The organism is Thalassotalea sp. LPB0316 (genome assembly GCF_014898095.1).
Lineage (GTDB): Bacteria > Pseudomonadota > Gammaproteobacteria > Enterobacterales > Alteromonadaceae > Thalassotalea_G.
Window position 1 is genome coordinate 3,460,283 of sequence record NZ_CP062946.1, and the last position, 57,671, is coordinate 3,517,953.

52 protein-coding genes, 1 pseudogene and 1 riboswitch (2 of these 54 running past the window's edge) are annotated in these 57,671 nt (G+C 42.6%); of the genes and pseudogenes, 25 read left to right on the forward strand and 28 right to left on the reverse strand.

Annotated elements, in window-relative coordinates; genetic code table 11:
* On the forward strand, positions 1 to 610 hold the 3' portion of the coding sequence (gene metK, locus LP316_RS15545) for a methionine adenosyltransferase (protein ID WP_193022016.1). The gene continues 578 nt to the left of window position 1, outside the view; only the last 610 of its 1,188 coding nucleotides appear in the window; the start codon falls outside the window, past its left edge; it ends in the stop codon at positions 608 to 610.
* A 42-nt stretch (positions 611 to 652) separates the two neighbouring features.
* Here the strand turns inward: metK and LP316_RS15550 are convergent, their stop codons facing one another.
* Genes LP316_RS15550 through LP316_RS15560 form a run of 3 tightly spaced genes read right to left on the reverse strand, consistent with a single transcriptional unit; the run spans position 653 to position 5,785 of the window.
* Complete coding sequence (locus LP316_RS15550) at positions 653 to 1,408, reverse strand: substrate-binding periplasmic protein (RefSeq protein WP_193022017.1); 756 nt, start codon at positions 1,406 to 1,408, stop codon at positions 653 to 655.
* A 60-nt stretch (positions 1,409 to 1,468) separates the two neighbouring features.
* Entirely contained in the window at positions 1,469 to 4,573 is a 3,105-nt protein-coding gene (locus tag LP316_RS15555; RefSeq protein WP_193022018.1) for an efflux RND transporter permease subunit, read from the reverse strand.
* A 9-nt stretch (positions 4,574 to 4,582) separates the two neighbouring features.
* Positions 4,583 to 5,785 (reverse strand): efflux RND transporter periplasmic adaptor subunit, encoded by a 1,203-nt coding sequence (locus tag LP316_RS15560; RefSeq protein WP_193022019.1) that lies wholly within the window; start codon positions 5,783 to 5,785, stop codon positions 4,583 to 4,585.
* A gap of 239 nt (positions 5,786 to 6,024) precedes the next feature.
* Between LP316_RS15560 and rsmE the strand changes: the two genes are divergently transcribed.
* The 7 genes from rsmE to LP316_RS15595 all read left to right on the forward strand — a co-directional run bounded on the left by rsmE (position 6,025) and on the right by LP316_RS15595 (position 11,308).
* Complete coding sequence (rsmE, locus tag LP316_RS15565; protein WP_193022020.1) at positions 6,025 to 6,759, forward strand: 16S rRNA (uracil(1498)-N(3))-methyltransferase; 735 nt, start codon at positions 6,025 to 6,027, stop codon at positions 6,757 to 6,759.
* A gap of 16 nt (positions 6,760 to 6,775) precedes the next feature.
* Positions 6,776 to 7,729, forward strand: coding sequence for a glutathione synthase (gene gshB / locus LP316_RS15570; protein WP_193022021.1), 954 nt, complete (start codon positions 6,776 to 6,778; stop codon positions 7,727 to 7,729).
* A 15-nt stretch (positions 7,730 to 7,744) separates the two neighbouring features.
* On the forward strand, positions 7,745 to 8,299 hold the full coding sequence (locus LP316_RS15575) for a YqgE/AlgH family protein (protein ID WP_193022022.1): 555 nt from the start codon (positions 7,745 to 7,747) through the stop codon (positions 8,297 to 8,299).
* On the forward strand, positions 8,299 to 8,730 hold the full coding sequence (gene ruvX / locus LP316_RS15580) for a Holliday junction resolvase RuvX (protein WP_193022023.1): 432 nt from the start codon (positions 8,299 to 8,301) through the stop codon (positions 8,728 to 8,730). The genes LP316_RS15575 and ruvX overlap by 1 nt, the downstream gene beginning before the upstream one ends.
* Before the next feature lie 12 nt (positions 8,731 to 8,742).
* Positions 8,743 to 9,675 (forward strand): AEC family transporter, encoded by a 933-nt coding sequence (locus LP316_RS15585; RefSeq protein ID WP_193022024.1) that lies wholly within the window; start codon positions 8,743 to 8,745, stop codon positions 9,673 to 9,675.
* A gap of 129 nt (positions 9,676 to 9,804) precedes the next feature.
* A riboswitch (cyclic di-GMP riboswitch) is annotated at positions 9,805 to 9,894 on the forward strand.
* Positions 9,895 to 9,973: 79 nt separating this feature from the next.
* Positions 9,974 to 10,735, forward strand: coding sequence for a PAS domain-containing protein (locus LP316_RS15590; RefSeq protein ID WP_193022025.1), 762 nt, complete (start codon positions 9,974 to 9,976; stop codon positions 10,733 to 10,735).
* 183 nt (positions 10,736 to 10,918) lie between these two features.
* The gene (locus LP316_RS15595) at positions 10,919 to 11,308 is read left to right on the forward strand and encodes an MAPEG family protein (protein ID WP_193022026.1); all 390 of its coding nucleotides are present in this window, start codon (positions 10,919 to 10,921) and stop codon (positions 11,306 to 11,308) included.
* Between the two features lie 35 nt (positions 11,309 to 11,343).
* Here the strand turns inward: LP316_RS15595 and LP316_RS15600 are convergent, their stop codons facing one another.
* The 3 genes from LP316_RS15600 to LP316_RS15610 all read right to left on the reverse strand — a co-directional run bounded on the left by LP316_RS15600 (position 11,344) and on the right by LP316_RS15610 (position 14,793).
* Positions 11,344 to 12,504: a hypothetical protein gene (locus tag LP316_RS15600; protein ID WP_193022027.1), complete on the reverse strand. Its 1,161-nt coding sequence runs from the start codon at positions 12,502 to 12,504 to the stop codon at positions 11,344 to 11,346.
* A gap of 103 nt (positions 12,505 to 12,607) precedes the next feature.
* A complete protein-coding gene (locus LP316_RS15605) occupies positions 12,608 to 13,741 on the reverse strand; it encodes a PilT/PilU family type 4a pilus ATPase (RefSeq protein ID WP_193022028.1) in 1,134 nt (377 codons plus the stop codon).
* Positions 13,742 to 13,749: 8 nt separating this feature from the next.
* On the reverse strand, positions 13,750 to 14,793 hold the full coding sequence (locus LP316_RS15610; protein WP_193022029.1) for a type IV pilus twitching motility protein PilT: 1,044 nt from the start codon (positions 14,791 to 14,793) through the stop codon (positions 13,750 to 13,752).
* Between the two features lie 33 nt (positions 14,794 to 14,826).
* Here LP316_RS15610 and LP316_RS15615 point away from each other — a divergent pair, with 33 nt between their 5' ends.
* The 7 genes from LP316_RS15615 (at position 14,827) to tadA (ending at position 20,115) form a co-directional block, all read left to right on the forward strand.
* Positions 14,827 to 15,501: a YggS family pyridoxal phosphate-dependent enzyme gene (locus tag LP316_RS15615; protein ID WP_193022030.1), complete on the forward strand. Its 675-nt coding sequence runs from the start codon at positions 14,827 to 14,829 to the stop codon at positions 15,499 to 15,501.
* Positions 15,502 to 15,510: 9 nt separating this feature from the next.
* Positions 15,511 to 16,320: a pyrroline-5-carboxylate reductase gene (gene proC / locus LP316_RS15620; protein ID WP_193022031.1), complete on the forward strand. Its 810-nt coding sequence runs from the start codon at positions 15,511 to 15,513 to the stop codon at positions 16,318 to 16,320.
* Between the two features lie 65 nt (positions 16,321 to 16,385).
* Positions 16,386 to 16,934: a YggT family protein gene (locus LP316_RS15625; protein ID WP_193022032.1), complete on the forward strand. Its 549-nt coding sequence runs from the start codon at positions 16,386 to 16,388 to the stop codon at positions 16,932 to 16,934.
* Between the two features lie 15 nt (positions 16,935 to 16,949).
* Entirely contained in the window at positions 16,950 to 17,387 is a 438-nt protein-coding gene (locus LP316_RS15630) for a DUF4426 domain-containing protein (protein WP_193022033.1), read from the forward strand.
* A gap of 459 nt (positions 17,388 to 17,846) precedes the next feature.
* Entirely contained in the window at positions 17,847 to 18,446 is a 600-nt protein-coding gene (locus LP316_RS15635; RefSeq protein WP_193022034.1) for an XTP/dITP diphosphatase, read from the forward strand.
* 4 nt (positions 18,447 to 18,450) lie between these two features.
* The gene (hemW, locus tag LP316_RS15640) at positions 18,451 to 19,599 is read left to right on the forward strand and encodes a radical SAM family heme chaperone HemW (RefSeq protein ID WP_193022035.1); all 1,149 of its coding nucleotides are present in this window, start codon (positions 18,451 to 18,453) and stop codon (positions 19,597 to 19,599) included.
* A gap of 15 nt (positions 19,600 to 19,614) precedes the next feature.
* Entirely contained in the window at positions 19,615 to 20,115 is a 501-nt protein-coding gene (gene tadA, locus LP316_RS15645) for a tRNA adenosine(34) deaminase TadA (RefSeq protein ID WP_193022036.1), read from the forward strand.
* Between the two features lie 15 nt (positions 20,116 to 20,130).
* Here the strand turns inward: tadA and LP316_RS15650 are convergent, their stop codons facing one another.
* Entirely contained in the window at positions 20,131 to 20,277 is a 147-nt protein-coding gene (locus tag LP316_RS15650; protein WP_193022037.1) for a hypothetical protein, read from the reverse strand.
* 135 nt (positions 20,278 to 20,412) lie between these two features.
* Entirely contained in the window at positions 20,413 to 21,861 is a 1,449-nt protein-coding gene (gene mltF, locus LP316_RS15655; RefSeq protein WP_193022038.1) for a membrane-bound lytic murein transglycosylase MltF, read from the reverse strand.
* A gap of 340 nt (positions 21,862 to 22,201) precedes the next feature.
* Between mltF and purL the strand changes: the two genes are divergently transcribed.
* Together purL and LP316_RS15665 are read left to right on the forward strand one after the other, a co-directional pair.
* On the forward strand, positions 22,202 to 26,128 hold the full coding sequence (gene purL / locus LP316_RS15660) for a phosphoribosylformylglycinamidine synthase (protein ID WP_413470660.1): 3,927 nt from the start codon (positions 22,202 to 22,204) through the stop codon (positions 26,126 to 26,128).
* Positions 26,129 to 26,279: 151 nt separating this feature from the next.
* Positions 26,280 to 26,954: a nitroreductase family protein gene (locus LP316_RS15665; protein WP_193022040.1), complete on the forward strand. Its 675-nt coding sequence runs from the start codon at positions 26,280 to 26,282 to the stop codon at positions 26,952 to 26,954.
* A 68-nt stretch (positions 26,955 to 27,022) separates the two neighbouring features.
* Here the strand turns inward: LP316_RS15665 and LP316_RS15670 are convergent, their stop codons facing one another.
* Together LP316_RS15670 and LP316_RS15675 are read right to left on the reverse strand one after the other, a co-directional pair.
* Positions 27,023 to 27,235, reverse strand: coding sequence for a hypothetical protein (locus tag LP316_RS15670; RefSeq protein ID WP_226960762.1), 213 nt, complete (start codon positions 27,233 to 27,235; stop codon positions 27,023 to 27,025).
* 11 nt (positions 27,236 to 27,246) lie between these two features.
* A complete protein-coding gene (locus LP316_RS15675) occupies positions 27,247 to 27,603 on the reverse strand; it encodes a ribonuclease E inhibitor RraB (RefSeq protein ID WP_193022041.1) in 357 nt (118 codons plus the stop codon).
* 74 nt (positions 27,604 to 27,677) lie between these two features.
* Between LP316_RS15675 and LP316_RS15680 the strand changes: the two genes are divergently transcribed.
* Positions 27,678 to 28,556, forward strand: a complete 879-nt coding sequence (locus tag LP316_RS15680; protein ID WP_226960763.1) for an RluA family pseudouridine synthase — start codon at positions 27,678 to 27,680, stop codon at positions 28,554 to 28,556.
* A 73-nt stretch (positions 28,557 to 28,629) separates the two neighbouring features.
* On the opposite strand, the gene dapA is transcribed toward LP316_RS15680, so the two are convergent.
* The 3 genes from dapA to LP316_RS15695 are packed head-to-tail and all read right to left on the reverse strand — an operon-like array spanning position 28,630 to position 30,650.
* Complete coding sequence (gene dapA, locus LP316_RS15685; RefSeq protein WP_193022042.1) at positions 28,630 to 29,541, reverse strand: 4-hydroxy-tetrahydrodipicolinate synthase; 912 nt, start codon at positions 29,539 to 29,541, stop codon at positions 28,630 to 28,632.
* 21 nt (positions 29,542 to 29,562) lie between these two features.
* On the reverse strand, positions 29,563 to 29,955 hold the full coding sequence (locus LP316_RS15690; RefSeq protein ID WP_193022043.1) for a hypothetical protein: 393 nt from the start codon (positions 29,953 to 29,955) through the stop codon (positions 29,563 to 29,565).
* Positions 29,946 to 30,650, reverse strand: coding sequence for a hypothetical protein (locus tag LP316_RS15695; protein ID WP_193022044.1), 705 nt, complete (start codon positions 30,648 to 30,650; stop codon positions 29,946 to 29,948). Before LP316_RS15695 ends, LP316_RS15690 begins: the two co-directional genes overlap by 10 nt.
* A 253-nt stretch (positions 30,651 to 30,903) precedes the next feature.
* On the opposite strand from LP316_RS15695, the pseudogene LP316_RS15700 reads away from it, so the two are divergent.
* The 4 genes and pseudogenes from LP316_RS15700 (at position 30,904) to LP316_RS15715 (ending at position 35,266) form a co-directional block, all read left to right on the forward strand.
* Positions 30,904 to 32,153, forward strand: a pseudogene (locus LP316_RS15700) (CinA family nicotinamide mononucleotide deamidase-related protein).
* 194 nt (positions 32,154 to 32,347) lie between these two features.
* Positions 32,348 to 32,674, forward strand: coding sequence for a hypothetical protein (locus tag LP316_RS15705; protein WP_193022045.1), 327 nt, complete (start codon positions 32,348 to 32,350; stop codon positions 32,672 to 32,674).
* A gap of 27 nt (positions 32,675 to 32,701) precedes the next feature.
* Positions 32,702 to 34,390: a DUF342 domain-containing protein gene (locus LP316_RS15710; protein ID WP_193022046.1), complete on the forward strand. Its 1,689-nt coding sequence runs from the start codon at positions 32,702 to 32,704 to the stop codon at positions 34,388 to 34,390.
* A gap of 93 nt (positions 34,391 to 34,483) precedes the next feature.
* Positions 34,484 to 35,266: a DUF2884 family protein gene (locus tag LP316_RS15715; RefSeq protein WP_226960764.1), complete on the forward strand. Its 783-nt coding sequence runs from the start codon at positions 34,484 to 34,486 to the stop codon at positions 35,264 to 35,266.
* Between the two features lie 364 nt (positions 35,267 to 35,630).
* Here the strand turns inward: LP316_RS15715 and LP316_RS15720 are convergent, their stop codons facing one another.
* Positions 35,631 to 37,832, reverse strand: coding sequence for a M3 family metallopeptidase (locus LP316_RS15720; protein ID WP_193022047.1), 2,202 nt, complete (start codon positions 37,830 to 37,832; stop codon positions 35,631 to 35,633).
* Between the two features lie 175 nt (positions 37,833 to 38,007).
* On the opposite strand from LP316_RS15720, the gene LP316_RS15725 reads away from it, so the two are divergent.
* Entirely contained in the window at positions 38,008 to 38,961 is a 954-nt protein-coding gene (locus LP316_RS15725; protein WP_193022048.1) for a D-2-hydroxyacid dehydrogenase, read from the forward strand.
* A gap of 327 nt (positions 38,962 to 39,288) precedes the next feature.
* Here the strand turns inward: LP316_RS15725 and LP316_RS15730 are convergent, their stop codons facing one another.
* Positions 39,289 to 40,626 carry an NAD(P)/FAD-dependent oxidoreductase gene (locus LP316_RS15730; protein ID WP_193022049.1) on the reverse strand — a complete coding sequence of 446 codons (1,338 nt, stop codon included), beginning with the start codon at positions 40,624 to 40,626 and terminating at the stop codon, positions 39,289 to 39,291.
* Positions 40,627 to 40,746: 120 nt separating this feature from the next.
* Between LP316_RS15730 and LP316_RS15735 the strand changes: the two genes are divergently transcribed.
* Positions 40,747 to 41,286, forward strand: a complete 540-nt coding sequence (locus LP316_RS15735) for a GNAT family N-acetyltransferase (RefSeq protein WP_193023926.1) — start codon at positions 40,747 to 40,749, stop codon at positions 41,284 to 41,286.
* A gap of 141 nt (positions 41,287 to 41,427) precedes the next feature.
* On the opposite strand, the gene thrC is transcribed toward LP316_RS15735, so the two are convergent.
* The 9 genes from thrC to ggt form a co-directional block, all read right to left on the reverse strand.
* Positions 41,428 to 42,705: a threonine synthase gene (thrC, locus tag LP316_RS15740; protein ID WP_193022050.1), complete on the reverse strand. Its 1,278-nt coding sequence runs from the start codon at positions 42,703 to 42,705 to the stop codon at positions 41,428 to 41,430.
* 10 nt (positions 42,706 to 42,715) lie between these two features.
* Entirely contained in the window at positions 42,716 to 43,660 is a 945-nt protein-coding gene (gene thrB, locus LP316_RS15745) for a homoserine kinase (protein WP_193022051.1), read from the reverse strand.
* Positions 43,660 to 46,122 (reverse strand): bifunctional aspartate kinase/homoserine dehydrogenase I, encoded by a 2,463-nt coding sequence (thrA, locus tag LP316_RS15750; RefSeq protein ID WP_193022052.1) that lies wholly within the window; start codon positions 46,120 to 46,122, stop codon positions 43,660 to 43,662. The genes thrB and thrA overlap by 1 nt, the downstream gene beginning before the upstream one ends.
* A gap of 249 nt (positions 46,123 to 46,371) precedes the next feature.
* Positions 46,372 to 47,319, reverse strand: a complete 948-nt coding sequence (locus tag LP316_RS15755) for a GGDEF domain-containing protein (RefSeq protein WP_193022053.1) — start codon at positions 47,317 to 47,319, stop codon at positions 46,372 to 46,374.
* Complete coding sequence (locus tag LP316_RS15760) at positions 47,319 to 47,927, reverse strand: chemotaxis protein (protein WP_193022054.1); 609 nt, start codon at positions 47,925 to 47,927, stop codon at positions 47,319 to 47,321. The genes LP316_RS15755 and LP316_RS15760 overlap by 1 nt, the downstream gene beginning before the upstream one ends.
* Positions 47,924 to 48,289, reverse strand: coding sequence for a response regulator (locus LP316_RS15765; protein ID WP_193022055.1), 366 nt, complete (start codon positions 48,287 to 48,289; stop codon positions 47,924 to 47,926). Before LP316_RS15765 ends, LP316_RS15760 begins: the two co-directional genes overlap by 4 nt.
* Before the next feature lie 316 nt (positions 48,290 to 48,605).
* Complete coding sequence (locus tag LP316_RS15770; protein ID WP_193022056.1) at positions 48,606 to 49,298, reverse strand: M48 family metallopeptidase; 693 nt, start codon at positions 49,296 to 49,298, stop codon at positions 48,606 to 48,608.
* A 9-nt stretch (positions 49,299 to 49,307) separates the two neighbouring features.
* On the reverse strand, positions 49,308 to 49,622 hold the full coding sequence (locus LP316_RS15775) for a YebG family protein (protein ID WP_193022057.1): 315 nt from the start codon (positions 49,620 to 49,622) through the stop codon (positions 49,308 to 49,310).
* Positions 49,623 to 49,775: 153 nt separating this feature from the next.
* Positions 49,776 to 51,467 carry a gamma-glutamyltransferase gene (gene ggt / locus LP316_RS15780; RefSeq protein ID WP_193023927.1) on the reverse strand — a complete coding sequence of 564 codons (1,692 nt, stop codon included), beginning with the start codon at positions 51,465 to 51,467 and terminating at the stop codon, positions 49,776 to 49,778.
* Between the two features lie 383 nt (positions 51,468 to 51,850).
* Between ggt and LP316_RS15785 the strand changes: the two genes are divergently transcribed.
* Positions 51,851 to 54,130, forward strand: a complete 2,280-nt coding sequence (locus LP316_RS15785) for a S9 family peptidase (protein WP_226960765.1) — start codon at positions 51,851 to 51,853, stop codon at positions 54,128 to 54,130.
* 159 nt (positions 54,131 to 54,289) lie between these two features.
* Here the strand turns inward: LP316_RS15785 and LP316_RS15790 are convergent, their stop codons facing one another.
* The 4 genes from LP316_RS15790 to LP316_RS15805 all read right to left on the reverse strand — a co-directional run.
* On the reverse strand, positions 54,290 to 54,742 hold the full coding sequence (locus LP316_RS15790) for a hypothetical protein (protein ID WP_193022059.1): 453 nt from the start codon (positions 54,740 to 54,742) through the stop codon (positions 54,290 to 54,292).
* A gap of 221 nt (positions 54,743 to 54,963) precedes the next feature.
* Positions 54,964 to 55,980 (reverse strand): M48 family metallopeptidase, encoded by a 1,017-nt coding sequence (locus LP316_RS15795; RefSeq protein ID WP_193022060.1) that lies wholly within the window; start codon positions 55,978 to 55,980, stop codon positions 54,964 to 54,966.
* On the reverse strand, positions 55,980 to 57,167 hold the full coding sequence (locus tag LP316_RS15800) for a YjgN family protein (protein ID WP_193022061.1): 1,188 nt from the start codon (positions 57,165 to 57,167) through the stop codon (positions 55,980 to 55,982). The genes LP316_RS15795 and LP316_RS15800 overlap by 1 nt, the downstream gene beginning before the upstream one ends.
* Before the next feature lie 254 nt (positions 57,168 to 57,421).
* Positions 57,422 to 57,671: the end of a cytochrome c oxidase assembly factor Coa1 family protein gene (locus tag LP316_RS15805; RefSeq protein WP_193022062.1), read on the reverse strand. The gene runs 359 nt beyond the window's last position; only the last 250 of its 609 coding nucleotides appear in the window; its start codon lies off the right edge, out of view; it ends in the stop codon at positions 57,422 to 57,424.

Here is a 57,671-nt window from a genome sequence, read left to right on the forward strand (position 1 = left end):
TATCTCGCAAGAAATGCTACACGAAGCAGTGATGGAAAACATCATTAATCACGTATTACCTGAAGAGCTTTTAACAGAAAACACCAAATACTTCATCAATCCAACCGGTAAGTTTGTAATTGGTGGCCCAGTGGGTGACTGTGGTTTAACGGGTCGTAAAATTATCGTTGATACCTACGGTGGTATGGCGCGTCACGGTGGTGGTGCATTCTCAGGGAAAGATCCATCAAAAGTAGATAGAAGTGCAGCTTACGCTGGCCGTTATGTTGCGAAAAACATCGTTGCTGCCGGTTTAGCGGATCGTTGTGAAATTCAGGTTTCATACGCCATTGGTGTAGCAGAGCCGACGTCTATTTCAGTTGATACCTTTGGCACTGGCAAAGTCTCAAATGAAAAGTTAGTTGAGTTAGTACGTGAACACTTTGATTTACGCCCTTACGGCATCACTAAAATGCTAGATTTGTTGCACCCAATGTACCGCGAAACAGCGGCATATGGTCACTTTGGTCGCGAACCATACGAAATGACCGTTGGTGAAGATACCTTCACCGCATTTTCTTGGGAAAAAACCGATAAAGCTGACGCATTAAGAGCTGCTGCGGGTTTATAAGCCAAACACAAATTCGTGATAATTAATCGTGTAAAAGGGAGCTTAATTAGCTCCCTTTTTTGTTGCCATATGTTTTTCAATCAAGCGCTTTATTTCACCTCGTTCTTTGAGCTGTTGAATATGCGCATCAAGTAATGCCTTTTCCTCAACAAGCTCTTTTCTCAAAATAATATTAAGTGGCACAATGGTTATTGGCTCTGGCGAGGCGTATAAGGTTTCGTCTGGGAAAAATGCTGAATTCATTAAATTATCGGCATTAAACTCATTCATGATTGTGTAATCACAGCGTTTTTTGAACAACATTCTAAGCATTGTAAGTTGGCTAGACGAGTCGACTCGAATGAGTCTTTTGTTATCGATATAAGGCTGTAATGTCGGGTAAACAAAACCTTTTCTCGTACAGATGTTTTCAGGTTTACTTGCTTGGCTTAACGAAAAATTTTCAGGGAACGGCTGAGCGCTATAAAGAAAGCTTCGGTGCTCTAACAAGGGGATGGTTGCAATCAGTTTATTCGGCTGGGATAGCCACTGCTCACTTAGCATGATCATATCGGCAATCCCTTGATACATATATTCTTCACTGCGTTTTCGACTATTCGAAATATAACTGACATGCAACCTGTTACTTTCCGATAACGGCTGCAAAATATCAGGGATCACGCCTTTGTATGCCTGACTGTCTTTATCGTAATAAAGATAGGGGGCTGAACCAGGATGGTTAACAACAAACTTTAGCTGTGTTGTTGCTTGAGCACTAAAAGCCAGTATTGCTAAAAGTATTAGTAGATAACTTTTCACGCGAATGACTACCTCCTGAGCCCAAACAGATAACTTAACTATAGAACATTAGACTAATTTTTATACCTCGCCCTTAAGGCGTTCTCTCACTCCCTGAACAACCAAATAGAAATATGGGATCAATACCGTGCCGAAAATTGTCGCGGCTGTCATCCCCGCGAGTACAGTTAAACCCAATGAAACTCGGCTACCAGCGCCAGCACCTGTAGCAAAAACTAACGGTAATACGCCAAGGACAAACGAAAAAGCAGTCATCAATACTGCGCGAAAACGCATAGTCGCCGCATTAAGTGCAGCGTCGATAATCGACTGACCTTGCGCTCTTAACTCCATGGCAAACTCGACAATTAATATTGCCGTTTTCGTCGACAAACCAATCAATAATACTAAACCAACTTGTGCGTAGATATTGTTTGCCATCCCCAATGTGTAGAGTGCCAACATAGCACCGAATAAGGCTAACGGTACTGCGGCTATAACCGAAAACGGAATACTCCAACTTTCGTATTGTGCAACTAAAAACAAATAGACGAAGATAATCGCCAAACCAAATAATACTGGCGCTAAATTACCCGCTTCTATTTCCTGTTTTGACTGCCCTGCCCACTCAAACACATAACCTTGAGGTAACTGATCAGCCAATTCTTCCATCGCCTCTATTGCGTCGCCTGAGGCATATCCGGTTGCTGCTTGCCCTGTAATACTTGCGCTGCGATACAAGTTAAAATGATTAATAGTTGTGGGGCCTAAAATGGGTTTTAGGCTAGCAAGCGTTGTTAATGGCACCATTTCACCGTCTTGATTGCGCACGTAATAATGGCTCAAATCACTCGGCTCTTGTCTAAACTGGGATTCAGCTTGAATACTGACTTTATAGGTTCGGCCAAATTGACTGAAATCGTTAATATACAATGAGCCAAGCTGCGCTTGTAAGGTCATAAAAATATCGGAAAGCGCAACGCCTTGTGCTTTGGCTTTATTGCGGTCAACTTCCAAAAAATACTGTGGTACATTGGCGCGATATGTACTGAAAACTTGGGTTAATTCAGGGCGTTGATTGGCTTCGAAAATCAAACCATTCATGACTTGCGCCAACAGTGCTGGCTCACGCCCTTCGCTATCTTGCAATTTAAACTCAAAGCCAGAGCTACTGCCTAAACCAGGAATTGGTGGTGGGTTGAACACCATAATTTGCGCATCGGGCAATGACCATAATTGCCCCATTAAACGAGGAATAACTTGTCGTAAACCAAGCTCTGGCGTAACTCTATCTTCCCAATCTTTGAGCAAGATAATCGCTAAAGCATTGTTTGATCCTGCACCGCCGAGCAATGACGAGCCAGCGACAGTGATTACGTCATCAACCGCAGGGTCTTGTTTAATAATCGGGGTGATTTTTTCTAACACCTTTTCTGTTCTATTTTTTGAAGCGGCATCAGGCAGTTGAATATCAACAAATAAATAACCTTGATCTTCGCCGGGAACAAAGGCTGTTGGCACTTCTTTTGTCAGCCAAGCCGTAGCGAAAAATACCGACACTACAACCACACCTACGCCCCCTGTGCGCTTTAACAAAAAACCAACCGTATTGCTGTACTTGCCAGTCAAGCGACGCAACATCTGCTCAAATGGTTGTAGCCAGCCAATCGGCTTCATGTGTTTTTCATTTAACAGTACTGAACACAACGCAGGACTTAATGTTAAGGCGTTCAGTGAAGAAATTAGCACAGCAAACGAAATGGTTACCGAAAACTGTTTGTATAATTCACCGGTTATTCCCGGCATGAAGCCGACCGGCACAAAAACGGCCAATAAGACGAGTGTTGTCGCGATAATCGGCCCACCCACTTGCTTCATGGCTTTACTAACTGCTTGTTTAATCTGTAGCTTTTCTTCTTTTAAAATCCGCTCAACATTTTCAATAACGATAATCGCATCGTCGACCACAATGCCGATCGCCAACACCAAGCCAAATAATGTAATGGTATTGATGGTGTACCCCATAGCTAACATAAAAGCGAAGGTACCGATAAGAGAAACGGGTATTGCAAGCGATGGAATAATGGTTGCCCGCCAATTTTGTAAAAATAAGAAGACCACCAGAATAACTAGAGCAACCGCCTGAAATAGCGTCACTTTAACTTCGTCAATTGAGCGCGTAATGAACTCTGTAGTGTCAAAAGGTACAACATAGTTGACGCCATCAGGGAAGCGCTCCGCCAGTTTAGCCATTTCTTGTTTAACCCGTTTTGCCACTTCTGTCGCATTGGCACCTGGTAATTGGTAGATCACCAAAAAGGCAGTATCTTGATCATTTAATTTGGCACTGATTGCGTAATTTTCAGAACCTAACTCAATCCGACCAATATCGGCAAGACGAACAAAGCTGCCGTTTTTACGGGCGCGAATAATAGTTTCACCAAACTCATCCGGCGTTTTTAACCGACCTCTAGCTTGAATTGTGTACTCAAACTGTTGATTTGGCAGTGACGGCGAAGCGCCTAATTTACCAGCGGCAACAATCAAGTTTTGCTCTTTTAACGCTTGTTGAACTTCGCTAATGGTTACGCCTAGTGACGTCATGCGATCAGGGTTAAGCCAGATGCGCATACTGTATGTCATCTCACCCATCACTTCAGCACTGGCAACGCCTTTGATTCGCCCTAGTGGTTCAACGAGGTAATTGGTCGCGTAATTACTTAAGAACAGTTGATCGATATTCTCTTGTTCACTGTACAAATTGACGCCAAGCAACATGGCACTCGATTTTTTCTTAACATTAACCCCTTGGCGAGTCACTTCTGCAGGTAAGGAGCTCGTTGCTAGGGAAACCCGGTTTTGCACGTTAACTTGGGCAATGTCATCATCGGTGCCCACTTTGAAGTAAACGGTTATATTCGCGGTGCCATTGTTATTGGCCGACGATTCGATATACATCATATCTTCGACCCCGTTAACCTGTTCCTCTATCGGCCTAATAACCGACTCTTCGACAACTTGCGCACTAGCACCGGGATAAACCGCAGTGATTTGTATTTGTGGCGGCGTAATTTCTGGGTACATATTGACGGGCAACATAAACATCGCCAATAAGCCAGCAATAGAGATGACAATTGAAATAACAAAGGCAAACTTGGGCCTTTCAATAAAGGTTTGACTAATCATGCTTTACCCTTAGTTTTCGCTTGCTGTTGACGCTGAAATAGTGCCGGTGACAACATCCACCGATTTAACAACAGGGTTGACGACAATACCCGGCCTGACTTTTTGTAAACCTTCGATAATTACTTGCTCATTAACGGCTAAACCCGACTCCACCACCCACATGGCATTAACGCGGCGACCAAGTTGAACAATGCGTTGTGTAACCGTGTTGTTTTCATCGACGACAAGCACGAACTTACCTTGCTGATTTTCTTGGACAGCAGATTGTGGCACATAAGCCATTTGTTCTTTTTGCACGCTCTCAACCACTAAATTTACAAATAAGCCGGGGAGAATAACGCCGCTCGGGTTTGGAAACTTAGCTCTAAGCTCTACGGTTCCTGTACCCTCATCAATCTTAATATCGGCGTAATCAAGCTCACCTTTTTCTGGGTAGACGGTATTATTTGGCAACATTAAACTGATATCGATCTGTCCTTCTCGCTTACCCTGACTTCTCATTTGCATATGCGTGACATACTCACTTTCTTTTACCTGAAAGTTAACGTAAATCGGATCTGTCACTGTCAAGGTAGCAAGGCTACCACTTTGCGGCCCAACAACATTGCCGACATCGAAATTAGCTTTGCCAATTCGACCATCAAATGGCGCAACAATATGGGTATAGCTCAAGTTCAATTCAGCTTTTTCTAGTGCCGCTTTAGCAACCGATACCGCTGCTTTAGCTTGCGACTCTTCTGTGGTTAATTTGTCGTAGTCAGACTGAGAAATGTAACCTTGACTGATCAAATCGTTAGCGCGCTTTAAATTGCGAATCGCATTTTGAAAACCTGACTCACGACTATCGAGATCGGCTTGAGCTTGTTCAAATGATGCTTGATAGGCGCTTGGATCTATTTTTAATAGCACATCACCTTTTTTCACGCGGCCGCCTTCACGAAACGATTTTTCAATCAGTTCTCCCTCTACGCGAGCGGTCAATTGTGCTTCTTTATAAGCTTCTGTGCGAGCGACGAATTCATGATGCTGACCAACGGCAATTTGCTTCACTTGATAAACAGATACCGCTGGTGGTGGCGGCGCACTGGCTTGAGTATTTTGCTCACTACAAGCACTAAGTAATGCCAATAAACTGAGTGACAGGCAAGTTTTCATCAAGAAGCGTGGTTGACTTAAAAAATCATCTGTATTTTGAAAAGAGTTGTTAAACATCAATAGGTTCCTTAATGAAGCGTGAAGTGACATAATCAAACTATGCCTAATTAGCTATGTTATTTTAATATGCCACATAAATATGCCGCTGTGAGTAGTTCAATATTAAACTTTAGTAACATTTACGCAACATTTACACATCAAGAACAAAAAGTTACATATTGAAATTTTAATGACTAGCTACAATATCAATAACAAACAGATAACTAATGACATGCTTAAGTAGTGCGTAAAACCAAATGACAAACCCAAGAATTTATCAAGATACACCGTTTATAGTGGGTCAAACCTTTGAGCTCGACGACAACGCCTTTGGTCATGTCGTGCGCGTGTTACGTCATAAAGAAGGTGATGAACTGTGCTTTTTCAATGGTCACGATGGCATCGAATACCGGGTAGAACTTACCCAAGTGAAAAAGAAAACCGCCTTCGCCCAAGTTGTTGAGCAAACAAGGGTTACTAACGAGTCGCCACTCAAAATTGAACTTGGCCAAGGTATTTCCCGTGGTGACAGAATGGATTTCACCCTACAAAAATCGGTTGAATTAGGCGTCAGCTCTATTACCCCATTATTTACTGAGCGCTGCGGGGTAAAACTTACCGGCGATCGATTAGCCAAGAAACGCGAGCAATGGCAAAAAATTGTTATCAGTGCCTGTGAGCAAAGTGGCCGAGTCTATGTACCTGTAGTAAACGACCCCATTTGGTTAGAAGAGTGGCTCGCAGTAGATACCGATGCATTAAACATTAACCTACACCCAAGAGCACAGCACAGTATTATGTCTCTGCCCTTTGATTCTCAAAACATTCGTTTACTTATTGGCCCAGAAGGCGGCTTAAGTGACGAAGAAATTAACAAAGCCAGTGCGGCTAATTTTAAAGAAGTTTTATTAGGGCCGCGCGTGTTGCGCACTGAAACGGCAGCACTGACCGCAATTACCGCTCTACAGTGTCGCTATGGCGACCTTGGATAACGATAAGGAATAATACATGACCATTAAACTCGGCGTAGTAATGGATCCAATTGAACATATCAATGTTAAAAAAGACTCTTCATTGGCGATGATGCTTGAAGCACAAAAGCGCGGCTTTGAGCTCTACTATATGCAAATGAAAGACTTGTATTTATTCCAAGGTGAAGCCAGAGCACATGTCCAAATTGTCTCGGTCGCCAACGACGTTGATAATTGGTATCAAGTACTCGAAGAAAAAGATATCGCATTAAGTGAATTAGATGCCATTTTAATGCGCAAAGATCCACCGTTTGATACGGAATACATTTACGCTACATATATGCTAGAGCGCGCAGAGTTGGCTGGCACCTTAATTGTTAACAAGCCGCAAAGTCTACGGGACTGTAACGAAAAATTATTTACCGCTTGGTTCCCTGAGCTCAGTGCCAAAACGCTAGTCACTCGCAACGCCAAGCAAATTCGTGAATTTCATCAAGCGGAAAAAGACGTCATTATTAAGCCGCTCGATGGCATGGGTGGCTCATCAATTTTTCGCATAAAAGAAGGCGATGCTAACGTGGGTGTGATCATTGAAACCTTAACCAACCACGGTAGCCAGTACGCGATGGTACAAGAGTACATGCCAGAAATTAAAGACGGTGATAAACGCATTTTAATCGTTAACGGCGAACCAATGCCCTACTGCCTTGCGCGAATCCCAGCACAGGGAGAAACGCGAGGTAATTTAGCCGCCGGCGGCAGTGGCGTTGCAAGGCCATTAAGTGCTAGCGATAAATTAATTGCTGAAACAATTGCACCAGAACTAAAGAAACGCGGTCTATACTTTGTAGGGTTAGATGTTATTGGTGACAAGGTCACAGAAATTAATGTCACTAGTCCTACATGTATCAGAGAAATCGAAGCGGCCTACCCAATCAATATCAGTGGTAAGTTAATGGATGCGATAGAGCATACGTTAAAAAATGCCTAACGGCAGGAGAAATTGATGGACAGTTTAGAAAATCAATTATTAATAGCAATGCCCTCGTTAAACGATCCGTATTTTAATAAAACGGTGACTTATATCTGTGAACACAACGACGACGGCGCGATGGGGCTCATTATCAACTTACCCGTCAATTTAACACTGAATGAATTGCTAGAACAAATTGACGCCGATAACAAAGACTGTTTATCACTGGAGCAACCGGTTTTAACCGGTGGCCCGGTTTCGCCGCAACGCGGTTTTGTTTTACACAGCCCTCAAAGCGGTTGGACGAGCTCTTTATCACTGAGCGATGACTTAATGATCACCACATCAAAGGATATATTGATGGCATTAGGCACCGAGCAAGCACCTGAATCTTATGTGGTAACGCTTGGTTACGCCGGCTGGGGGCCAGGCCAATTAGAGCAAGAAATCGCCGAGAACTCGTGGCTTACCACGCCAGCTGATGCCGATATTATTTTTCATACCCCGATAGAAATGCGATGGAAAAAAGCAACAGAGAAGCTCGGTATCGACTTAGCACACCTATCAAGCGACATAGGACACGCTTAATGACACAGCACGGATCTCGCACTATTTTAGGCTTTGATTTTGGTAAAAAGTCGATTGGCTGCGCTATCGGTCAAGAGATTACCGGAACCGCCAACCCACTTAACGCGATTAAAGCCAAAGACGGTATCCCGCAATGGACAGATATTGAGAAGTTACTCAAGGAGTGGCAGCCGCAACTCGTTGTTGTCGGTTTACCATTAAATATGGATGGCACCGAGCAGCAGCTAACCAAAGATGCGAGAAAGTTTGGTAATCGTATTCACGGTCGTTTTGGTGTTGCCGTTGAGTTTCAAGACGAACGTTTAACCACGGCGGATGCTAAAGAGCAACTGTTCGCCGCGGGCGGTTATCGCAATTTGTCAAAGGGCAATGTTGATTCTCAATCTGCCGTACTCATTATCGAAAGCTTTTTTGAAGCTAGTTATCAATAATCATCACATCATATGAACATAGCGGAAATTATCGCGCCACTGGTTTTAGTGGGTTTAGTTGGCTTCATTGCCACGAAGTCAAGATGGCTCAGCCGTGAGCAACTAGATGCCTTAAGTAAATTCACCTTTCATTTGGCGATCCCAGCATATTTGTTTCTGCAAATGGCACAAGCAGATATCAAAAGCCAACTCGACATGAGGATTTACGGCGCATTTTATCTACCCGTTATATTCGTGTTTTTTATTGCCTACTTTACTAATTACTTTTTTCATAACCAGTATCAAAACAAATACGATGCTTCCGCGGTTTATGGCTTAGCTTCAAGTTACTCAAACAATATCATTGTTGGCTTGCCAGTTATTTTACTCGCGTTAGGAGAGGCGCTACTGCCGATCGTATTTATGATCGTGGTGTTTCACTCGGCGATGCTGTTTACCTTAACCAGCGTACTCGCCGAAAAAGGTCAGCAACGCCGCTTAGTTAACACGATTAAGGCGACCTTTATTAACCCATTGATCATCAGTATTGTTGCTGGGGCGTGCACCAATTTACTCCTGACGCTAACAGGACTAGAACTGCCTCGAGTACTCACTGATAGCTTAGCCTTGCTGGGTAAACCGGCAATCTCACTCGCGCTATTTTCCCTCGGTGGCTCGATGACTTATTACCAAGTAAAAAATGAAAAATATTTTATAAGCTTTGCTTGCCTGCTAAAACTAATCGCCTTGCCTGGTTTAGTGTTATTGGCATGCAATGGGTTTGACTTGTCGGCGCAGGTGAGCCAAGTATTAGTGATCATGAGTGCTTGTCCAACAGGCGTTAACGCCTACTTGATCGCCAAAAACTACCAACACCATCAAGATACTGTTGCCGGTAGTGTCGTCGCTAGTACGGTACTGAGTGTTGTTACTATCCCCTTTTGGTTGTTTATTGTTAGCCAGTAACTCATCAGACCTCAAGTTGACTATTTTTAACTAAATATATCAGTAAGTTAAAACCAAAAACTAACAAAACCCATACAAAATTCGTACAAAAAATTTGCAAACACACACTTTAGAGTATAAACTCTACCCCCGTAAAAGTGGCAACCTACTCGAAAGGGTAATACGCAAAGCTTCCGGCCTAAGAGCATAATACATGTTGATGGTAGCGGGGTTACACAATCAGCTAATCTACATTAGCCTTTCTTATCTGCGTTGCCTTTTCTTTAGCTTTGTTAATAGTAGTAAATGTAAGAAATATATGGCACGTTCAAGTATTCACCAATCTTCTCTTTTTGGCACCGAAGTTACCTTTGCAGAGTCCGAACAGCTTATTTCAACCACTGACACCTTAGGTCATATTACCTATGTCAATAGCGCGTTCTGTCAGGTATCAGGCTATAGCAAAGACGAATTAATTGGCCAGCATCACAATATTATTCGTCACCCCGATATGCTCAAAGCAACATTTAAAGATATGTGGCAAAAACTGAAACAGGGTGAATCATGGCGTGGCATGGTGAAAAACCAATGTAAAAATGGTGACTACTATTGGGCGGATACTTGTGTTACCCCTTTATTAAAAAGCGGCAAGGTAGTCGGTTATCAATCGGTAAGAATGGCACCGTCTAAAGAAATGAAAGACAGAGCAAATACCCTTTACCAACAACTCTTATCAGGTAAAAAGTTTCACGAACCGTGCCTAAACTATCGGTTAAAACATATCTTGTCTGCAGCTCTCGTTATCGCTAACTTAAGTTTTATTGCTGTAAAATCTAATGATTTAACTATAGTTATTGCTGTTATCGCGTTATTAGCAAGCCTGTTGTTTATCTACAAGCTAGAATTTCTAACCTTACCGCCGTACATTAAAGAGCTAAAACGCACGATTGATAGTCCTTCGAGGTTGATCTATTCAGGTAAAGGTGGCGTTAGCTTGCTACAATACCCCTTAGTGCTATGCTCGGCTAAACATCGCACAATGCTGGCTCATAACCGAGATTCCAACCCTGATTTGTCATAGCTATATTTAAACTTGGTTAAGTCATTGATAAAACAACAAAGTAAGCCATGACCTTTAATACAAGTGTATTAGATATTGTCGACTCAACGAGAATTAAAATCCCCATATAGCAATTGAAGGTAGTTAAAATAAGTCGTAAGCTAACTTGCAATACAATAAAATTAATAAAAACAAGAGGCTATTATGACAATTTTAATTTGGTGTTTAATTATTTCAGCGCTGCTCCCCATGGTTGCCAAAGCGCCCGTCGCTTTCGCCCAACACAAGGCAGGAGGTTATAACAACAAACACCCTAGGGCCCAACAAGCAACACTCGAAGGCTTTGGCGCTCGCGCCCTTGCAGCTCATCAAAATGCTTATGAGTCATTAACTTATATTGTTCCTGCATTATTACTGGCAATGATAACTAATAATACGGGGGCAACCTTTGAGCAACTTGCCATAGTGATTGTCGTGGCGCGTATACTGTTTAATGTTTTATATCTAGCAAACTTAGATATCTTGCGCTCACTAACTTGGGCTGTAGGCATTGGTTGTTCGATTGCAATGATGGTTATGTGTTTGCCCGCTTAATTTCATCGTTTAAGGCACTTTTCCCCTAAAGTGCCTTAAAACTGTATTGACACATAACACTTGTCTGCCCCAGCTAGGTGTTTAATTTCAGGTATAAAGTTAGATAACTTTTCACTTCTAAACATCGAACCATAAGGCTTTGCATAGGCATTAACAAAGTAGCGGTACCATGCATCATTATGGGTTTTAGGACCAAACCTCGCATAGTCAATCCATTTATAGTATTCCGCGTGCTCTAGTGAGTGAACCACCGAGTTGCTCCAAATTAAGTAAGTTAACGGTAATTCCGTGTCTCTGATAGCTTCGGGAATGGGGTATATAGCCTCATTAAACCAAGTCGAAAAGGCTAACAACTGTGCTTTTGAAAAGCCCTGATTGGCGACGTAAGATCGAATATAAGGGTAAAAGCTATGAATTTTTTTATCAAAACAAAAGTTCGATGTTAATTTGGGTTGCCACGCCATAGCAAAATTGTCTGGGTTAGCAATTTCACTGGCCAACGGCTTATTTGGTTCAGTTTGCTCGGTAATATTCCAATATTGCTGCACTCGAGCAAGGATTGAATCACTCGCTCGCATATTTGCGTAATCGGGAAGTAGTGTTTTACAGAAGAACTCTGAACTGGATGCGGCTATCCCTCCGTTGTTGTATACCAAGGTATAACGCGAGTGACGTTGGATAAAACGCTTGAATTTTTTGTCTTTCACCTTTGTTGCATAAATAGCCAAGGCAGTAGGCGCGTGAAAATGAACAAATGAATGGTAGTGAATAGGTACCGCTAAAAAACATGCACGTTGCGCTCTATCCATGGTTTCGACTTCACTTTCACCTAATCGACTTCTCGGTATGGCAACTTGCCTTGTTGTGTCGAGATCAATTTCCGCGGTCTGCATGCCAATGTTGGCAAAATACTTTAAATCGAGCACATTACCGCGAACATAGCGTGATAACCCAGTTGATGTAATTAACAAATAAAGTGTTTCAGGGGTTAAATCTTTCGACGGTTTGTTATCTAAAAATCGCCTTACAAAGCGGTAATAAGCGCGACCAATCACCAACCGCGGAAACTTCATGACAAGCGCTTGGATATAATCGTAAAGACTGACATCGCGAGGAGTAGCATGAAAAGCCGTGACATCATTGTGGGTCGATTGATAAGCTTGTTGATATGCTGCTACAGAGTTTTTAAGTTTCATCGGATTTACTGACTCTTCACTGACTTTGTACCACCTTAGCAAAAAAAATCTGTAAAAAAAGCACCTCGCGGTGCTTTTTATCTTTAATTACAATGGCTTTTGATTAAAAGTCATCTTTATCATTTTCAAGGCCTGCTAAAGTAACACCTGACAATGCACCGGTGCCGCCCTGATCATTAGTTCTTAGCTTGATCATCAAGCGTAAGTCATTCGGTGAATCAGCGTGATGTAAGGCATCAGCGTAATTGATCAAGCCACGTTGATATAAATTAAACAACGCTTGATCAAAGGTTTGCATGCCCTGCTCCGTCGACTTTTCCATCACCTCTTTAATTTCACCCACTTGGCCTTTTTTAATTAACTCAGCTATGTATGGTGAGTTTAATAAGATTTCGATCGCCGCCACGCGACCATTGCCATCTTTAGTCGGGATCAATTGCTGTGCCACAATGCCGCGCAGGTTTAACGCTAAATCGAACAACAATTTGCCATGTTGCTCTGCAGGCACTAAGTGCATGATACGGTCAATGGCTTGGTTGGCGTTATTGGCGTGTAGTGTCGCGATACACAAGTGGCCCGTTTCAGCGAAACTGAGCGCGTGTTCCATAATTTCTTGGCTGCGGATTTCACCGATTAAGATAACATCGGGCGCTTGTCGCAATGAGCTTTTTAATGCGGCATCGAAGCTTTCAGTATCTAAACCAACTTCGCGTTGCGTGATCATCGACTTTTTGTGCTCGTGGACAAACTCAACCGGATCTTCAATGGTTAAAATGTGGCCACGTGAATTTTTATTTCTAAAGCCAATCAACGCCGCCATCGAGGTTGACTTACCCGTCCCCGTGCCACCGACAAACAGCACTAATCCGCGCTTCGACATCACCACATCTTTTAACACCGATGGTAAACCTAGCTCATCAGCATCAGGAATATCGGTAACAATACGACGAATAACCATACCCGCCATATCGCGCTGCCAAAAGGCACTAACACGGAAGCGACCTATGCCATCGATAGAAATCGCAAAGTTACACTCTTTTTCGTTATCAAACTCATCTTTCTGTTTAGCGTTCATCGCACTGTGAACGAGATGAAGCGCATCTTCAGGCGTTAAGACTTTGTCGTCAATTGGCATTAATTCGCCGTTGATTTTAGCGCTGACGGGTAGTTTGGCCGTGACAAACATATCTGAGGCTTTTTCATCGACCATTTTTTTTAATAAATCGTGGAAAATCATAGTGTCACCTAGTAGCCCGTAAACTGATTTTTGTCATGTGCTTTGGCAGCCGCATCCTGACGCGTGATCAGGCCGCGATTAACTAAGTTTAGCAAACATTGATCCATCGTCTGCATACCGTGCGCCATACCCGTTTGAATTGCACTGTACATTTGGGCAATTTTATCTTCGCGAATTAAGTTTCGAATCGCCGGTACACCGATCATGATTTCATGGGCGGCTACGCGGCCACCACCAACTTTTTTAACCAGTGTTTGTGAAATGACCGCTCTAAGTGATTCAGATAACATCGAACGCACCATTGATTTTTCTTCAGCTGGGAATACATCAATAATACGGTCAATCGTTTTAGGTGCAGAGGTGGTGTGCAAAGTACCAAACACTAAATGACCCGTTTCTGCCGCAGTCATCGCTAAGCGAATGGTTTCTAAATCACGCATCTCACCGACTAAGATAACATCGGGATCTTCACGCAACGCACTGCGCAATGCATTATTAAAACTCAAGGTGTCGCGGTGAACTTCGCGTTGGTTAATTAAACACGCTTTGTTCTCATGAACAAATTCAATCGGGTCTTCAATCGTTAAAATATGGTCGTGTTTATAGCTGTTGATGTAATCAATCATCGCGGCAAGGGTGGTCGATTTACCCGAGCCAGTTGGTCCGGTGACTAACACTAAACCACGCGGATTATCGGCGATATCGCGAAAAATATCTGGGCAACCTAAATCTTCTAAGGTTAATACTTTTGAAGGGATAGTACGAAAGACCGCTGCTGGACCGCGGTTTTGGTTAAAGGCGTTAACCCTGAAACGCGCCAGGTTTGGCACTTCGAATGAAAAATCCGCTTCGAGGTTTTCTTCGTATTCTTTACGCTGTCGATCTGTCATAATGTCGTAGACTAGTGCATTGACATCTTTGGCATCAAACGCTGGGATATTGAGTTTACGCACATCGCCATCTACGCGAATCGACGGTGGCGTGCCTGTTGATAAATGTAAATCAGATGCATTATGTTCAACGCTGAACGCTAACAGTTCGGTGATATCCATACGGACCTCTTATTAAAATAGTTATAAAGCAACATGAGTAATATTAAAGATAACCTTGGCAAAGTTGAACAGCAAATTAAAAATGCATGTCAATTAACTAATAAATCGCCAACGAGTGTCCAACTTTTAGCCGTGAGTAAAACGAAACCCGCCAGTGATGTTGCGCTTGCATACCAAGCTGGACAGCGTTTATTCGGCGAAAATTACGTCCAAGAAGGCGTTGATAAAATTGCCGAGCTACAAGCGTTAACCGATATACAATGGCACTTTATTGGCCCAATTCAGTCAAATAAAACGAAACTCATTGCCGAGCACTTTGATTGGGTACAAAGTGTCGATAGAGTAAAAATACTGACGCGCTTAAACGAACAACGTCCGAAACATTTAGGGAAACTCAATATTTGCTTACAAATCAATATCAGTGGCGAAGCAAGTAAATCTGGCGCTACCATTGAGCAAGTGCCCGAGTTGATAGAGGCACTGTCATCGTGTGACAACCTGAATTTTCGAGGCTTTATGGCGATCCCAGAAAAAGGTGATGCAACCTTGAGTTTTGAAAAAATGGACCAATTATTTAAGCATTACCAAGCCCTATGGCCGACTGTAGATACCCTTTCGATGGGCATGTCAGATGATATGGAATCAGCTATCGCCAACGGCTCAACTATGGTGCGCATTGGCACCGCCATATTTGGCGCAAGAAACTAGAGAATATTAATGACAAAAGTAGCATTTATCGGTGCTGGCAATATGAACAGCGCCGTCATTTTAGGATTGATCAATTCAGGCTTTGCGCCAACCAACATAATGGTGACAAACCCTTCGCCAGAAAAAAGAGAGAAACTCGCTGCTCAACACGGTATTTTGCAATCTGCTGACAACCTTGAAGCGGCTAAGTTTGCAGATGTTATTGTGCTAGGCGTTAAACCGCACTTGATCACCCAGGTTAGCCGTGAAATCGCCGAGGCAATCGATGTTTCAGAAAAATGTTTTATCTCCGTTGCAGCTGGCACTACCATGGCACAAATTCAACAAGCGCTTGGCCATCAAGGCAGTGTTATTCGCGTGATGCCGAATACGCCATCGCAGTTGGGTTTGGGTGTCTCTGGAATGTTTGCTAGTGAAAACACCACGGACGAACAAAAGCACATTGCCAGTGAAATTATGCAAGCCGTTGGCATTATAAAATGGTTAGATAACGAAGCCGATATCGACAGTATTATTGCTGTATCAGGTTCTGGTCCTGCCTATTTCTTCTTGTTTATGGAAGCCATGGAAGCCAAAGCGAAAACCCTTGGCTTTAGTGAGCAAGAAGCTCGCGCGCTAGTACAACAAACCGCGCTTGGCGCAGCCCAAATGGTCGTAGAAAACGATATTTCAATCGCCCAGCTGCGTGAAAACGTAACGTCTAAAGGTGGCACAACTCAAGCAGCGCTCAATACTTTTAGAGATGGCGCCCTAGAAAGTCTGGTGGGCGATGCTATGGATAGTGCAATTGCACGTGCAAAAGAAATGGCGAAAGGTTAACCTTTAGCGTATTACTGATAACACTATTTATTTTTCATACTCAGCTTTTAAATTTGGAGTAATTCATGGAAGCGATAAACTTTCTTTTACGCTTTGCCTTCGACGCCATTATTATGGTGTTAATTTTACGCGTTTGGCTACAACTGGTGCGCGCTGATTTCTACAACCCTCTGAGCCAGTTTATCGTTAAGGTATCAAACCCGTTAGTTATCCCTGTGCGCCGCATTGTGCCAAGTATTGGCGGTTTAGATAGTGGCACCTTATTACTTGCTTTTGTTTTCTGTACCTTAAAATTTATCGTGATCCCAATGATCAATGGCGGGCCATTTGATCCACTTTCTGCCGCATACTTTGGCTTTTTATCGCTAGTTAAACAAACGGGTGTTTTACTGTTTATGATCATGCTAGTTATGGCCATTATGAGCTGGGTAGTTCAAGGCTATAACCCAACACTGGCGGTATTTTCACAATTGACAGAGCCATTTTTAAGACCAATTCGCAATGTTATCCCATCGATTGGGGGATTAGATTTATCGGTTTTAGTTGCGTTTTTGATCCTCAACGTCATCAATATTTTATTATCCGGCTGGGTCCCTTACTGGGCGATGCTTTAATTGTTTGGAGTTACTATGTCGAGCTTAGCTAAATCTTTTGCGTTACTGCTTGCTATTGCCAGTGTATGCCTGCCTGTACAGGCTGAGCAAAAGCAAGTATTAGGTGATATAGACGTACATTACATTGCGCTAAATTCCACCTTGATCCCAGCTAACGTTGCGGTGAATTACGATATTACTCGCAGTAAAATAAACGCCTTGATCAATATTTCAGTGTTGGATAACACCCAAGCCAACAAGCCAGCGAAAAGTGTCGGTATTTCTGGTTTTGCCACCAATTTACTCGGCCATAAAAAAACGTTGGAATTTGTCGAAGTTGTCGAAGGTGAAGCCATTTACTACCTTGCACAACTGCGCTTTACTAGCGAAGAGCAATTTACCTTTAACATCAAAATTTTGGATGAGGGTAAAGAGCACAACCTGGTTTTTAAGCAGAAGCTCTATGCCGATTAATCGGTAAAACTCCAGTGTGTCATTGCGGCGTTGTATTAGGCCGGAATCTCATTATCTACCTAAAATATGAGATACCCGATTGCTCGGGTATGACTCAACTTCTTAATTCTGTAATGTCATTCCGGCGGTGTTTAGGCCGGAATCTCATTATCTACCTAAAATATGAGATACCCGATTGCTCGGGTATGACTCAACTTCTTAATTCTGTAATGTCATTCCATCGGTGTATTAGGCCGGAATCTCTTTATTTACCTAAAATATGAGATACCCGATTGCTCGGGTATGACTCTATGTTTTGTTATAGGCCGATAGACTCCATAACGTCATTCCGGTGGTGTATTAGGCCGGAATCTCTTCATATAAAGAAACAAAGCCATACTTACTAGTAAACATGGCTTTTTTTATCGATATCATTCATAATTCGCCGCCATAATCTTCTTTCGATTAAGGCGTTATTCCATGAACAAAATCGTTTTAGCAACCGGCAACTTAGGCAAAGTAAAAGAGCTCGGTGAACTCCTTAGCAAACACCATATTGAAGTGGTACCACAAAGTGAGTTTAACGTCGGTGATGTTGCTGAAACGGGTACAACCTTTGTTGAAAACGCCATTATCAAAGCTCGCCACGCTGCTAAAATCACGGGCTTACCTGCCATCGCTGATGATTCAGGTTTAGAAGTCGACGCACTAAATGGTGCACCGGGCGTCTATTCGGCCCGTTTTGCTGGGGCAGATGCAACCGATAGCGATAACAACGCCAAGCTGTTAGCGGAATTAGCGGGTGTTGAAAAGTCTCAACGTACGGCTCGTTTTCACTGTGTTTTAGTTTTTATGGCGCACGCAAACGATCCAACGCCGGTGATTTGTCACGGCTCATGGGAAGGTGAAATTTTAACCGCACCACTTGGCGAGCAAGGTTTTGGTTACGATCCGCTGTTTTGGATTGAATCAGAGCAAAAAGCCTCGGCACAATTAACCCGAGCAGAAAAAGGTGCGCTTAGCCATCGCGGTAAAGCACTTGCCAAACTCGTTGCTCATTTTAACCAAATAAACGGTTAGTTGCGTGCTTCAAGCTCAGCCTTTATCACTTTATATTCACATTCCTTGGTGTGTGCAAAAGTGCCCGTACTGCGACTTTAATTCACACGCACTTAAAGATCAGATCCCCGAAGCAGATTACGTAGCAGCGCTAATAAAAGACTTAGATGATGATATCGCGCGTTTTAATTTAACCAACCGTCGATTACATACCGTTTTTATTGGCGGCGGCACACCGAGTTTGTTTTCTGCAAACGCAATAGGCGAGATCCTCAGTCAAGTAAAATCGCGTTTCCTTATTGATGACGCAAGTTTTGAGGTCACTTTAGAGGCTAACCCTGGCACGGTAGAAGCAGAAAAGTTTACTGGCTTTGCCCAAGCCGGTGTAACGCGATTATCGATAGGGGTGCAAAGCTTTGAATCAGATAAACTGATCAAACTTGGTCGTATTCACGATAGTGAACAAGCTAAACGAGCGGCCAAATTTGCTCACCAAGCAGGGATAAAAAGCTTTAATTTAGATCTTATGCATGGCTTACCCGAGCAAAACTTAGAAAATGCTTTAGACGATTTGAAAACGGCGATAGCGTTAAACCCTGACCATATTTCTTGGTATCAACTAACCATTGAACCAAATACTGCCTTTCATTCAAAACCACCCGAATTACCGCAAGACGAAACCTTGTGGTCGATTCAAGAAGAAGGCGTAAAACTGCTTGAAGCGGCAGGTTATCATCAATATGAAATTTCTGCTTACGCTAAAGACGGAAAGCAATGCCAGCACAATTTAAATTACTGGCGATTTGGTGATTATCTGGGTATCGGCTGTGGTGCCCATGGAAAAGTCACTGATCCAACAACAGGTAAAGTTTTTCGCACGGTTAAAGTAAAACATCCTAAAGGCTATTTGCAAGCTGATCGGCCAGCGCTTGATCAACTTAATGAAGTCGCTCAAGATGAACTTACCTTTGAATTTATGATGAATCAGTTAAGGCTCAAAGAAGCCTTTACGCTAGCACACTTTAGCCAAGCAACAGGGCTTGAAAGCGATCTACTGCTTGACCAACTTAATCAAGCTAAAGCGCAAGAACTCGTTGAGCATTTTAATGATTCATGGCAAGTTACCGAGCAGGGGCATCGCTATTTAAACGAATTATTAGCCCGCTTTTTATAGTCGTTTGTTAATGTTATGAACCAGAATATTTTTAACTCTCAAGATCATCGCTTTATGCAAAGAGCGATCGAATTAGCAGCACAGGCTGAAGCGATTGGCGAAATTCCAGTTGGTGCCGTTGTCGTTTATCAAGGGAAAATCGTCGGCGAGGGCTATAATCAGTCAATAACCTTAAATGATCCCTCCGCCCACGCTGAAATGTTAGCGATCAGGCAAGCGGGCAAAACACTTGATAATTATCGTCTACTCGATTGTACGCTTTATGTCACGCTAGAGCCCTGCCCTATGTGCGCAGGCCTATTAGTGCACAGCCGAGTAAAACAGGTGATTTACGCCAGCCCAGATCTAAAAACAGGTAGTGCTGGTAGTGTCTTCAATTTGGTCGCCAATTCACAGTTAAATCATCAAGTTGAGCATCGTTGCGGTTTATACCAAGAGCAATGCTCAACGATGTTATCTAACTTTTTTAGACGTAGAAGAAAAGAAAAAAAGGCACTTAAGCAGGCGTTAAAATAACACGCTACTTAAGGTTTAGTTAAACGCGATATTTTTTTCATCTTCAAGGGTTAGTAGAAAAAACACCGCTCGGCGATCAACGATTTTTTTTCGGCGCTCGTGAACGAGGCGCTTACGGCGAGTAGCGACAACTTGTCTATGACTATTAATGCGTCTTCTCATTTCTGCCTCCTGTTAATTGGTGAATGAACCACAGTGTTAACCATGGGTTAAAAACCTGACCAAGTTATCAGGTTTTTACTATTATCGCCATGTTTTATGACAATTAGATGACATTGGATCACTTATTTTTGTCGATTATGGATTAAGTGATGCTGTTGTTTGACTGACGGGCGCTGGTGAGGTTAGCTCTTCCATACGTTGCTTTTCATCAAACCATTGCAGCGTATCGTAGTAGCGACGAATGTTTTCCACGTAGTTAACCGGTTCATCGCCACGGGCATAACCATATTTCGTTTTTTTGTAGTATTTCTTTTGTTTTAACAAAGGTAAACGGGTTTTAACTTCAACCCATCTATCGGGATCGCCACCTTGTTGCTCAGTGATGATTCGCGCATCGTTTAAATGACCAAAGCCCACATTGTATGAAGCTAAGGCGAACCAAATTTTATCAGGCATAGGAATTCTATCCGGCATTCGCTTGATCAACTGCGTAATATATTTCGCACCACCACGGATACTTTGCTCAGCGTCTAATCGACTCTTAACTCCCATTTGACGTGCTGTCGGCAGCGTCAACATCATCATACCGCGAACACCGGTATAGCTGCGAGCTTTCGGGTTCCAGTGGGATTCTTGATAACTAATTGCAGCCAGTAGTCGCCAATCAATTTCTTCACCGTATTTTTCGAATAACGGACGGTATTTCGGTAACGTCTCTTCAATCGCTTTAATAAACGTGCGCGTATCAACGTAATTAAAACTACTAACATGGCCGTAATATTTGTCATCCAATGCCAGTAGAGTGCCGTCGTGATGTACTTCACCAAAATACTCCACTAAGCTGGTTAGTAATGAGTGATCACCATGTTTTTTAACGGCCCAAGCTAACGGCTCAGGCTGTTTAATGGTAAAGCCAATGCTAATTTCAGGATAATAACGACGGTTTATTGCCAGCGTATTGGAGTCGATCACCGTGTAATCAATATTTTCAGCGAGGATTTCCAACAACAACTCTTGTGCATCGAGTTCGCTATTTTCCTGCCAGCTCAATTCAGGGTATTGGTTTTTAAGTTTTTGTAGATTTTCGACATGGCTAGACAACGCGGTTACCACTAGGTTACCTTCGAGATCCTCTACGTCACGCGGTCTTTCTTTACCTTGTTTAAAAACGAGTTTTTGACTGATCGAGTCATAACTAGGTGCAAAGTTAAACTGCTCTAATCGTTTAGGGGTTACAGCAAGCCCTGCCGCGAGAAAATCAACGTCTCCACTTTCGAGTTTAGGGAACAACGCCTCTAGGTTATAGCTTGGGACAATTTCAAGTTTAACACCTAAATGCTCGGCATATTTTTTCGCCAATTCATACTCAAACCCGGCTGGCCCTTCGGCATCAATGTAGTAGGTATTAGGGCCAAATAAAGTACCGACAGTAATCGAGCCTTTTTCAATGATTTCACTCAACTGATCTTTTTGCTCGGTTTGATAGCAGCCTGATAACAGCAAAGCGATAGTCACGAAAAGGCTAAATCGCCGAATTCGTTGCTCTTGCTTGAGCCATTGCCTAATATAACTCGCTACTTTCATCGTACTTTCTACAAGCCTTTTAAATACTTAAACTAAGTATACCCAAAACCCAGAGGTTATAATTAACATTTTTTTATCTTAATTCTAGTGTTCTCTTCATTTAGCCACATCGACCCGCGGAAAGTTGCTCACTAAAAGCATTTAACCATATGTAATGTAAGCGAAAAACTTTACCAACAAAACACCTGACCAAACAGTCAACTAAAATAAGTGTAAAGCTATTGTTTTAACAACAGAATTTTCTCTTATTTTATTCACACCAGTTCTATATTTTAGCCTCCCTTCCATATATAATACGCGCGATTTTTTCCTAATAAATCCAACCTTGGTGACAAAGCATATGGCAATGTTAATAAAAACTCTTCGCGGTGCGCCGGCACTATCTGACTTTCGAGTTAACAAGTTACTGGCACAATGTGAAGAATTAACCCTTCCTGTTCGTAGTATTTATGCTGAATTTACTCATTTTGCCCACTTAAATGAGGAATTAACTGCAGAAGAATCTGAAGTCTTAGCAAAATTATTAACATACGGCCCAACCATTGAAGAGCATGAGCCAACTGGCACGCTTTTATTGGTTACGCCTCGTCCGGGCACTATCTCGCCATGGTCATCAAAATCTACTGATATCGCGCACAACTGTGGGTTAAACAAAGTTGAACGATTAGAACGCGGTATCGCTTATTACGTTGAAAGTGATAAGCTCAGTAAAGCGCAAGAAAAAGCATTAAACAACTTAATTCACGACCGTATGATGGAGTCTATTTTTTCAGACTTTAACGATGCCCAAGCACTATTTGCAACCGCAGAACCGGGTGAATTTAGTTCAGTTGATGTCATGAGCGGTGGTCGTGAAGCACTAGCAAAAGCTAATGTTGAGTTAGGCTTAGCATTAGCAGAAGACGAAATTACTTACTTAGCAGAAAACTTTGCCAAGTTAGGTCGTAACCCGCACGACATCGAACTTTACATGTTCGCTCAAGCAAACTCTGAGCACTGTCGTCACAAAATCTTCAATGCCGATTGGACAATCGACGGTGTAAAACAAGAAAAATCATTGTTTAAAATGATCAAAAATACCTATGAAACTAACTCAGATTACGTGTTATCTGCATACAAAGATAACGCGGCGGTTATGGTCGGTTCAGAAGGTGGTCGTTTTTACGCTGAGCCAGACACATTAGAGTACGGCTACCACCACGAAGATATTCAAATTTTAATGAAGGTTGAAACCCACAATCACCCTACTGCTATTTCTCCGTACCCAGGTGCTGCAACAGGCTCTGGCGGTGAGATTCGCGATGAAGGTGCAACGGGTGTTGGCTCTAAACCTAAAGCTGGCCTTGTTGGTTTTTCAGTTTCAAACTTGCGTATTCCGGGCTTTGAACAACCGTGGGAATCAGATTTCGGTAAGCCAGATCGCATTGTTACCGCGCTAGATATTATGATCGAAGGCCCATTAGGTGGCGCAGCGTTTAACAACGAATTTGGTCGCCCTGCAATCAATGGTTACTTCCGTACTTATGAAGAAGAAGTTAACTCATTTAATGGCGTTGAAGTACGTGGTTACCACAAGCCGATTATGATCGCCGGTGGTTACGGTAATATCCGTGACGAACACGTGCAAAAAGGCGAAATTAACGTTGACGCTAACTTAATCGTATTAGGTGGTCCGGCAATGAACATCGGCCTTGGCGGTGGTGCGGCCTCGTCAATGGCATCTGGTCAATCGGCTGAAAACTTAGATTTTGCTTCAGTACAACGTGAAAACCCAGAAATGGAACGCCGTTGCCAGGAAGTTATTGACCGTTGTTGGCAGTTAGGTGAAGACAACCCTATTTTATTTATCCACGATGTCGGTGCTGGTGGTCTTTCAAATGCCTTCCCTGAATTAGTATCTGACGGTGGCCGTGGTGGTGTATTTGAACTGCGCAACGTGCCAAACGATGAGCGTAGCATGGCGCCACATGAAATTTGGTGTAACGAGTCACAAGAGCGCTATGTTTTAGCGGTTTCAGACGAGCAATTACCACTGTTTGAAAAAATCTGTCAGCGTGAACGTGCACCTTTCGCCGTTGTTGGTAAAGCAACGGAAGAAGAGCACTTAACCGTTACTGACTCGCACTTTGAAGGTACAGATAAAGATACACCAATTGATTTACCACTCGACGTGTTATTAGGTAAAACGCCTAAGATCAAAAAAGACGTTGTTTCAGTGCCAACCCAAGGCAACGCGTTAGACTTTACTGGTGTTGAAGTTAGCGAAGCGGCAGATCGTTTATTGCGTTTACCGGCAATTGCTGAAAAAACCTTCCTTATCACCATTGGTGACCGCTCTGTAACCGGTATGGTAAACCGCGACCAAATGGTTGGTCCTTGGCAAGTGCCCGTAGCTGACTGTGGTGTCACTGCAGCTGCACTTGACTCATACCACGGTGAAGCCATGGCAATGGGTGAGCGCACACCAGTCGCTCTACTTAACTTTGGCGCTTCAGCGCGTTTAGCAGTAGCTGAGTCATTAACCAATATCGCAGGTACAGATATTGGCGATTTAAACCGAATCAAACTTTCTGCCAACTGGATGTCACCAGCAGGTCACCCAGGTGAAGATGCAGGCCTTTACGAAGCAGTTAAAGCCGTTGGTGAAGAGTTATGCCCAGCATTGGGTTTAACAATTCCTGTAGGTAAAGACTCGATGTCGATGAAAACCAAGTGGGAAGACAACGGTGAAGAGAAGTCTGTAACTTCTCCAATGTCATTAATCATCACAGCCTTTGGTCGTGTTGAGGATATTCGTAAAACAGTGACGCCAGAACTTCGTACAGACAAGGGTGACACTCGCCTTGTTGCTATCGACTTATCAAAAGGTAAGAACCGTTTAGGTGGCTCGTGTTTAGCACAGGTATATAAGCAACTTGGTAAAGAGACACCAGATGTTGATTGCCCAGACACATTAAAAGGTTTCTTCAACGCTATGCAAACCTTAGTGCGTAAAGAAATGTTGGTTGCTTACCACGATCGCAGCGATGGCGGTTTATTCACGACAGTTGCTGAAATGGCATTTGCTGGTCACACAGGTGTGACAATCGATATCGATAAGTTACCAGGTAACGACTTAGAAGTATTATTCTCAGAAGAGCTTGGCGCGGTAATTCAAATTAAAGAATCAGACGTTGACGCTATTCATGCAATTTTTGAAGAGCACGGTATCTTAGATTGCTGTACAGATGTAGGTCGCTTAAATGACTTAGACATGATCATTTTCAAACGCGGCGATAACGTTGTCCTTGAAAACTCTCGTACTTACTTCCGCACAGTATGGGCAGAGACAACGCTTAAAATGCAATCTTTACGCGACAACTCACAATGCGCGCAAGAAGAGTTCGATGTTAAATTCGATACCGAAGATCCGGGCTTAAACGCTGAATTAACCTTCGACATTAACGAAGATATCGTCGCTGATTTGATTGCCAAAGACGCTGAAAATGAAACTAACCCACGCGTTGCCATTTTACGTGAGCAAGGTGTTAACTCTCACGTAGAAATGGCAGCAGCTTTTGACCGCGCTGGCTTTATCGCGATTGATGTTCACATGTCAGACATTTTAGAAGGTCGTGCCGATTTAGCTAACTTCCAAGGCTTAGTGGCTTGTGGTGGTTTCTCATACGGTGACGTATTAGGCGCGGGTGAAGGTTGGGCGAAATCAATCTTATTTAACCCGAAAGCCCGTGAAATGTTCAAGACGTTCTTTGAACGAGAAGAAACATTCTCATTGGGTGTGTGTAACGGTTGTCAGATGCTTTCTAACTTAAAAGAGATCATTCCTGGCTCTGAGCACTGGCCGCGTTTTGTACAAAACGAATCAGAGCGTTTTGAAGCGCGTTTCTCTTTAGTGGAAATTACTGACAGTCCATCTATCTTCTTCAAAGATATGGCTGGGTCACGCATGCCAATCGCCGTTTCTCACGGTGAAGGTCGCACAGAATTTGCCAACGATGAAGCGATTGATGCCGCGAACAACTCAGGTACCGTTTCGATGCGTTACGTAAATAACTACGGTGACGTAACTGAGACTTACCCTGCTAACCCGAACGGCTCGCCAGATGGTATCACGGCATTAACAACAACTGACGGTCGTGTCACTATTATGATGCCACACCCCGAACGTGTATTCCGTACAGTTGCCAACTCATGGCACCCTGATTCATGGAGTGAGGATTCACCGTGGGTTCGCATGTTCCGCAATGCACGTAAGTTTATTGGCTAATAACCACAACTTATAAAAACAAAAATAGGGGGTCAGAGTCATTTTACTCTGACCCCCTTTTTATTTTGGGTTTTGTGTGGGTGCAGTATCAATTGACTCTGACCTGATAGAGAAATAAGCTAAACAAAAACTAATCAGGAAGAATAATAAAATGCAAGAGCACGACAGTTATCCATTAACCGACTTTATTGTCTATCCCGAAGATGAAATGTTAGCGCGATCAAAAGCGTTTTTAGCTGATATGAAGCGTCGCCATTCAATACGCAGTTTTAGCGACAAGCCAGTAGCCAAAGAAATCATTGAAAACTGTATCCAAACGGCCGGCAGAGCGCCAAGTGGAGCGAATCATCAGCCTTGGCATTTTGTTGCTATCTCAGATCCTGAAATTAAGAAACAAGTGCGAGAGCAAGCTGAATTGCACGAAAGAGGATTTTACGAAGGTCGCGCGGGCGAAGAGTGGTTAGACGCATTAAAACCACTTGGTACCGATGCGCAAAAACCTTATTTGGAAAATGCCCCTTGGCTTATTGCTATTTTTAGTCAGAAAAAAGGCGGGATCCACGCCGATGACAAAAACACCAATTACTATGTGCATGAATCCGTTGGTATCGCTACCGGCTTTTTGATCTCAGCGCTTCACAACGCAGGCCTAGCGACACTTACTCATACACCCAAGCCAATGTCTTTTTTAAATAAAATTTGTCAGCGAGGAGATAACGAACGCGCTTATATGCTATTGATTGCCGGTTATCCAAACGACGACGCGACCATTCCCCACCATTCAACAGTGAAAAAGTCGCTAGATCAAATCGCTACTTTCAAATAATGCACAAGAATACATGGTTTATTGTGTATTTTAGTGATTTGACATCACTTGATCTTTACCGTAATCAGCTAACTCATATCTAGCTCGATATCGGTACAACCTAAAGCGCAATGTACAGCGCCGACTTTATCTTTGTTTGGCGCCGAAAAAACTATCGGTTTATTGCAAGTAGGACACAGCACTTTTTTACCGGCTAACACTTGCTTGATGAGGTTTCGTTGTTTGAAAAATGAATCTTTCGACGCTTTTTCAATAGCTTTAAGGCTTGCTGCATCAATCACGATATTACCTATCACTCGCTTAATAACTGTAACACTTGGGTATACCAACCATCAAAAACACCAGCGAATTCTGCACTGTTTTCTTGTAATAGCTGAGTATAGCCATCAATATTTTCAATCGATAATGGCATGCTTGGATATGCCGTAATTTCCCAAGGGTGACTATCACTGCCATTGTAAGGGGAAAAAGACAGTTTTTGATTGTTTTCCAGCAGTAAACGTCCAAAGTTAAGTGCCTGCTGTTCTTGCTCAAAAATAACAGAAAACTCCACTTCGTACGGTTGGCCAAGGTCAACACCCGCCTCTACCAGTGACCACAATAAATCCCCTGTTTCATTGTCAGGGTAAACTGCTAAATCTCTTTCCATTAATCTGCCAAATATTCAATAGGTAAATTTATTCGTTATGATAACAAGATAGGTTAAAATGCCCAACGAATTATATGAGTTATGCAGCTGAGTTGAACTTGGAAAAATTTGAATTACACCTTGCCATTGACCACGTTAACAGTCATGCGCTTGACCTGCTAAAAGCCCATAGCCAGTTGTCTGTTAGCCAAATAAAGTCAGCCGTTGCTAAAGGCGCACTATGGCTTGAAAAAGGTAAGTCGACAAAGCGCTTTAGGCGAGTAAAGAAACCGCTCGATATTGGCGATACCTTACATTTCTATTACGACGAAAGCGTCCTTAACCAAACGGTTTTGCCTGCAACCTTACTTGCTGACTATCGCGATTACAGTATTTGGTATAAGCCTTGTGGCATGCTATCACAGGGCTCAAAATGGAGTGAACATACCACTATCACGCGTTTCGCCGCCGAACATTTCAATCATCAACGACCCGTGTTTTTGGTCCATAGGTTAGATAGATCAGCTCAAGGTATTATCGTTATTGCTCATACAAAATCAGCTACTCGCGAGTTAGCTAAGCTGTTTGAGCACCATCAATTGACCAAGATTTATCACGCCATTTGCCATCACAAGACGTTAACCACTCAACGCCAAGTCATTGAACAACCGATAGACGGCAAAGCAGCTAAATCAACTGTTGAGATGTTAAAGCGTGATGAACACAAAGATTTGACTCAAGTAGTGGTACTTATAGAAACAGGTAGAAAGCACCAGATCAGAAAACACTTAGCCAGTATTGGCATGCCCATAGTCGGCGATCGACTCCACGGTATCGCAACGAGCGATAGCCCTTTCGATTTACAATTATGTGCAGTCCATTTGAGCTTTATTTGCCCACTCACGCAACAGTCAATATCGATTGATTTACCCGAAAAGTTATCGCCAAATCTAGCAAATTTGTCATGCTTATAAGAAATAGAAAACCCGCTTAAAGCGGGTTTTCTCAATCGGTTCTAGTTGAGCGAGCTCAGTTAATCTGAGCGACTTAAGCTAGGTAGGTAAAATCACTGTCTTCGAGTACGTTAAGCTCATCACCAACTAACTCGTTTTGATCAAATGCAGATAATAATTCAACACCTTGCTTGCGCTGCTCAGCAGACAAAGCTACGTATGGCAGTCTAAAGATCGGTGCAACAGCACCGGTCATCGCCAATGCGGTATTAATTGAAATGGGGTTAGGCTCACAGAATAACCATGAAATAAGCGGCTGCATTTTTTTGTTTAGCTCACTCGCTTGGCTATCATCCATCAATTTACGCATCAAGCTCGGTGCGATATTTGCCGTAACCGACATAACACCGTGAGAATTTGCCTTGTGGCGACCTTCAAACGCTTCATCATCGTTGCCCGACCAACAAGCAATACCTTGAGCTTCGTAAGCGGCAATTCTCTCGTTACCTGCACACTCTTTCATGCCGATAAAGTTTGGATGATCAGCAATTTGTGCAATCATTTCAGGGGTGACGTCTTGCCCTGTTCGACCTGGTACGTTGTAAATAAATAACGGGCCCAATGGTAACACTTTCTTAAAGTGTTCAATCACACCTTGCTCTGATGTTCTGCCATAGTAAGGGTTGATTTGCAGTGCCGCATCCATACCACTTGCAAAACCATATTCAGTCGCTTTAATCGCTTCACGCGTATTATTACTACCTGTGTTACCTATGATGATCAAACGATCACCAAATTTGTTAGCGCTATGGGCTATCAGCATTAAGTGCTCTTCCCAGTTCATCAACTGGCCTTCACCCGTAGTACCACCAACAATAATACCTTCTACACCACCAGCAATAAGCTGTTCAACTAGTTGATCATAAGTTGCAAGATCGATCTCACCATCACGGTTATACGGTGTTTTAATCGCCGTGATTAAACTTGCTGCTTTTAAGCGCTTCATTTTTTTCTCATTATATAGTTATTAACACATACCGACGCTCGGACTTAACCGTCGTAATACATATTCTTCTTGTGTCTCAACGTGCTGATAGACAAACACATGGCTATCGAGCCTTGTCACGTGGTAGGCATGATAATTGTTTTCGTCATTAAGATCAGCTGCAAAATGTTCATTTTCGATAAATTCACTTTTAGTTATTGTAAAGTGAACATTACCCACTAAGCCCCAATCACCATACTCAATAGCTTCCTCGATCAATTCGCCTGCCTTATTTTGTCTAACAAAGCGAAATTCAAAACTGCCATCGGCTGACAAATGAGCAAATTCGCTTAAACTATCACCTTGCTCATTCGTTGCGGTGGAAAACCAGTCGCCAACGAGTAGAGCTCGATTGTATGGCTTGTTTAATCCCATTCTTCTTTGATCTCATATTTCTTTTTAAGCCGCTCGATTAAACTGCGTTCACGTTTAATAAAGGCGTTAAACTCGTTGATTATCTCAGGGTGATTAATCGTTGATAAGTGAAAAGTATATTGCTCGTGAAATATATTTTCTGCCAGTACAATTTCACCTTGTTTGTTCATTTCTTTCAATTGGTGTCGAATCACATTGCTATCAATATTGGTGGCCTGGACATTACTCATTAACAAATGACGAATAATACTAACGGGTGAAGCTTCTTCGTGCAGTGTTACTTGCCCTTGTGCAATAGGCTCAAGCCAAAGCGTCGGATAAAAGTCTCGTATCGTCATTAACGAATTAATTTGCGACTTTTTTATATTGGCATTTTGTTTCAGGACATATGTCCCGGCCATCAGTGTGAGTACCGGCTCGCTGTAGGTTAAATTGAGTGTTTTACCACCATCAGCGCGCCAACGTTGATTATCAGGAAATTTGAAATCGATATTGTGGTCAATAAACCACTTATCAAATCGCCTAATCGGCAGCGGGACAAATCGGTAGCGATATTGCTTGTCCTCAAAAAACGCCGTTAGAATATCTCGAGCAAAGCTCGGGTGTTTAACGCCACTTGCGCTAAAATGAAACAACGGGTAATAATTGACGTCTTCAACGCCTATTACATATTCCGGTGTATCTTGCGCATTCACACTGAAATTTACCCACAAGGTAAAAAGACAACAGTATGTTAGAGATGTGCACAGTCTCAACATTCAAAAGCCTAGTGTATTAATTGACAATGAAAGTTAGTCTAACACCAGACTTTAGCTATCGGCAAAAACTATCTAATTAACTTGAATTTTTCTGGGTTTTTGTTTGTTGATCACCTAAAGTAGCCAAAAAAACATGAGGCAAATAATGAGTAGATTAAACGTACAGTTATTAATGACCGGCAATGAATTAATGTCTGGTGATATCGTAGATAGCAATTCAGCATTTATCGCCAGTGAACTAAAGCTACTTGGCGTATTTGTTAATCGTATGGTCACTGTTGCCGATGATTTATCTTCCCTTGTTAACGAGATAACCAACATCAGCCAGCAAAGCGACATCCTCATTATTAATGGTGGATTAGGACCAACAACCGATGATCTTACCGCACAAGCATTAGCAGAGGCTGCCAACCTTCCTATTACTGAGCACCCTGTAGCGCTTGCTCACTTGTCCCAATGGTGTGAACAACGCAATGCAAAACTGTCTAAGGCTAACTTAAAGCAAGCGATGCTGCCGCAAAACTGTGACATCGTCGCCAACAGTATCGGCTCTGCTGTCGGCTTTTCATTAACGCTAAACGACTGTTTAATTATTTGTACACCAGGCGTCCCCAAAGAGCTCAAGTTAATGACACGCCAAGAAATATTACCCACTATTAACAAATTAATTGGTCAAACTGAGCAGCTTTTTACCCATCGCATGCAAGTTTTTGGCTATGGTGAGTCGGCGCTACAACAACTACTTAGCGATAAACTACCCGACTGGCCAAGTGAATTAGACATCGGCTTTCGCGCATCAATGCCATTATTAGAGCTAAAAGTTACCTATCAGCAAAATTACCCAGATCAGGAACGAAAATACTGGCTCACCAAGCTCGAAGATTTATTGGCCGAACATATTATCCATCACATTATCGACAAACCAACGTCTCTAGCTAATGAAGTAAATAAAGCTTTACAGAAACATCAGTTAACCCTAACCACTGCAGAGTCGTGCACTGGAGGGTTAATTGCAAGCCAACTAACCCAAATAGCCGGTGCGTCAGGGAGTTTTCACGCCGGGTTTGTCACTTATTCGAATGACATCAAAGAAAAAGTGTTGGGCGTGAGTCAATCGACTTTAGCGCAATGGGGGCTGTTAGTGAGCAAACGGTTATTGAAATGGCGCAAGGTGCGCTCAAGCTATCCGGCTCTAACCTTGCCATTGCCGTCTCAGGCATTGCTGGCCCTTCTGGCGGCACAGCAGACAAGCCTGTAGGCACCGTTTGGATCGCTTGGGGAAGTACTGAAAATATAAATACAGTGCAATGCATAGTGCCAGGCAACCGCTGGTATTTTCAACATGCCGTTAGTGCCATTTGCCTTGATTTAATCAGAAGATTTATCTTAAATATTAACAGTACACCGCGATATTTAATCGATCGCGCTGTCACAAAATAGCCACGCAGGCTATAGCGAAAGGCAACGAATGTGGCACTTTTTTTTACCAACGCAGACGAAATGTCATTGCTTAACACTTGAATTATTTATATATTCATAAAGTTATGTAAGCCCAATGTGTTAATGTGTTGTAACAAACCGAGCTTTATTCAAATGTTAACCACGGCTAAAAAGAACTATCTTGGAGCACTATTTTGTTAGATAAAAACTTTATCACGAGTGGTCGAAATACCATTATTCACAAAATCAGAAAAATTGATTTAATTATTGTAAACGGCGCTCACCAACCGGTTATTGTTACTTATAATGGTTTAGCGCCATATAACGGTGTGATCCCTAGAAAAAAATCAGAAGCCAAAAAAGCCTATCAAGAAGTTATTGATTTAACGTCTATTGATATTTTCGGGGAAGAAAAGAAACTTGTTTTCGTGCAAGCGCTCGACAATAAAGAGTACAAAATTGATTACACCAAGGAAGATACACCTGTTTTTATAAAGATCCATCAAGAAAACTATATCTAAAATGCTAGGTCGGTAGAGGCTAAGTAAATGACCACAGCGAGTTTAGTCAGTAATAATAAAAATAATATAGATTTAGTACTAACTCCGGAAAAATCGAGCACACCCGTATCTGAGCTTGATATTTATGATCTCATCGAAAGTTCTGAATACGGAGATTTACACGTAGTCAGCAATAACGTCAAGAACGCGATTGCTGAGATGAATGACGTCTTAAAGTCACTGCCTGACAATCAAACTGGTCGAGAAATTCGCTATGAAGTACTCGTTAGAATTGACGCTTCTGCGACCGCCAAAATTGAAAGTGATGAAATGCAGGCAAGCGTTGAAATCACCACAGCGCAAGGTGGCGCGCACCTTTCAGCTAAAGCTATCTTAAATGCAGCTCAAGAACAGGGGGTTGTCAAAGGTTTTATCAAAGAGCAACTAATCTCGTTAGCACAAACCGCGGCAAGAGCCGAACCTGGTACCCAAGTCAGTAAAATTGTCGCCAAAGGCAAATTGCCACAAAACGGCAGAGATACCCAAATAAAAATGCTCGTTGAGAGTGCTCAATCGCGTATTTTAAGACCACAAGCGCGTGCCGACGGCTCTGTCGATATGCGTAATCTTGGCGATATTATTTGTGTAAAAGCTGGCGACCCTTTAGCCCAACGCATTCCTTTCACCTTAGGGGTAAAAGGCTACACCGTAACGGGTAAAGATCTTGAGCCAACACCTGGTGAAGATTGTCAACTAGAGGTAGGTGAAGGCACCGTACTTAGCCCGAAAAATCAAAACGTTTTAATTTCTACACTGGTTGGCTTACCTAAAATTATTAACAACGGTATGACCGTGGAAAAGGTCTACACCGTCAACAACGTTGATATTGGCTCTGGTCATATCAAATTTGAAGGCAACGTCATTATCGAAGGCGATGTTAAAGAAAGTATGAAAGTTATCGCTTCAGGCGATATCACTGTTGGTGGCTTTGTTGAGTCAGCGATGTTGGAGTCAGGTGGCGATATCATTATCAAAAAAGGTATTATTGGTAAAAAACAGGAAGTTGAAACCAATAACGTCGACAATTTGAAAATGTCAGCCTTTGTTAATGCCAAAGGGTCTATTCACGCAACCTATTGCCAATACGGCGAATTAATCGCTGGCACCGATATCACCATTGAAAACCAATTAATGCACAGTATTGTTAGCCTCAACGGCAAACTATGGGTAGGTCAAGAGGATAAGTTAAACGGCAAGTTAATCGCCGGCCATATAAGTGCAGGTACATCAATCCACGCCGGTAGTATAGGCGCATCAGCCGGTAGTAACACCTTCATCACTTTCGCTAATCAAATTGAAAAATACAAACATCGAATTGAGCAAATTGATGTAAAAATTAAAGACGAAAATGAGAAAACACAAGAGCTCAAAAACGCCACCGAAAAATTGCGTAAACTACCAAAAGAGCGAGCCGATAAAGAAGTGTTGGCTAAAGTAGTTAAAGCGTATCAGTTCCACTCCAGTACGCTAGGTGACTTATATTATGATCGAGAGCGCGCCGAGCAAGCTCTGCAACGATTTATTGAAAGCGTATACGTAGAAGGCAGAGAGCGAATTTATCACGGCGTTGAAGTGCGTATTGGCGATTTTGTTGAGCGTAGCCGAAGAGAGTATGGTCCGAGTAAAATGTTATACCGCGAGCGCAAGGTGATTATTGATCCAATCGTAAATAACTAGCACTTTACCTCATTTTTCTATAAACCTCCTGTTGTCAATTCCGCTATTTTGCTATGGTGCAATAAAAATATCGGTAATATTTCGGTGATATTAATGAATATAATTCGCAGCTGCGCTCTCGCCTTACCTCTAGTTGCTACCTCAGCAGTAGCTGGGCACTGCTCTGTTAATTTTAACTACGGGGTTATCATTGATCCACGTCATATTCGGACGATAGATAAAGGCATTACCAATGTTCAAATCACCAACAATAGCCAACTGTTTATTCACGGCCGAGAAATTTCATTAACCGATCAACAAAAAGACGTCTTGGCTCATTACAGCCTAGGCATTCGAGAGCACGTGCCTGCGATAGTTTCTATCGCTATTGACGGTGTTGATATCGGCTTAAAAGCAGTCAACAAACTCGTCGGTGGTTTAACTGGAGAAAACAGTGAATCACATCAAAAGCTCCAAGAAAACTTTGATGAATTACACTGGCGTATGCGCCGTCGCTTCAATCATTCTGATGATAGCTATTTCGTTGCCCCGCAAGACTTTAATGATTTTGATGAGATCTTCGCCGGCGACTTTGAAAAAGAGATCAAAGAAATTGTAGCCTCTTCTGTCGGAACAATTTTATTGGCTGTAGGCAAAGCCATGACAGCACAAGAAGAAGGCGAAATGGAAGATAGAATGGCCAATTTCGACCAACACCTGTCTGAACTTGGTCAAGAAATTGAGCTAGATATCAATGAAAAAACCAAAGTAATTGAAACTAAGGCTAGCGAATTTTGTAATAAGCTTATTGATCTGGATGAGAGTGAAACCAAACTTCAACAAGCGATTCCTGAGCTCTTACCTTATAACTTAATTTCTACTGACAACCGCCATTAAAAGAGTAAAGGTAAACGTTGTATTTACCTCTTGAGATGAGTTAACAAGATACCCGACTGCTCGGGTATGACTCATGTTACTGCTCGGGTATGACTCATGTTACTGCTCGGGTATGACTCATGTTACCGCTCGGGTATGACTCATGTTACTGCTCGGGTATGACTCATGTTACTGCTCGGGTATGACTCATGTTGCTACTCGGGTTTGACTCATGTTGCTACTCGGGTATGACTCATGTTACTGCTCGGGTATGACTCATGTTCGTCATTCCGGCGGTGTTTTAGGCCGGAATCTCTAGGCTTGTAGCCCATAGGTAAAAAAGGAGCATCAAGCTCCTTTTTCATTGTTTCACCTAGTGACTAAACTATTGTTTAGGTACCGGGAAACCGCGATCTCGCATTAATGCATCTACTTTAGCATCTCGCCCCCTAAAGGCGCGATAAGCTTCTGCAGGGTCAACGGCGTTGCGAACACTAAATAAATGCTCAACAAGCTTGCCGGCTACTTCTTTATCATAAAACCCACCTGGTGCTTCAGCAAACGCTTCAGCAGCATCCGACGTTAACACCTCGGCCCACATATAACCATAATAAGCGGCTGAATAGCCCTCTCCTGAGAATACATGACCAAAATGTGGCGTTCTGTGACGCATCACAATAGAGTCTGGCATATTCATCGCTTTTAAGGTATCGCGTTCAAATGCATCTGGATCAATGTTAGTTGGATCTGTTGTATGGAGCTTCATATCGATCAGAGCAGATGCTAGGTATTCTGTCGTTTTGAAACCTTCATTAAACGTTGCCGCTTCTTTGATTTTAGCGACTAACGCATCAGGGATTGGCTCGCCTGTTTTGTAATGTACTAAATAGTTGTCAATCACTTCGTCAGTGGTTAACCAACGCTCGAGTAACTGTGATTGAAATTCCGTGTAGTCACGCACACCACCGTTAAGTGTTGGGTAAGCAACATTTGACGCTAAGAAGTGCAAAGCGTGGCCAAATTCGTGGAAATAGGTTTCAGCATCATCCCATGAAATCAATGTTGGTTCGCCATCAGCGCCTTTAACAAAGTTTGAGTTGTTTGATGACAACACGTTCGTTTTACCATCAAAGGTGGTGAAGCTGCGGTAAGTTGTCGCCCATGCACCTGAGCGCTTACCTGTACGCGAGAACGGATCTAAATACCACAAACCAATGTGCTCACCAGACGTTTTATCGGTCACTTCCCATACTTTCACATCTTCGTGGAAAACAGGTACAGAACCTTCGGCAACCGGCTTAAAGCTAAAGTTAAACAGGCGTCCCGCAACATAGAACATGGCTTCACGCAGTTTGTCTAATTGTAAGTACTGCTTCACTTCATCTGAATCTAAGTCGTATTTTTGTTTGCGCACTTTTTCGGCGTAGTAGCGGTAATCCCACGGCTCAATTTTTTCAATACCGTGTAGCGCTTTGCCAAGCGCCAACATATCAGCAACTTCTTCATCAACACGCGCGATAGCTGCTGGCCACACTTGCTCCATCAGCTTCATCGCATTTTCAGGCGTTTTTGCCATGCGATCTTCTAAGCGCCAAGAAGCATAGTTTTTATATCCTAATAAACCAACGCGCTCGTGACGCAATTTCAAGATTTCTTTGATGATCTCATTGTTATCAAACTCATCACCGTTATCACCGCGGTTGTAGTAGGTTTCCCATACTTTTTGGCGCAACTTGCGATCGTCAGAGTAGGTTAAGAAAGGATCCATTGATGAACGCGTATTAGTAATTGCATACTTACCTTTTTCACCACGTGTTTGAGCTGCACCTGCCGCGGCCTTGATCACAGATTCAGGTAATCCGGCTAATTGGCTATCATCTAAAAACAATACGTAGTTTTCTTCATCGGCTAATACGTTATTTGAAAACTGGGTGTGTAATTGCGCCAAACGCTGATTAATGTCAGCGTAACGCTTTTTATCTTCGGCGTTTAATGTTGCACCATTTTGAGCAAAAGAATTGTACGTTAGCCAGGTTACGCGCTGTTGATCTTTGCGTAAAGTTTTGAATTCATCGCCTTTGTATACCGTTGAAATACGATCAAACAGTTTCTCATTTTGAGTGATTTTAGAGAAAAAAGCCGACAGCTTCGGGCTCATTTCTTTTTGAATTTCACGAAACTCAGGGCTAGAAACATTAGCGCTCCAAATACCCCAGTAGGTAAAAATGCGATCGAGTGCCTGACCTGAACGCTCCATTTCAACAATGGTATTTTCAAAGGTAGCTGGCGCTGAGTTATTGGCAATAGCATCAATTTCAGCTAATTGCATTGCCATCGCTTCTTCTAGCGCAGGCACTAAACCTTTTAATTCGACTTTATCAAAAGCGGGTACGCCTTGATATGGCCCAGTCCACTTTGCCAGTAACAAGTCTTTTGCCGCTTGCACATCCGCCGGTAAGCTCGATGCACTGGTTTGTTTTGTTTGTTCAACTGATTGCTCAACAGTTTCCGTTTTAGTTGTGCTCTCACCACAGGCAACCAATGCGCCTGATAGGATCATCGCACTAAAAAGCTTGTTAAATTTCATAAAATTCACTTTTAATTGTTATTGTTAAACGATGTGTTTTGTTATCCATACCACCTTACACAAGCAGTCAGATTTTGGTCAATCGAAAAGTTGTAAAAAGCTATGACTGGCAGACTTTACAAGTTTAATGAACCGAGCGACACTTACAGCATCATTTATTCGCCCGTGAAGTTTAATGCGCGCCGTATTTTTAGATAGCCAAACTTTTCATCCAACCATCACGTTCGAGGCAATTGAACAGGTTGTTGATACGCTCACTTATTACCCGTTAACCCAACCAGATGAAATTATTGAACGCGCTAAAGATGCGCAGATAATCATCACCAACAAAGTGATATTAACCGAGTCAATACTGAGTAAGTTGCCTGAGCTAAAACTGATTTGTATTAGTGCAACAGGTACGAATAATGTTGATCTAGTCGCCGCACGCCGATTAGGTATTACCGTGACAAATGTTAGCGGCTATGCCAAACAAGCCGTTAGCCAGTACGTTATGGCACAACTATTAAATTATTACTGCCGCTTAGCGTCACACAACCAAGTGACAACCAATCAAACATGGCAACAAAGCCCGACCTTTTGTGTTCACGGTCAAGGTATGACAGAGCTTAGTGGTAAAACCTTCGGTATTTTAGGTTACGGTAGCTTAGGTCAAGCCGTTGCAAGGCTTGCTCACGCTTTTGGTATGCAAGTGTTAGTTGCCGAGCGGCCAAACGCATCGGTGCTCAGAGCCGATAGAGTGAGTTTTGAGGATATGTTATCGAGATCAGATATTGTTAGCTTACACTGTCCACAAACATCAGAGACAACAGGACTTTTTAATCAAACGGTATTTGAACAAATGAAACCTAACGCCGTCCTGATTAATACAGCGCGAGGCGGAATCGTCAATAGTCTTGATTTAGCACAAGCACTAAAATCAAATACCATTGCTCATGCGATTGTCGATGTCTTGGAGCAAGAGCCGCCGCCATCTGATCATCCGCTACTTGATAATCGCCTTAAAAATATAACCATTACCGCCCATATGGCGTGGGCAAGTTTCGAGGCTCAACAACGATTATTAACCTTATTGGCAAAGAACATTGCAGACTACCAGCAAGGTATTGCAACTAACGTAGTCAATTAAAACGGTAAAGCTTGAAGGTTGAAACTCGAGAAGGCAATAGAAAGCGTCATTCCCGTATTGTTTTAGTCGGGAATCTCAGAGATAGCAGGCGATAAAGCTTGAAAGCTAAAAGGCGAGAAAGCAAAAGAATGCGTCATTCCCGTAGTGTTTTAGTCGGGAATCTCAGAGGTATCAGGCTATAAAGCTTGAAGGCTGGAATGCGATAACGCGAGAGAAGTCGTCATACCCGTAGTGTTTTAGTCGGGAATCTCAGAGATAGAAAAAAGTAAAGCTCTAAGGCTATAAAGTATTAAAACGTTAAAGCCTTATCGCGTTACAGCCTTTTCTCTACAAATACGTATCTTTAAATTGGCCGTAATGAAAATAACCCCACTGCCCTACGCGACGAAATGGCGCAAACGGGAATTTCGGCAAATGCTTTTGATACAGTGGCAGATCAGGCACCACTTGCTCGGCAACTTTCTGCGCTAAACGCTTACCTGCTTGCACCGAAAACGAGACCCCTGCGCCACAATAACCCATCGAATAAAAGACGTTTTGCTGTGGGTTCTGGTAAATGTGAGGTAAGTCGTCAAGCGCCACTGAAATCCAGCCCGCCCATGCATATTGATAGTTGATATTTTGCAACGCAGGAAAGCTAGTTTTTAACACCGACAACAAACGATTAGCATAAAATGGATCTTCGGCATCTTTACCACTAATTGCGCCACGGCCACCAAATAGCAAACGATTATCTGGTAATTTGCGGTAGTAATATTTCAGCGCTCGCGTATCCATTACCACATTTGAGCTAATTAAATTACAGGCAGCTATTTGCTCGTCACTAAGTGGCTCTGTCACGATAATTTGTGATAACACCGGTAATGTTCTTCCAGCAACAAACGAGTGAAAGCCTTTTGGTGTGTAGCCATTAGTCGCAATCACCACTTTTTTAGCGCGAATGGTCGCTTTCGGTGTTTGTAATACTTGTTGAGTGTTTTCTTCTCGCCAACCTTCAACCGTTGTGCCGGAATAAATTTTAACGCCGGCTTCACGAGCAAGACGCTGATAACCCCAAGCGAGTTTTAATGGATTTAAACCAAAACCGTCTTGGTAACGAATCGCGCCATAAGCGTTTTGATCGGCCATGTAGTTGTTATGTAATTCGTCTTTCGACAAAATTTGCACATCATAACCAAACATCTCTTGCTGAAGCTTGGCTAGGTCAACCAACTCTTTCATTTTATTGGCTTTATGCGCAACTTTAATATAGCCATTAGGCTGGCGATCGCAGTCAATACCTTGGCCAATTAACGCGTTGACCGTTTCAACCCCTTGCTGCATTTCGCAGTAAATCCCACGCATCACTTCTTCGCCCCACTGCGCTTTCATTTGTGAGAACGACTTTCGGCCAGAAGTTTTTAAAATAAAACCAGCATTGCGACCACTACAACCCCATGCCGTTTGATTCGCCTCAACAACAGTAGCTTTGATCCCGTGCTCTTTTGCTAAATGTAGTGCCGTTGACAGGCCAGTATAACCCGCGCCAATAATACAAACATCAACATCAATATCTGTGGTTAATTGGCCATCATCTTGAGGTGCTTGCCCTGAAACACTAGCCCAATAACTATCTGGATAAGGTTCGTTAACACCTGGCGTGGTATGGTGGAGAGGATCGTACATAAGGTTTTGCTACTAATTACTGAAAAAACTGAGAAATAATGGCAAACTATGCCACGTTTTTCATAGATCCGCATTAAGGTTGTGAACGTGACGACTAAAAAAACAATTATTTATCGTGAGATGACAAGCGAGGACTTTGAGCAAATCATCGCGCTTGGCAATCATGTTCACGGCGATGGTTACTTAAATCAAACCAATATTAAAGAATGGTTTGAAAAGGGGATTAAAAACGGTATTAATGCCAATTTTGTCGCGTTAGACAATGACAAGCTCGTCGGCTTTCGCATTACCTACAGCGCAGGACAATGGCATATCGATCAATGGTCGACGCCGAGTCAATGGCAAGTCGAACCTAGTGACGTTAGCTACTTTAAATGCAAGACCGTCGATGAAAATTACCGCGGCTACGGTATCGGCTCAAGATTATTAAAAGACTCTATTCAGGCGCTAAAAGCCCAAGGTGCAAAAGCGGGTGTCAGTCATTTATGGATGCAAAGCCCGGGCAATAGCGCAGTAAAATACTTCACCAAATGCGGTGGTGAGCTAGTTCAAGAGCATCCTGACAAATGGCATGAAGATAGCAAAAACGGTTATGACTGTATTTTGTGTGGTTTTGACTGCCACTGCAGCGCCGCCGAGATGATCATTTATTTTAAATAATATCTAATATACTTGGGGTCAGAGTTAGCGAACTCTGACCCCAAAAATCTATCCATCGCAACTTGGTGCTGGCAAAAACAATCAGCAATAAAAAAGCAGAGCCAATTAAGCTCTGCTTTCCGAAACCTGTACTTTAGCTTACTAAGCAAGTAAAAACGCTCTTAATTGATCAAAATCAGGCGCCATATCAATTGATAAAATCTGCTCACCTGCACAATCGGCAAGTTCTTTAGGTAAGGCTAACGGGCGACCTAAAATACTCTCCACAACCTCTTTAAATTTCGCTGGATGAGCCGTGCCTAAAAACAAACCGATTTCGTCATCGGCTAATTCATTAACCATAGCTTTATAGGCAACAGCGCCATGTGGCTCACTTAAATAGCCCATTTGATTTAACGCGATCACTGCTGATTGCGTTTGCTCTTCATCAATAGTTTTTGAGCTCAGTGTCGCTCGGTCAATGATTTGTTGCTCAAGCATAAACTCAATACGAGGCCAGTTATTGGGATTAGAAACATCCATCGCGTTGGAAATGGTTGCTACTGTTTTATTTGGCGACCACTGCCCTGTTTTCAAATAGCGCGGTACAGTATCATTGGCATTAGTCGCAGCAACAAAGCGCGAAATGGGTAAACCTAAAGCTTTTGCAAGCATGGCTGCCGTTAGGTTGCCAAAGTTACCACTGGGCACTGACAGTACCACATTGCGCGTTTCACCTTGCGCTTTTAGTTGCGCTAAGGCCTCAAAGTAATAACAGATTTGCGCCAGTAATCGGCTGATATTAATTGAGTTTGCCGAATTTAAGCCAATCGCCTTAGCCAATTCTTTATCATCAAATGCTTGTTTAACCATGGCTTGGCAATCATCAAATGAGCCTTCGATGGCAATGGTACGAATATTCCCGCCCAAGGTCGTGAACATCTTTTCTTGAAGTAAGCTAATTTTGCCCTTCGGGTAAAGAATAACAACTTCGATGTTGTCTAAGCCATGAAAGGCATGAGCCACTGCCGCGCCAGTATCACCTGAGGTAGCGGTTAAAATCGTGATTTTTTCGCCATCAGTAAAACGCGACAAACACTGTGCCATAAAACGTGCACCAAAATCTTTAAAGGCAAGTGTTGGCCCATGATACAACTCTAGCGAAGACACTTTATCTGACACCTGGTTGACTTTAGCGGGAAAATTAAAGGCACTTTCAACCACTTGATAAAGCGCTTCTTTGGTTAAATCACCTTCAACAAATGGCGCTAACACTTCAACACTGCGCTCAACCAATCCCATTTCAAGTAGAGCATCGATATTATCGAGCGTTGGAATATACTCAGGAAAAAATAACCCTTGGTTTCGACCTAATCCTTGTTTCACCGCCTGCGAAAAACTGACCTGTTCAGTATTGTCTTTTAAATTATAGTATTTCAAAATCTTTCCCTTAATTGATTACGCGTGCGCCATCGAGATCTGCCTTGCAGACATGGACAAAGCCCAACGACGTTTTCAAATAGTTTTCTTTTAACCAACAAGCCAACTCATTAGCGGTTTGCTGATCGTTACAAATACAGAATAAGGTTGGCCCCGAGCCAGAAATGCCAACAGCTAATCCACCTTGTGCTAGTAAATAATCTCGCGCTTGCTCAAAGCCAGGCAATAAATGCTTGCGATAAGGTTCGGCGATAACATCTTCAAAATGGCTGAACACCTGAGCTTCGTCTTGACGATAGCAAGCATCCACAAACGACGCTAAAATTTGACCATATTCAATAACTTGAGCGCGAGAATATTGCTCAGGTAATACTTCTCGGGCGGCCTTAGTTGAAACCTCAATGCCCGGATACGCCATAATGTAGTAATGATTATCAAAGCTAGGTAGGGTCGTCGTTACTTTATCTGTGGTTGGTAGCATTAATTGCAAGCCACCTAAAAAACAAGGCGCAACGTTATCATAATGCAGGCTACCGCTAATTTGCGCCTCCATCTCACCCATCATTTTGAGTAGTTCATCGTCATTAAACGGTGCTTTGTAAAATTTGTTTAACGCCACAAGAGCTGCAACTACTGAACAAGCACTTGAGCCTAAGCCACTGCCTACAGGCATTTTTTTATCTAAGGTAAGATGCACAGCTTGTACCTTCCCCCCACCGCTAAGCAGTCTGTGGTTAAACAATTGCAAACAGTGCCAAACGATATTTTGCTCAGCATCACTTGGCAACTTACTGGCAAATTCACCAATGACACTTAACTGATTTTCTTGCGCCGACTCAATTGCCACGACATCACCGAGTAAAGTGCCATCAGCCGGCTTTACTGCTAACCCTAAAACATCAAAACCAATACTGACATTGCCGATTGATGCTGGGGCAAAAACTTCTATTTTCATTAGCTGACCTGCTCCCATGCTAATGTTCTTAATAAATCACCAAATACACCTGCCGCCGTTACAGCTGCGCCTGCGCCGTAGCCACGTAAAACAAATGGGATTGGCTGATAATAACGACTGTGAATTGCCAACGCGTTCTCACCGTCTTTAATTGCGCTTAACGGATGAGTACCATCAACCGCTTCAATTGACACCTTGCATTTACCATCAATAATATTGCCGATGTAACGCAACACCTTACCCTCAGATTTTGCTTGTGAGACTTTATTGGCGTAATACTCATCAATTTGAACTAGGTTATTCATAAATTCCGTGACACTGCCCTGCGCGTTAAAATCGCTCGGTAGTACCGGCTCAATTTCAATATCACTGAGCTCCAGCGCCATGCCGGCTTCACGTGCCAAAATAAGCAGTTTGCGCGCGACGTCCATGCCACTTAAATCATCGCGAGGATCTGGCTCTGTAAAACCGTTTTCTTTCGCGATTGCCGTAGCTTGTGAAATCGACATCCCCTCGTCTAGCTTACCAAAAATATACGATAGCGAACCTGATAAAACACCTTGAAACTGATGCAATTTGTCACCGGCGCGAAACAGGCTTTGCAATGTATCAATTACCGGCAAGCCTGCACCAACGGTTGTTTCATATAAAAAGCGACGCTTGGTGTGCTGGGCTGCTGTGCGCAATGCTTGGTAATACTGCCACGAATCAGTGTTTGCCTTTTTATTTGGCGTGACCACGTGAAAGCCTTGTTCTAAGTATTCAACATAACTCATCGCCAATGCTTCATTAGACGTACAGTCAACCAATACAGGGTTGATCAGGTGGTTTTCACGGACGAAATTTTTGATTTCTTCAACGGTTAAAGCCACGCGCTGGCTTGGTGCTTCGATAAATGCCTGCCAGTTATTCAAATCAATACCGCCGCTTTGCAGTGCCATGCCTTTTGAGTTAGCGATACCATAGACACTCAGATCGATATTTTGCTCTGCTAGTGCACCTTGCTGACGCGCAATTTGATCGATAAGTTCACTACCGACCACACCGCAGCCGACTAAAAAGACGTCGATTGATTGATGATGAGAGAAAAAGTTTTGGTGACAAACTTTAATCGCATCGGTTGCTTTGCGCTCTTCAATGACCACAGAAATACTGCGCTCTGATGAATCTTGGGCAATGGCGATAACATTGACCCGCGCTTGCGCTAATGAACTAAATAACTTGGCGGCAACGCCTTGTTGCTGCTGCATACCATCGCCAATCAGTGAGATGATTGACAGTTTTTGTTGTAATTGAATTGGCTCGAGTAAGCCATTGAACAGCTCAAGTTCAAAGGCTTGTTGTAGGCTTTTCTTAGCGCGTTTGGCATCGGCGCTATGAACACAAAAACTAATACAGTACTCGCTCGATGATTGAGAGATCATTACCGTTGAAATATTGGCTTGGCTCATCGCGGCAAAGACTCGACTCGCCATACCAACCATGCCTTTCATACCGGGGCCAGAAACATTGATCATGGTTAAATCGTCGAGGTTTGAAATCGCTTTTACCGAGTCACCTTTTGAGCGTTCATTGCCAATTAACGTACCTTTGGCGTCTGGTTTTGCCGTGTTTTTGATGTAACACTTTATATGGTGTTGAGCCAGTGGCCCGATCGTTTTTGGATGCAGTACTTTAGCGCCAAAATAAGAGAGCTCCATTGCCTCTTGATACGATAAATAATCTAACACTGTAGCCGAAGGGATAGCTCTAGGATCAGCGTTGTAAACACCGCTGACATCTGTCCAAATCTCACAAGCATCAGCTTTGGCACAAACAGCTAAAACCGCTGCCGAATAATCAGAACCATTGCGGCCAAGCGTCGTTAACTGGCCATCAGCGCTCGTGCCAATAAACCCAGGCATTAAGCCGATGCCCGACAACTCACTGTAGTGCTCAGCATACTGAGCTTTACTTTTCGCCAGATCGGCAACTGCGTTGAGCGAAGCGTTGTTAGTAAAGAGGAATTTTTCAGGCGCGATAGTACTTACTTGATATTGTTGCGCTGTTAACACCCCTTCAAGCAGTGATACGCTAACCCGCTCACCAAGACTAATAATTCTCGCATTAATATGTTCAGGGCAGTATGCCAGCAAGTGAGCCCCTTCTAAATAGCGGTCGAGCTGGCCGACTAGATCACTAACATGCGCTTTGACTTTATCGCCATCAAAACCACTTAACTGGTTTGACAATGCGTTAATGATATCGGTTGATGCTTGCTGAAACTGGCCTAATCCTTGATCGATCGCGGTTTTACTAGCAATGTTGTCGGCTAAGTAAACCAAGTGGTTGGTGATCCCTTGTGGCGCAGAAACCACCACGGCGATGGCTCCTTGCTGCGCTTTATCTGTGATAATTTTGGCGACTTCTAAAAATCGATTGGCATTTGCCAACGATGAACCACCAAATTTCAGCACTCGCATGTTATTCCCCTTCTAAAACGAAAAAGCCCGTAACTTTTGGTCACGGGCTTTATAAAAATTATTTTTTTTACGCGTCAGCCTATGACCATCTTCTCAATTGAGAGAATGGTGATCGTGGTTGTGGTAATTCGGCTATTAAATATACGCATAACTTTAAACTGCCTGAGAAAATCTCTAGAGTCAATACTTTAATTCAAATAAAAAGTTATAAGTTATGTGGTGTGTAAAAATGAAATAACGAGTGAAAATTTACACGCAAGCTATCATATTTTGATAAACGGAAACTTGGTTGCGGCCATTGTCCTTGGCTTGGTAAAGCGCTTGATCGGCTTTTGAAATCAAATCTTCATAACGATAATCTTCATCGCATAATGTTGCAATGCCGATACTAGCGGTGATATTGATCGGCGTATCTTTGTATAGGATGGATATGTCTTCTATGCGTTGACGAATTTTCTCTGCAACGTCAAGCGCACCAACAACCCCAGTTTCCGGCAAAATAACGGCGAATTCTTCACCGCCATAACGGCCAAACGTATCAGAAATACGAATTAGCTCATCAATTGATTTCGAAGTTTCAATTAAAACGGTGTCACCACATTGGTGGCCATAAGTATCATTGAGTCGTTTGAAGTGGTCTAAATCAAACATGATCAAGGCTAAATCAGCGTCATAGCGGCGTGCCCGAGAAAATTCCTGACCTAAACACTCTTCCCAATGTTTGCGGTTAAAGATTTGGGTTAAACCATCAATGCGGTTTGCCATTGCTAGCTCGTCAAGCGTCTTTCTCAGCATTGTTTGGTAATGACAAACATCTGTAACGTCTTCAATCAAAATACAAATATGATTTAATTCGCCGTTATCGGTTACTGGCGTAAATGTAATGTTCTGGGCCATGTAATGGCTGTCTGTGGTTATTGGCCGAGTATGCGGTAATTCGAATAAATGGTGGCGTTGCTCCCAAGAGCAAAACGATGGAGAGTTGAGCTGTTTAACACCTTCAAGCTTGCGTTCAAACCAACGCCTCGGTAGCTCTGGAAAAACATCATAAACAGACATTTCAAAAACATCGGCTAGCTTTTTATTGGCGTGGATCGCCATAAAATTATTCCAAAACACGATGCGATTCTCTAAATCAAGTACTAAAATACCTGAGTTGAGTTGATCTGTTACTTTTTCACAGAAACTAAAGGTCATTAGAACTCCGACAATATGCGGTCTAATACTGATTTAATATTGATAATCGCTGATTCAGGGATCAGTAATATCATGTCGCAATTAAATGAAAAGTCGGTCACGCGATAAGTAATTTTAACTTTTAATGCTAGGTCCCAACTAAACGACAAGTTCTCAACGTGTTCAACCAAAGGATTGCGCGATGCTGATAGTAAACGTGGCGCACTATAAGACATTTGATTGTCGATTTGCGAAGCAAAAACATTCAAAAACGTCGTTGTTAAGATGGAGCTAATATCGATGAGTTGCTCTTCATCACTCAGCTCGCCAGGTTCATAACCAAGTAAATCAGCTATTTGCAAAGAATCTTGCGACTGGTAGACCAATAACGCTTCGCCGCGAATACCTTCATAACCAAAAAAGCCTTGGCTAACAATCGCTGAAGCAAGTGTTTTATCATTTAACGTGATCGACAAAGAGCTGGCATCAACCTGCTCAATACTTGGCACTCTTAAATCAACAAAAGTGTCCAAATAGCGGGCAAGCTGATCACTGGCCTGCCCCATCGCAACATTGATTAACTCCTGTAGGCAATCTTGCTGGTCGTCATTTAAATTAAATGCACTCATATATATCCATGTTCTTGTAAATTCGAGGCGAGTACCTCAGCGTTTACTGGCTTCCTCAAAAACGCTTTTGCTCCTAATTGCAATACTTTACTTTGCATTTCTGGCTGGATATCAGCCGAGATAACAAATACAGCAGTATCAAGGTTTAACTTTTGAATTCCCTGCAGTACACCTACCCCATCAATATCAGGCATGGTTAAATCAAGAAACAGCACATCAACATCGTTATTTCGTAACAAAGTTAATGCTTCTCGGCCATTAGTAGCGGTTTGGATATTAACTTGCCATTGCTCAGGAAGTGAGCGAAGTACTTGTTTACGGGCAAGGTTTGAGTCATCACAAATAAGAACTGACGAGCTCATCGTGGGAAATCCTTTATGTTATTCTTGTTCTTTGTTGATAATTTAACTTATCTCACCTTATTTTTAAACAAAAAATTTACAAAGGAGAAAGCGCTATTATTTATCAATAACATAGCGCTAGCTTGAAGAAACTAAATTTAGATTATTTTCAAAACATAAAGCGAAATAATCGCTGAAGAAAGGTAAATAGCAATCATGATCACAGTATCTGTTGAGAATTTCATTACGGCACTCCAAAACGTTGAATTAAAATTATATTAACCTTCTCGTCACGAGTGATCTGTTGCTTTACTTTAACTTACGTTACAAGTTGTAATCAGGAAAAAACACTGAGTTGCTTTTGATGGGCTTTGAGCCATTGGCGGTGAGTATTGTAGTCAGGTACAAACTGACTAACTAGCTGCCAAAATGCTGTTGAATGGTTCATGTATTTAAGGTGACAAAGTTCGTGAACAATCACGTAGTCGACTAGCTTATCAGGTGTCATCGCTAATAAGGAATTAAAGGTTAGTTGGCCTTTTGAATTACAACTCCCCCACCGAGATTTATACTGGCGCACCTTGTAACCACTTGGCACTAGTTGAGTTTTGTTAACCCAATAAGGCAGACGTTCGGCTATTTTACTTTCTATTTGTTGCTGAAAGAATACTGCTAGCCGCTGTTTTACCAGCGCTGAAGCTTGCTGCTCATCTATTATTTCAGCCACTTCGACAAACAGCGTGTTTTGATGGGCAATAACCTCAGCTTTTGCTGATTTAATGTAAGCGATGGTATGCGGTTGGCCTTGATATAAAATATCAAAGCCATGTTGAAATGCTGCTTGTTTATTCACTTGTTCTAGCAAGCTTTGTTTGAGCTTTTGGCCAATCCATTGTGACTTTTCCAACAGCATGGCATCAATAGCACTTTGACTAACAAATTGCGGCGCACGCACATAAACTTGGCCAGCCTTGACAGTGATCGCCAATGTTTTGCGCCGAGCACTGCGCGCAAGTTGATAACTAAACACTAGCGCGGTTTACGCAACGTCTTTCTTATCTTCGTCGGTTACCGCTTCTTTTTTAGCAGCCTTTTTTGCCGGAACAGCTTTTGCCACCGGTTTTGGTTTTTTCGCCTGTAGCGCAATTAAGACATCTTCGCGATTAGACGCTAAAAATACACTTAATTCTTCAGCAAGACTTTCAGACAATTCAACAGGTGCTTTGGCAAACATTTCCGTTAAGTTATCGGCCATATCGAGCATTTTATCGTATTCATCTGCCGCCTTCTTATCCATAAATGTTTTTACCTCCGCATTTTGGCGAATCACTACGTAACGAGCTTCAACTGCCATTAGAAATCCTCTTGTTCAAACCGAATATTGGTTGTTGGTGGCTATCGGGCCCTCGTCCCACAAACACCAACAAACTGTATAAATCAACAGTAACACAATTAAAAACTGAATAAAAGATAACGCATCAGGAATATTTTTATTCACTCCACCGCATTAGTAACCCTGTGCTTGGCCGTCTTTGCGCATCTCACTCGCTCCGTGATAAACGCCCGTTACCGGATGTTTTAATATCGCCTGATAGCCACCAAATGAGCCACTGGTAATGTGAACTTTATGACCTCGCTTTTGCAATTCACGAACAACCTGAGCGCGAATACCACTTTCTAGTTCAAGTACACCGCCATCTTGCATTCTGCCTTCCCATGTTGGCGAAGTAGAGCCTTTGTGATGAAATCTTGCGGCGTCGCCGGCTTGTTGCACGTTCATGCCAAAATCGACAATATTGGTAACCATCTGCGCATGCCCTTGCGGTTGCATCGCGCCGCCCATTAAGCCAAAGCTCATATACGGTTGGTTATCTTTGGTGATAAAGGCCGGAATAATGGTATGAAACGGGCGTTTTTCTGGTGCATAAACATTCGGGTGGCCCGGTGTTAATGAATACTGAGCGCCGCGATTTTGAAAGATAAAGCCCAAGCCATCGGCGACTAATCCTGTGCCCATGCCGCGATAGTTACTTTGAATAAGACTGACCATCATGCCATTTTTATCGGCCACGGTAAGATAAATGGTATCGCCTTCTATGAGTTTCGGATCGCCGTGCTCCACTTGCGTTGCCGCTTTTTTCATATCGATAAGTTGCGCGCGCTTGGCGCCGTATTCGTCTGACAGTAAATAGTCGAGATCAATATTGCTGTAATCGGGATCTGCGTAAAACCTCGCTCTATCTTCAAATGCGAGTTTTTTCGCCTCTGCCATTACGTGCAAATAGTCGGCGCTGTTGTGCTCCATCGCGGTTAAATCAAAATTTTTCAGCACAGAAAGCATCTGCAAAGCTGCAATGCCTTGGCCATTAGGTGGTAATTCCCATACGTCATAACCGCGGTAATTCATTGACACTGGCTTGATCCACGTACTAGTGTGGCTAGCAAAATCTTCATAGCGCAATGGCCCACCAATGCGTTTAAAATATCGGTCGATCGTTTTAGCGATCTCACCTTGATAGAACGCCTCACGCCCGCCTTGCGCGATTTTTTCCAGCGTATTGGCAAGATCGGGATTTTTAAAGATCTCGCCCGCTTTTGGCGCATTGCCATTAATTAAAAAGGTCGCTTGATAATTGCTAATTTCTTCTATTTCACCGGCTTTAAATAAACGCTCGTAGCGTTTTTGGTAAATATCCATATAGTACGCAATCACTTCAGTAACCGGAAAGCCTTGCTTGGCATAGCTTATTGCAGGTGCAAGGTTTTGCTTCATCGGCAAGTGACCAAATTTATTATGTAGTTCATACCACGCGTCTACTGTGCCAGGAACAGTTACCGGTGGTGTGCCCCAATTAGGAATTTGTGAAACATCGCCAATTTTTGCTTTGAGCTGAGCTAACGTTTGGCCTTTTGCTGAGCGACCTGATCCGTTAAGGCCATAGAGTTGCTCGGTTTTAGGATCCCAAACGATGGCAAATAAATCACCGCCTATGCCATTGCCGGTTGGTTCCATCAAGCCGATCGCCGCATTCGCCGCGATAGCTGCATCAACCGCGTTGCCGCCTGCTTGTAAAATATCAATCGCCACCTGCGATGCCAAAGGATGAGATGTTGCCGCCATGCCATTAACCGCCAAAACTGGAGAGCGGGTCGCCCAAGGTGCGCCAACAACCCGATCACCTCGACCATCTTCGCGCATTTGTACCGGCTTTTTGGTCACATCGTCAATTATCGTATTGTTTGTTTTGCTTATCGCCAATGGTGATAACAGTATTGAACAGCTTAATAGCAAGGCAATCTTTTTCATTTTCTTCAGCTCTTGTGGTTTGTTGTGGTGACGATTAAAAATTTCGTTTTAACACTCATCAATGGTAGCAATGTTCTTATTATTTTCGTAAGACCACTCAACGGCTTATTTTGTTGCTTCAACTAAAAATCGATTATTTAACGCAATATCGTGGTAGCATCTGCAACCAAATCTTAATAGGGTCGCCTTGATAAACGAAAGTGTTACCCGAATGTCGATAGATGTCGATAGATGTCAATCAAAGCATAATAACAAGAGTAAATAGGTTGTTATCGATGAACAAACTTCTCCCTTTAGTGGCAGCATCTGTAGTAGCTAGCCCAGTGGTACAAGCACAACAATTAAGCGTTGAAGATTATCAACGAGCAGAAAAACAGCTAGCGAGCACCACCAGTAAATTAGTGTTTGGCACTGTTGATTACCCAGTTTGGCAAGGCGAGACCCTGTTCTATCGCAGCCAAACCGAACAAGGTTTGCGCTTTTACCAAGCAGATGCAAAAAATCAGACGAAAGCACTAGCATTTGATCACCAAAAGCTAGCAACCGCATTAGCAAGTGCCAGCGAGCAAGAGGTAGATGCCAACAAGCTACCGATGAAAGCACTTAACTTTGACACTGATGAGCAACTGCAAATTACCCTTGAAAAAGCTACCTTCAGCTGTGATTTAGTCAAATACCTGTGCCAACAAGTTGAGCCAAGTGTTAAGAAACACGAGTTTGTATCACCTGATGGCGAAAAAACCGTATTTATTAAAGCGCACAACTTGTGGTTGCGAGAGTTAGCCAGCAATAACGAAACACAGTTGACCTTTGACGGCGAACAAGATTTTGGCTACGCCACCAACAATGCTGGTTGGATCCGCAGTGACAAGCCAGTGGTAAAGTGGTCACCTGATTCAACTAAACTCACCACGTTTAAGCACGATAGCCGAAAAGTCGGTGAAATGGCGGTTGTCTCGACCAATGTGGGGACACCTGATATCGATGTATGGAAGTACCCACTACCCGGTGATGAGCATATTTTTACGATAGAGCGCGTTGTCATTGACATTGAAAACAACAAGCTTATTCGCCTTGATATGCCGATTGACCAACACCGTTCAACGATTACCGATCACGTTGCTGGCCGCGATGGTTCATTACTTGATATCGACTGGTCTGAAGACAGCCAGCACTTTGCCTTTGTCTCATCTAGCCGAGATCACAAACAAGCAACGGTAAAAATTGCCGATGCAAAATCAGGGCAAGTGAAAACGGTATTTACCGAAACAGAAGAAACCTTTTTTGAGTCGGGCGTTGACGGCATAAGTTGGCGTTACCTAGATAAAACCAATGAGATTTTATGGTTCTCGCAACGCGATAACTGGGGGCATTTCTATCTCATTGATGCGACAACCGGCAAGGTAAAAAAACAACTAACCCAGGGTGATTGGACAGTTATCGAGCTGCTTCACTTAGATCAAGAAGCGGGCAAAATCCTCTTTACCGGTGCTGGCCGTGAAGGCGCAGATCCTTATTTCCATTCGCTTTATAGCCTAAATTTAGATGGCTCAGACTTAACTTTACTGACACCTGAAAAACAGCATCACCGCATTAGTCTTAGTAAGTCAGGCCAGTACTTTTTAGATCGCGCATCAACCTATAATCAAGCGCAAACAAGCTTTATTCGCTCAACCAATACTGGCCAAGGCTTTACGCTTGAAACTATGGATATCGATGCGCTTGAAGCGACGGGTTGGCAAGCACCTGAGCCATTTATAGTAAAAGACAGAGATGGCAATTTCGATCTTCACGGCTTACTTTACAAGCCCTCTAATTTTGATGCCAACAAAACCTATCCGGTGATCAATTACTTATACCCAGGGCCACAAGTTGGTTCAATTCGCGGTCGTCACTTTAGAGCGGCGCGCGGCGATAACCAAGCAATCGCAGAGCTTGGCTTCATCGTGGTTGAATTAGACGCCTTAGGTACGCCGGGTCGCTCTAAAGCATTCCACGAATTCTATTACGGTAAAATGGGTGATAGCGGCATTCCAGATCAAGTGGCGGCGATTAAACAGCTAGGTAAAAAATATCCTTGGATGGACACAACCAAAGTAGGTATTTGGGGACATTCAGGTGGTGGCTTTGCCTCAACGCGCGCACTACTTACCTACCCTGATTTTTACCGTGTTGCGGTTTCACAAGCGGGTAATCACGACAACCGCAATTACGCCGATGAATGGGGTGAAAAATGGCACGGTTTATTAGAAAAACGTGATGATAAAACCACCAACTACGACAGCCAAGCAAACCAGCTTATCGTTGAAAACCTCAAAGGTAAGTTATTACTTGCTCACGGTACAACCGACACCAACGTGCCGCCGTATAGCACATTATTAGTGGTTGAAGCACTGATTGAAGCCAACAAAGACTTTGATATGTTAATGTTGCCAAACCGTGGCCACGGCTTTGCAAGAGAGCCATACATGATGCGCAAACGCTGGGACTACTTTGTAACCCATTTACTTGGCGCAACACCACCTAAAGAGTTTAGCTTTAAAACAGAAAAGTAGTACGGTAGATAGGTTTAACTTGAACTGACAGATTTGAATAATTGAACTCAAAATAATCGGGGTCAGAGTTAAAATAATCGGGGTCAGAGTTAGCGAACTCTGACCCCAAACCTCGAATAAACCCGTCATTACCGTGCAGACGGTAATCTCCATAACAATCTATTTTACTTTGTGAGTGACCTTTTTTAGTTTGAAGTAATCTGCCAATAGCTTATATTCACCTTCATCTTTGAAATAGAATTTGCCTCCAACATCAGACCTTCTAATATAAATAGGTGCTTGATACGAAAGAATCGGTTCATTGTTGTCAATAAAGTTAACTTCTAAAAAAAACTTGTCCTCATTACAGCTACTACAACTCAATATTTTAGCCACACAAAATCCAGTACCACTTTCAATTTCAAAAGATTCAACGGTATAGCGATTCCTCCAGCCTCCGGTTTCTTTAAAAGTATAAAAGTCGACCTGTTCAACTTCGCCATCAGCATCAAAACCATACAGCCAATATATTTGTGACGTTGTATAACAGTTACCAATAATTCCCGAATAGCTATTATCCTTACTAACATCAACGGAGGTTGCTCTGCATCCCAAAAGGCTCGTGGTAATCATTAACACCATCAAGCTAATGATATTACAACGAAGCACTTACATCTCTTCCTTTCTCTTTGGTCAAACACGCTGTAGATGCCGAATACACGTAAGAGCTCATTAGGCTCAAAAGCAATAACAGCATATGAGTTATATTTAGGCCTTTGTTTGACATTAACTACCTTTAAATAGTGACTTTTCTATAAGCGATTAAGAGATTTTCCAAAACAGGCACATGCTAATTAAAATTGGGAATTCCTCGCATTTTCAATGCGCTCTAACGTTAACGGGTGACTGCTGAATAATGCATCAAGTTTATTGCCATCAGCGGCTAAGGTAGCGAACTTTTCCATTGCTACGGCAAAATCTTCGTTTGTTAGGCCAACTAATTTGGCATGCTCCAACGCGTAATTGTCGGCTTCCCACTCTAACTTTTGCGAGTACTGATTTTGTACAATGGTATTCGATATACCAGCGAATACTTCGATCATCCCACCTAAGTCACCAATAAAATAATCTATGGCCATAGAAGCAATAATGGTTTCAGCAATTAAACGCATTGAATGATTGCGCTCTACATGACCAATTTCATGCAAAACAATAGCAGCTAACAACTCAAAATTATTGTCTAACAAGGCCACTAGATCATCGGTAATGACAATAGTGCCATCGGGCAGTGCAAAGGCATTGGCGCCAAAAAACTCAGATTTGCGAAACTGAAATTTAAATAACTTGTCGGCAATATTGAGCTTACCGGTGAGTTGAGCTAATTGAACAACGTAGTTTTCAATGGTTTCTTCATCTAGTTCTGAGGGAGCCAATACGGTTTTATCTAGGGCATTTAGGGTGTTAGTAGAGGATATTTGGGTGACGTAACTAGGTACTAAATCGGCAAATTGCACGGCAAAAGCAGGTAATAAGTATTTAAAAATACTAAACAAAAACAGGGGCACTAGGAGTAATGAAAGCAGTACTATTTTGCTATTGGATTCGAGCTTGCCGATATTATTATCAGCAAATAACCACTGATCGATAGACGCATTGGCATCGATGTACAAGCTGCCATTATCAGGTAATAACACTTCTCTGGGCATCTCTCCCAATTTAGAGCTAACTTTTAATTCTGACCTCGACAGCCGACGTAAAACTGTTTTTGAATCGTTTTCAATCACTTGTAAAAGGTCTGGGCTTAAAATATTAACGGTAACAGGCAGTGATGACGAGCTGCCTGTTACATAGTAAGTTGCAGTGTTAACCATTAGCCAATCGCAACATCAAGATCAAATGCCTCAGCGATTTCATCACCAATCGCGTTACCGCTAGTCTCTTGACTCGCGAGGACACTATCTGCGCCTGCCATTACCCGAACTGTGGTGTTACGACAAAAATAATGTTGTTTTCTCACCTGTGTGAGTGGTAACGCCAAGCCAAACGTTAAAACTAACAACACTAGGTTACTAAAATTTAACCAGGCTAATTCAGTAAATTTAAAGTCTGAATCAAATTTTGCAACATCGTTTAACTCACTGTTGTCATAGATGTGATTTCTTATTCTTGCTTGGTAATAACTACCACACACTGTGTAAATAACTAAATAAGCTAACATGGTTAAAATAGATAACATGACAGACTGGTTTTGAGCCACCTCGGGATCAGTGCTAACCAAGCCTAGTTGGAACAAGACAAAAATTGCCGGAATTGTCATTAACGCACTAATAAAACTAGCCTCCCAGTACGTCCCGCCCTGTAATTTTGTTTCAAAGCTTTTGTCACCATACTGAATATTGTCAATGATAAACTCGTCCATCTTCGCTAATGCAAATGGCATGGCCAAATAAAACGTAAATAGTGATAAAAATGGATAAAGTACAAAAACTACAAAAGCGCGGCCGTACTTTCCATGGAATGAGAAACGAATGTTGCGATACCCAGTGACCTTCATCTTAAACTTAAGGCTTTGCACCACCAAAAATGGCATAAAAACGACCAGGCCAATTGCCAACATAGCTCCCGAAAAAGGTGAAATGGTAGCAAGCATGTAATAACCGACCAATAAAACTGCGGCAATGACTCGGCCTTTTAGTATTTGTATCGGGCTTGCTAAGTAGGTAAATCGATGGCCGTCAGCTTCGGTATTACCGTATATATAGCGAGTGTTTCGAACTTTAGCCCAAGGCGAGTATACGCCTAACGTCACTATGGTCAGCAGTAAATTAACGATCCATATCGAAAAATACTCCTTGGCATTACCGTGAAACTGAGGGGTAATTTCACGTACAATTTTGTGTTCTTCTTGAAGGTGTTGTTGCTCAAACTTTTGATTGTGCTCGGCAATGAGTTTATCTAATTGCACCGCTCTGTCTGGGTATTGTTCAACATCAAGGTGTTGTCGAGCTTCTAATAACTCTTTATAGGTATAGGTTGAATAGTCAATATTGGGTTCCATGTCTTACTCCTAGACAAAATGTTCCTGATGCACTTCCATTTTTTATGTGTCATTATTTTTCCACAAGTGCATGTATGTCGCAGTATGCGCTAGCTTCCGTAGATTTCAGCGCTGTGCTTTCGCATGCCATCAATGAATAAAAAACATACGATTATCATAGTATTAACACATACCAATAAATAATTATGTAAAGACATGTTAAGAAATAAGCATGAGTTGATAACGACTATTTGCATAAAGGGTGGAGGTTATCCCTATTTTGATTGGGTTAGCACAACCACCTTTTGGCCAGTGTCGTGGTTCACCACTAACACTTCTTTGAGTGTCCATTGCTCGCCAAATTTCGTGGCATAAACGTAAACTTGCGCTTGGGCTTCAGCGCCTTTAATGGTGTAATTTAAATTAGCCGAACCACTCGCGCCAGAGGTTGAGATTTCGCCTAAAACAAAATAGCCCGGTTCAGGGTTGTTACCCACCAATGCGATTACTTGAGGGTTTGATGTC

Coding starts and splice junctions, on each gene's coding strand:
- tadA (WP_193022036.1), top strand. CDS start 19,615: ATGAACCAGAATATTTTTAACTCTCAAGATCATCGCTTTATGCAAAGA.
- LP316_RS15590 (WP_193022025.1), top strand. CDS start 9,974: ATGGCACGTTCAAGTATTCACCAATCTTCTCTTTTTGGCACCGAAGTT.
- LP316_RS15615 (WP_193022030.1), top strand. CDS start 14,827: ATGAGTAATATTAAAGATAACCTTGGCAAAGTTGAACAGCAAATTAAA.
- LP316_RS15690 (WP_193022043.1), bottom strand. CDS start 29,955: ATGGGATTAAACAAGCCATACAATCGAGCTCTACTCGTTGGCGACTGG.
- LP316_RS15720 (WP_193022047.1), bottom strand. CDS start 37,832: ATGAAATTTAACAAGCTTTTTAGTGCGATGATCCTATCAGGCGCATTG.
- LP316_RS15715 (WP_226960764.1), top strand. CDS start 34,484: ATGAATATAATTCGCAGCTGCGCTCTCGCCTTACCTCTAGTTGCTACC.
- purL (WP_413470660.1), top strand. CDS start 22,202: ATGGCAATGTTAATAAAAACTCTTCGCGGTGCGCCGGCACTATCTGAC.
- LP316_RS15760 (WP_193022054.1), bottom strand. CDS start 47,927: ATGAGTGCATTTAATTTAAATGACGACCAGCAAGATTGCCTACAGGAG.
- LP316_RS15765 (WP_193022055.1), bottom strand. CDS start 48,289: ATGAGCTCGTCAGTTCTTATTTGTGATGACTCAAACCTTGCCCGTAAA.
- LP316_RS15665 (WP_193022040.1), top strand. CDS start 26,280: ATGCAAGAGCACGACAGTTATCCATTAACCGACTTTATTGTCTATCCC.
- LP316_RS15650 (WP_193022037.1), bottom strand. CDS start 20,277: ATGAGAAGACGCATTAATAGTCATAGACAAGTTGTCGCTACTCGCCGT.
- LP316_RS15575 (WP_193022022.1), top strand. CDS start 7,745: ATGGACAGTTTAGAAAATCAATTATTAATAGCAATGCCCTCGTTAAAC.
- thrA (WP_193022052.1), bottom strand. CDS start 46,122: ATGCGAGTGCTGAAATTTGGTGGTTCATCGTTGGCAAATGCCAATCGA.
- proC (WP_193022031.1), top strand. CDS start 15,511: ATGACAAAAGTAGCATTTATCGGTGCTGGCAATATGAACAGCGCCGTC.
- LP316_RS15755 (WP_193022053.1), bottom strand. CDS start 47,319: ATGACCTTTAGTTTCTGTGAAAAAGTAACAGATCAACTCAACTCAGGT.
- LP316_RS15735 (WP_193023926.1), top strand. CDS start 40,747: ATGACAAGCGAGGACTTTGAGCAAATCATCGCGCTTGGCAATCATGTT.
- LP316_RS15600 (WP_193022027.1), bottom strand. CDS start 12,504: ATGAAACTTAAAAACTCTGTAGCAGCATATCAACAAGCTTATCAATCG.
- ggt (WP_193023927.1), bottom strand. CDS start 51,467: ATGCGCGAAGATGGTCGAGGTGATCGGGTTGTTGGCGCACCTTGGGCG.
- LP316_RS15675 (WP_193022041.1), bottom strand. CDS start 27,603: ATGGAAAGAGATTTAGCAGTTTACCCTGACAATGAAACAGGGGATTTA.
- LP316_RS15775 (WP_193022057.1), bottom strand. CDS start 49,622: ATGGCAGTTGAAGCTCGTTACGTAGTGATTCGCCAAAATGCGGAGGTA.
- thrB (WP_193022051.1), bottom strand. CDS start 43,660: ATGAAAATAGAAGTTTTTGCCCCAGCATCAATCGGCAATGTCAGTATT.
- LP316_RS15585 (WP_193022024.1), top strand. CDS start 8,743: ATGAACATAGCGGAAATTATCGCGCCACTGGTTTTAGTGGGTTTAGTT.
- ruvX (WP_193022023.1), top strand. CDS start 8,299: ATGACACAGCACGGATCTCGCACTATTTTAGGCTTTGATTTTGGTAAA.
- LP316_RS15730 (WP_193022049.1), bottom strand. CDS start 40,626: ATGTACGATCCTCTCCACCATACCACGCCAGGTGTTAACGAACCTTAT.
- LP316_RS15625 (WP_193022032.1), top strand. CDS start 16,386: ATGGAAGCGATAAACTTTCTTTTACGCTTTGCCTTCGACGCCATTATT.
- LP316_RS15790 (WP_193022059.1), bottom strand. CDS start 54,742: ATGATTACCACGAGCCTTTTGGGATGCAGAGCAACCTCCGTTGATGTT.
- LP316_RS15795 (WP_193022060.1), bottom strand. CDS start 55,980: ATGGTTAACACTGCAACTTACTATGTAACAGGCAGCTCGTCATCACTG.
- LP316_RS15680 (WP_226960763.1), top strand. CDS start 27,678: ATGAGTTATGCAGCTGAGTTGAACTTGGAAAAATTTGAATTACACCTT.
- LP316_RS15635 (WP_193022034.1), top strand. CDS start 17,847: ATGAACAAAATCGTTTTAGCAACCGGCAACTTAGGCAAAGTAAAAGAG.
- rsmE (WP_193022020.1), top strand. CDS start 6,025: ATGACAAACCCAAGAATTTATCAAGATACACCGTTTATAGTGGGTCAA.
- LP316_RS15630 (WP_193022033.1), top strand. CDS start 16,950: ATGTCGAGCTTAGCTAAATCTTTTGCGTTACTGCTTGCTATTGCCAGT.
- LP316_RS15555 (WP_193022018.1), bottom strand. CDS start 4,573: ATGATTAGTCAAACCTTTATTGAAAGGCCCAAGTTTGCCTTTGTTATT.
- gshB (WP_193022021.1), top strand. CDS start 6,776: ATGACCATTAAACTCGGCGTAGTAATGGATCCAATTGAACATATCAAT.
- LP316_RS15610 (WP_193022029.1), bottom strand. CDS start 14,793: ATGGATATCACCGAACTGTTAGCGTTCAGCGTTGAACATAATGCATCT.
- LP316_RS15605 (WP_193022028.1), bottom strand. CDS start 13,741: ATGATTTTCCACGATTTATTAAAAAAAATGGTCGATGAAAAAGCCTCA.
- LP316_RS15710 (WP_193022046.1), top strand. CDS start 32,702: ATGACCACAGCGAGTTTAGTCAGTAATAATAAAAATAATATAGATTTA.
- LP316_RS15595 (WP_193022026.1), top strand. CDS start 10,919: ATGACAATTTTAATTTGGTGTTTAATTATTTCAGCGCTGCTCCCCATG.
- dapA (WP_193022042.1), bottom strand. CDS start 29,541: ATGAAGCGCTTAAAAGCAGCAAGTTTAATCACGGCGATTAAAACACCG.
- mltF (WP_193022038.1), bottom strand. CDS start 21,861: ATGAAAGTAGCGAGTTATATTAGGCAATGGCTCAAGCAAGAGCAACGA.
- LP316_RS15800 (WP_193022061.1), bottom strand. CDS start 57,167: ATGGAACCCAATATTGACTATTCAACCTATACCTATAAAGAGTTATTA.
- LP316_RS15560 (WP_193022019.1), bottom strand. CDS start 5,785: ATGTTTAACAACTCTTTTCAAAATACAGATGATTTTTTAAGTCAACCA.
- LP316_RS15725 (WP_193022048.1), top strand. CDS start 38,008: ATGCGCGCCGTATTTTTAGATAGCCAAACTTTTCATCCAACCATCACG.
- LP316_RS15785 (WP_226960765.1), top strand. CDS start 51,851: ATGAACAAACTTCTCCCTTTAGTGGCAGCATCTGTAGTAGCTAGCCCA.